A 49,929-nucleotide genomic window follows, 5' to 3' on the forward strand; every position below is an offset into this window, starting at 1 on the left:
ACAATGAAGCTCGACGGGGGAGCGGGCTGGGAATACTCATGGGGTGTATGATGCGCTTGATCCGATACTTATTTTTCAGCACAATGTTATTTTGTGGGGTGATAGAGGCGGCAGGTCCGGCGGGGATTGTATTGTATTTTAAGTCAGGTGAGGAGGTGTATTTGTTGCTCGCTGACGATGTGGTCGGACAACGTGGTTGGAGTGCATTTGGGGGCGGAGCAAATGAGGGGGAGAGTACAGAAGAGACAGCGGCCCGTGAAGCCTCTGAAGAAACACGCGGGTTTTACCAGAAAGCTGACTTGCTAGAATTGATTAGAGGGCAAAAGCCAGTGGTGTCTCATGGGTATACGATGTACTTTGCAGAGGTTCCATATGCGCCTGCAATACGGATCCAGCAACATCCGTTAGAGAATAAACTGGCGGTCTGGAATTATGAAAAGCGTTATTTTGCATGGGTGCCACTGAGTGATTTGGAGCGAGCCTTGAAGGATGAAGATCCGGCTCTCGACCCGCTTTATCTTCCGGCTAAGAGCCCTAAGAAGGAATATTGGAATGTGTGGCTGAGGAGTGTGAAGGCAGCGTATGCGCAGAAAGCGTGTCCGTGGCAGTGAGGTCCAGGGGGTGCCAAGATAAGATGTGCACGCGCGAGGTGTACGGACGCGCAGAAATAAACAAGCAACCACTCGGAGTCGAGTAGGTGCATTGAGCATTGGGTTGCCAAGAAAAAACCTCATACCCGAAGGTATGAGGAAGAACATAAAATACGAATGGAGCCTGTTTATCTTCTGCGGCGAAGCAGGAGGCTGAGGCCAGCAAGCCCAAGAAGAGCAGTTGAGCTCGGCTCAGGGACAGCTGTAGTGTTGATTTGGAGCGCGAAGTCGTTGCCTGAAAGTACAGAAGCAGTACCTGCGCCGGAGTCGATGAAACGGAATGCTTCACCGCCAGAACTCCCTAAAGTCCCTGGATCAGAACCAAAGGCGAGGCGGGCATTGCTAGTGGAACCGTCATCAAATTCAATGAGGTAGACAGTATTGTCATTGAGTGTGATCGCGTTAAGTCCACTGAAGGTGAATGTGGTGTTGTTTCCTAGAGAGACTGCTTGAGTGTCGGAAGATGCTAAGAGCGCACCTTGGTTCCAGTCTGTGTGGTCACCGCTGAGGTCAGCATAAATTCGGAGTGTGGCATTGAAGTCTTCTGTTCCACTTCCCGCGTTGGTTGCGCCTTGGAGAACAATCGTGTTCAAAATATTTTCCGCTCCGAGTATTCCAGTTGTAAAGCTCTGACCGAGATTGTCAGACTGACCTGAATTGTTGATTGGAAGAGTATCAAAAATGAGCGCGGCCTGAGAAGCGCCCATTGAAGCTACACCAATCACGGCAGCTGTAGTAAGTAGTTTCATATTGCTAGGGTATTGATAGAATTTGTGAGCTTTGATTCAAAGATCACGGCATATACATCATCATTGGGAGTGGATACTCTCCAATTAACATAGCCATGGTCGGTGTAAGCTCCCCACAGAGCTATTTTTTTACGCAGGTACCATCTTGAAGCCTAGGAGCCTTAGCTATTGTCTGTCCGTGGTAAAATTCAGGGACGAGCGATATCTCTCTCTGAGGAGAAACTTGTGTGTGCACGAGGTCCATGAGGGCTGGAAGGGCGGCCGGTACAATGGTATGCTCAGAAACTTTGTAGTGAGAAATGGGAGGGTATATATAGTCAGAGGTCTCAGCTGGGCGGAGGAGGACGATAGAGACGTGTTGGGGGACATCAATTTTGTGCTTAGCAAGCCAAGTCATGGCAAATAAGGCAAAGTGTGGGAGCGTACAGATGAGAGCAGTAGGGCTCGCCTTTTTGGCCTTTGAGTAGACTCTTGAAAAGAGCGTGTGAAGTTCGTCATTGTGGGAGCTCGCATTGAGTATGTAGGGGGTCTCGTTTGCCTCCAGTGCGTCTAGGAATGACTTTTCAGAATTATTTTCACCGACAAGATCTTCGCTGGATCGAAGTAAACCAAGGTGGCTATGTTTGAGTTTTCTCAGTGAATGTACGGCATGTGTGATCGCGGGTCCATTATCTATGTTGATAGCTCCGAGTTCGATATTGGGGGCTTTGTTGCCGAAGATAAATGCTGGCACTTGTTTGTTGGAAAACCAGACTTGTACTTTATCTGGCATGGAATGGAGTATCCAGGCAGAGGCCGATTGCTCGCCCAACCATTCTGCTAGATACTTTTCGGGCTCATTGAATGGTTTGTGTGGGATTGTTAAAATACGCAACTCACAAGATTGTTGTTCGAGGCGTTTTTGCAGCTCAATATAGAGGGTTTTGATAATATTGGGCAGGGTGTCGATCTCATCTCTGGTGAGCCAGATAATGCGTGCTTTATCTGATTTTTCAGAATGTGGAACATGCTGGGAACCATTAGGTAGGATGATTTTACGCCGCACGCCGCGTTGTCCATCTTCTATCAGTCCTAAAGATTGTATTTTGGGTAAGGCTCTTCTTAAGGTACTACGGCTGACATTCAGTTGTTCGCAGAGCAGGCGTTCCTGTGGCAGGGCATCTTTCCAGCGGCCACTGAGAATGCCGTCACGGATGAGTTCAATTGTTTGAGCGAGTACTGATAGGCGTTGGGCGCGATACGGCATAGTGGCTGGTTATTGAGTCGAAACTTCGACTTTGTAGAAGGCTTTCGTGTGAGACGATGTGTCTTTTAGCAAAAGGAGCGAGCCATTACCAGAAAGAGGTCCGTCGACGATGGACCATGGGTCTTGGGTGCCAAGGTCTGAAGATCGATATAGGCTATAGTTGCGTTGTAGCGAGCTATTGATTGTTAGTGTGGTTGTAGTCCCTACTTTGGTGAGTGCTTGGAGGGTTAGTTGAGAGGCTGGGTTAGTTGGTATAGTGTCGGCTAAGTATTCTTCTAGGTTGCTGCGCGAGTCACCATCAGCATTGGGGTGAGTCGAAGTGAGGTGACCAAAATGTTGGTATTCCCAAGCATCTGACAGTCCATCATTGTCGCTATCAGCACCAGGAGGTAAGTAGAGTCCTCCTTGATCGTAGCGCACATAATCGATTTCGACATCATAGTTGTCGCCAAAGCCACCGCTGGTGTAGTCGCCCATGAAGAAGCGGCTTTCAGATGCATAGGAATCGTAGGCGACGCCGTCCATGTTGGTGAGTCGTACGCCGTCACGGAACACGTGATACTTGCCAGCTGAGCTGTCATTGAGCACGCGGAATGTGTGGAATGCTCCGTCGGTGTTGTTGTGGTAGGTCGTAAAGTTTTGGCTACCGTAGTCGTTGGTTTTATCTCCGTGGATTTCGATGTAAATACGCCCATTACCAGTGCCGATCCAGAGAAAGTAGCCATTCGGGTTGGCGTGGAATTTTAGGCGAGTTTCCCAAGTCCAGTCTCCCTTGTGGATATCTGCCCAGCCAGTGTTAGTTCCCGCGATCCATGAATCACTGCCATTGATATGGGTGTGGCGCAGGTTGGTTTCATCGGTGGCGAGGCCCTCAGTCGTGTCACTGCCTTTATGTTCGGTCCAATTGTTGATATAGTTAGAGCCATTGTAGATAGCATTGCCTTCGAAGTTGTGGCTGAAGGTTGTGGATGAACTTTCGATATGTGGTGGGGTCACAGGTGCCGCAGGTAGAGGTGACTCTGTCAGGCCGAGTGAGGCAGCCACAAGGTCTCCAATGTGTGCTTCGCCAAGGGCATTTGGGTGAAGTCGGTCGTAGGCCATCGTAGATGGGGTGAAACCAGATGCGGCATCGACAATCCAGACCGGAGAGGTGGTAGACTCGGCATTTTTCGTTTCTGCTAGACTGACAAGGTAGCCATTGAGTTCGTCGATTTTTGTACTTTCCCAGCTCAGGCCGCGATCGGTAGGGAGTACGAGGTTGAGGTGGATGTGGACATTGGGGTTGGCTGCACGGAGTTGGTCGATCATGAGAGAAATGTCCGCATTTGCCTGCACTGCATCGTACGGCCAATCGCCTAGGTCATTGATGCCGATGAGCATGACCACTGTGTCTGGCGTGTAAGTGGTTCCTGTATTACCTGTGCCCGATGCGGTTGGATCTGGGTAGGCGACTTTGTTACCAAGGCTGTTGAGGTCATATTCTTGGGGGCTTGCTTGGTTCGTCCAATTGAGGATGGTGCCTTCTCCTCGGTTGGCACTGCGGCGGTTGCTAGGAAGTGCCTTGCGACCATTGAGCCAGAATGCCCTCCATCCATAGTGGCCCTCATGGACGTTCTCAAAGCTTTGACCATTGATGTCGGGAGTTGTTAGGGTGGAGTTGTTGTAGGGACCAGTGACAGAACCCACAAACTTGTAGCCAGTGGAGGCGTTGTTCGGCACTGATTTGAGTGCGAGGTGAGCAAAGACGTTGTAACGGTAGGATGGATGATCCCCATTGCCTCCTTGGGTGATAGAGTCACCGATGAAGGCAAGCATACCGTAGTGTCGACTGACGGCACCAGCGTCCAGAAGAGCGAGGGCGGCTCTCTCTCCAGTAACGAGCTTGGCATCTTTATTGGTATGAATTCCATTGTACAGGTAGGCGTTCAGATCGAGATTTGAGACGAAGCTCACTTCCGCATTTGCAGCTGCTATTGCGATGTGTTGGGAGTGAAGGGTGTCGGCAACACTATTGTTCGTAGCTGCGCCGCTGATGACAGTGTGTATGGCACTCGCATTCGGGAGGTCGGCTCGGAGGTTTGCTATTAGCTCCATGATTCTTGTGCCAGCAGTTGGAGCCTCTGTGGGCGAATCATTTTCACCTTGCTGATAGATTAAGCCGCAGATTTCATAGGTGTGACCCTGCTGGGTGAGCGTGGTAGTTGCCGCTGTCACTGAGTCTATGAGCTGGCTATACATATAGCCCGCTGCTCCACCTTTGATCCATGCTGAATTTCCAAGAGGCTCTGCGCTGGTGACTTTGATGATGGCCGCATTTTTGACTCCAGCTCTGTATAGGGTACGTCCCATCTGTATCTCTGGACCCCAGTGGGTGGTGTTATTCAGAATAAAGTTGCCTTGTTGACTTTGCAGTGAGGTAAGTCCATCAGATGAGGTGCCAATGGTGGTTGTGGCGCTGGCGCGATTGTTCCAAAAAAATTGGATGCTTTGATCTGCTGGGTCAGAGCCCGGGCTGGTGTCATTTTCCCCACTTGCCGTCATACCTAGCGCATTGCTATCTCCCGTAAGTAGGATGACTTTGTAATGCCCAGCCTTGCTTGTTAGGGGAGTTGTGAAGGCGAGTGAAAGAATCAGAGAGAGAGTTTTGAAGTGGCACATCATAATGAAGTAATGGGCACATTTATAGGATTGCTGGCCTTCTAATCTGAGGTGAAAACGCAGGTTTCAATTTGAAGCCAATGAGATTAGGAACAATTAAGTCAAGTAGGGGGGCTACTTGACTTTTTTCAAGGCGTCGTTGTTAAGACCTTTGATGTCAATGAAGGCTGAAAGGGACTAGAAGCAGCGAGTTCTTCAGACTTCTTCTGGATGGTTTAGTAGGGGGGCGGCAAAAGCTTTACTTAGACTTTCTTGTTCTTAGGTTTCGAGGGCTACGTAGATTGCTTGAGCCTGTGCTCGGATCCCGCGCAAGAGTTTTCACTGGATACAAAAAAGCACCGGCTCATTTGAACGCGGCGCTTTTGATAGAATAGTTTGTTAGGCTACTTTAGCCTTGGTCTTTTTGACGGGCGGTAGCCTTGAGGCGGAGGGCATTGAGAGCGATGAAGCCGGTGGCGTCGTTTTGGTTGTAAGCTTCTTCTTTGCCTTCTTCTGCGCCTTCCATGGATGCCACATCTTCGTCGTAGAGTGAGAGTGGTGAACGGCGGCCAGCCTGCATGCAGTTGCCTTTGTAAAGTTTGAGACGGACTTCACCAGTGACGGTGCGCTGGGTGGAAGTGATCAGGTCTTGGATGGCTTCACGTTCAGGAGCGAACCAGAAGCCGTTGTAGATGAGTTGTGCGTACTTGGGCATGAGGCTATCGCGCACGGCTTGAGCTTCACGGTCGACAGTGAGAGTTTCAAGGTCTTGGTGGGCAGCAAGGAGAATGGTACCACCTGGAGTTTCGTACACGCCGCGAGATTTCATACCGACGAAGCGGTTTTCGACGAGGTCGACACGGCCGATACCGTGTTTGCCACCGAGGGCGTTGAGCACGCGCATTACTCCGTATGGGTTGAGAAGGGTGTAGCCGTCTTGCTCGCCAGTCGGAGTCACGTCACCGAGTTCTGTAATGAGCTCGGAGAGGCCTTCAGTTTGGAGGCCGATGACATTGCCTTTTTCAAAGAGGAACTGGACGTACTGAGGAGTGTCAGGAGCGTCTTCGGGAGACACTGAGAGGACGTACATGTCTTTGTCGTCTTCGCCAGTGGCGTCGTGCCAGACATCTTCCATGGCGCCAGCTTCGAAGGAGATGTGAAGCAAGTTACGGTCCATGGAGTATGGCTTTTTCATTGAGGCTTTGACTGGGATGTTGTTTTCCTCTGCGTAGGCGATCATTTCGGCACGGCCAGGGAACTGGGCACGGAATTCGTCATCACGCCATGGGGCAATCATTTTGATGTTAGGAGCTAGAGCAGCGACGGAGAGTTCGAAGCGTACTTGGTCATTTCCTTTACCAGTGGCACCGTGTGCGATGGCGTCGGCCCCTTCCGCAATGGCGACATCGACCATACCCTTAGAGATACATGGGCGCGCGATGGAGGTACCTAGTAGGTAACGGCCTTCATAGAGAGCGTTGCCCTGGAACATTGGGAAAATGTAGTTTTCAGCGAAGTCTTCCTTGAGGTCGCCGATGTAGCACTTGGAGGCACCTGTGGCGAGGGCTTTGGCTTCTAGGCCGTCGAGTTCTTCAGCTTGGCCGACATCCGCACAGTAGGCGATGATTTCTGCGTTGTACTTGTCCTTGAGCCACTTCAGTAGGACTGAAGTGTCGAGGCCACCAGAGTAGGCTACTACGATTTTCATAATGCTTTGGTTAAAAGTGAGGAAGGTGCGTGCTGGGCACGCGTTTGATTCTGCTGCGCACCTAAGCAGGGAATGGGGGGATGAGCAAGCGGAATAGAACTAGTCAGGCAAAGCGTATTCTGGAGTGTGCCAGGATGTTTATGGTGTGCGCCATAGGATTCTGAGCCAGTATTCAGGCTGCCATGGCGCTTGTCACTCGAGCCTTCATTGTGGGTGTTATCAAAGGTGTAATGAGTGATCAGCGCAACGGGGACTGTGACGGAGTTTAAGAAACAAAAAAACTCACATGGGCTCGCCATGTGAGTGAGAAAGGAGGGGACGGGCTTAGTCAGACTCCGCTTCAGGGTCAGCACCTGTGAGCCATAGGAAGGCTCCAACGAGGGCCATAGCTCCGCGGATGACCCAAGCCATTGTTGGGCCGAAAGCATCAATCCACATTAGGAGGATAAATTCGCGGTCAGCAAAGTGGAGTACGGCAGAGCCGACTCCTAGGAAGAACATGAGGGATCCAATTCTCTTCATAGTAGTTAGTTTTTGTTAGTTAAACGACGCAATACAATTGCGGGAGGTAAGCAGAGACGCACTTATTTAACATTCCTTGACAATACAAATGTTTAAAACAGCATAGTCATGGTGGGGTTTTGGCTTGAAAGATGGGGGGATGGGGGGCGTAGATGGGAGTTATGTATAGAAGTATTCTGAGTGGGTTGGTGGCAATATTGGGTCAAGTAGTGGCGGAGCCTATGAATATTATTGCGGTGGTGACGGACGATCAGTCACTATGGTCGGTGGGGTGTTATGGGCAGTCTGACATTGAGACGCCTCACATGGACAGTTTGGCGAGGGATGGAGCTAAATTTACGAATGCCTTTGTCAATGCGCCGGTTTGTTCACCGAGTCGTGCGACTTATTTGACTGGGCGTCATGCCAGTGAGTTAGAGATCACGGATTGGTTGACTGGGGGGCAGTCGAAGAAGTTAGGTTTGAGTAAGAAGTTTGTGAGTTGGCCTGAGGTATTGCGTAGGAAAGGTTATACGACGGGCTTAGTTGGGAAGTGGCATTTGGGGAGTGCGGATGCTTACAAGCCGGGTGCGAATGGTTTTGATTATTTTGTGGGCAATCTATCCGGTGGATGGTCGCCAAAGAAGAATGTCTTTGTAAACCAGCATGGAGAGATGAAGGAATACCCAGGTTTCAGCGTGGATATCACCACAGATTTGGCTCTGGATTTTATAGAAGAGCAAAAGGAAGAACCATTTGCACTTCTAGTGCACTACCGGGAGCCGCATGCCCCTTATGGACCGATGCCTCAGCAAGACGAGGAGAAGACGAAGGGCTTAAAGCCAAAGCTTCCCGATTATCCGGGGCTCAAGCCACACACACAGAAGCTGATGCGGGATTACTTGACGGCAGTGGCATCGGTGGATCGGAATTTGGGGCGGATTATAGATAAAGTAGAAGAGCTGGGGCTGAGTGAGAACACGGTTGTGATGTTCACGAGTGACCATGGCTACAATATGGGGCATCATGGGTTGAGATTTAAGGGGAATGGCTACTGGCTGGTGGAGGGTAAGAATGGTTGTCGCCCTAATATGTATGAGAGTTCACTACGTGTTCCATTGTTAGTGAAGTGGCCAAAGGTGGTGAAGCCAGGAACAGTGATTGAGGCCGAGACGGCGAATGTGGACACTTTTGCTTCAGTGTTAGGGATGCTAGGAGTGAAGGAGGTACCCAAGAATCAAGGGTATGATTTTAGTAAGTTATTACGTGGTGAGAAGGTAGATAGCTGGCGCGAGGGGGTGTTTGGGCAATACCACATGGTCAATGATGCGAAGCATTCGATGCGGATGTGGCGCAAGGATGGGTGGAAGTTGGTGCGTCATTATCGCGTTGATGGGAAGGACGAGCTTTACCACCTGAAAAAAGACCCTAGTGAGGCGCGCAATCTCTATGGAAATGCTGAGTACGCGCGGATTCAAAAGGAACTGCAGAGCGAGCTTGATGCGAAGATGGAGGCGCTGGGGGACGATCCTAGTATGAAGCCCGTTCAGGCGAGATAATAGTGTTGTTACGATGTGCAAATGAAGAGGCTCACAGTCAGGCGACCGTGAGCCTTTTTTGCCAGAGGACTATTGGGCTTGAGCTTTAAGCCCTTGTTGGATGTGCCAGGTTTCGGCGTCGGGGTCTCCTACACGCAGGGTGTAAAGTGAGGAGGTATCAAAGACGCGTGGTTTAAAAGTATCACCGGAGGGGCGGATCGTGTATTCGATTTCTCCGTTTGTATCGTTGATGACTTGAACGACGGGTGAGTTTCCGAGTGAGACGGTGGGGAGGAAGCCTTTGGCTGATTTGTTGTAGTTATCGGTTTGTTTGATGGTAAGTGGCCAACCTGCGTAGGGGCGTCCTTCATCGCCTTGGCCACCGGGGGCGGCGTAGGCAGGCCAGGCGGCTAGGGTAATATCGTGGGTCTCTCTATGGAAGGTAATGACGCCGTAGCCAGGGTTTCGATCGTAGTAGGAATGGGGCTGGCGTTTCTGTTGTTTTTGAGGGTTGGCAGCGGCAAGCATGGTGAATTTATTGCCGTGACCATCGAGGAACTTGCCACAGTAGTGCTTGGGGTCGAAGGAGAAGCCCTCGCCGTTGAGCTTGCCGATGAAGGTCTCGTCTAGAATGCCTGGTTTTTTGGGCATCCAGAGGCGGGACCAGCCGGTGGCGGCAGCGGGGACACAGAAGGCCACACTGCCAGAGTCGTGTTCTTCAATTCCGTAGCGGATCATTGAACCGAGGTGTTGGTCACCTGTGACATGGGGAGCGAATGCTTTGCGCATAATGTGTACGGCACGATCGCGGGCCACAGCTGGCCAGCCATTGGCGTCCATATCGTGGGAAGGGATTTGAGCGTTCTTTGGCCACGCACCAGCTTCTGGGAAATTTTTGTCATCGTAGCGGTCCCATGGGTGTTTGATATTGAGTCCATTGGTGGCAGCGGTGGTGAAGGCGGTTTGGCTTACGACACATTTCATCCAAGTTTGATCGGACCAATCGGCGGCCCAAGTTTCGAGGAATTGTTCTTGGCGTTTACCGAGGAGTTCAGCGTGGGCACTATCTTTGCGGATTTGGCTGGCATTGCTTGCGTAGTCGGGGTCTTTGAAGAAGCCGTTATAGACTTCTTGGTTGTGGTGGATGTTCTTTGGGGCGGATTTCCATTTGCGATCTTCGAGGACGGCGAATGAGACACCCGCGTAGCGGACATCCGTGTAGTAGGTTTCGATGGCTTGTTTTACGGGGGCTTGGTCGGGTGATGGGGGGAGGTGGCCGCATTGGGATTTCTGGACGAGATTGACGAATTGGGGGTACATTTTATAGCCACCTGAGTCTTGTTGGTTTGCTGCACCTGACTGTGTCATGTCGGCGGCTTTGCCAGCTTCTCCCCAGATGTTACCGTGAAAGACATCATGGTCGTCGTTGATGGTCATGCTAGCGGTGTTGGCGAGGAGGTCACGGAAGGCGAGACCATGGAGAAACCAGTGTTGAAAGTAGTTGAGACGGGCGTCCTCATAAGGGCCAAAGATGCAGCCATAACCTCCAGCGCCCTCGTAGAGTTGGTCGCCTGTGAAGGCGAGAATATGAGGCTTACTTTTTTTCATGTTAGAGACCGAGTCTGCATAGGGGAAGCCCGTCCAGAACATGCAGTTGAATGAGCCGAGCGTGACGTTGGATTGTTTAGGCTCGGCCATGATGGTTCCAGGGTAATGGTGGGTGTAGGTTTTCCCATCGAAGCCGGTACCCAGCCAAGTGACCCGGTATGGGGTGGTGGTAGACGTGTCCCAGTCGGGCACGGTGAAGAGTGCTGTGCTGGAGGGTTGGTGGTAAGTGGCCGCGGCTATTTTGCGCCACGCGCCATCTTGTTGGACCTCTAAGTTGATGGCATCTGTATATTTGATATCGAGAGGTGGGAGTTGGACATTCATCCGCAGTGTGTCGGATGAGGTGAGAAATTGGTTGAACGCAATGGGGCCAAATTGGCGTTCTGGGGTGGCAGTAATGGCATTGCCATTCATTGTTAGTTCATCAAACCAATGGGCGAGTTGGCCATTTTTGTTGCCTTTATTGTCGTCGAATTTGTTGTTTTTGAGGGAGCCGTTGTGTGAGGTGAGCGCAAACATCCCGGTGATTTGCTGTTGGGGGACTTTGGTCGTGATAGAGTGTTCTTGAGTGGCTGTTTTTGCGGTGAGGACGAGTGTGAGGTCTGCGCCTGATGGAATAGCTTCGAGGGTGAGGGTGACAAGGTCTTGGGTGGTTAATTGAGGGGCATTGTCCTTGATTTGATCGATGAAGAGCCTGCCATCAGCTGTGATGCCGGCGGCTGTGCCTCGGCAGGTCATCGCTTGGTTTTCCCATGTTTTGGCGTGCGTCCACTGGCCTCTGAGACCTAGCTTGAAGCCCCCCCAGCCGGTCTTGTTCGCCGATGGTTTTTGGAGGATGCCTAGTTTGGTGCTTAGCTTGAATGTTTGGCTGGCGTCGATGGCATGGCTGGTGACTACGGCGGAGCGATTGCCTCCGGGCTGAACGACTTCGATACGGCCATTTTTCTGAGCCCAGTCACGGTAGGAGTTTTGCCAGAAATGTCTGCCGATCCATTGTTGTTCGACGGAGTCCGACCAATTGAGTGTGATTTCTTTGGCTTGTAGACTGAGTGGGAGAAGCGTGAGAAGTGGCAATAGTTTCATCATATTGGGAGTGTGATACTGTGGGCTGGTGGCAAAAAAAACAGATTGATGAATTTTAGCTGAATGTTACGAGTATTAGCGCATGAAGAGGGAATTACCTGTCATTTTATGTTTATTGTCATCGCGGTACGAGATGCCTTACCGGTTTTTGGATGCCTTGATTGAGTTACCGGATATTGGGCGTCGTTATTCGATGGTGAGCATCCCATTCAGTGCGCATGATGATCCATTTCCTGAGATTGAGTCACTAGCATTTGAGGGGGTAGTGATTGCCTGTCCCCTGAGCGAGGAGGTCGTAGGGCCGCTCTTGAATAGAGGGGTGCCAGTGGTCAATTTGGCATCGGAGGCTCACGCGTCTATTCACTCGGTGGCTTTATCTGATAGAGCATTGGCCGATGAGGTGGTACGTCACGCCTGCTATGGGGGCTTCGAGAAGGTGGTGTTTCTCTACACGACCTCTTTGCGGGAGTCTTCAGAGCCTGTGTTAGAATCGTTCTTGGAGGCTTGTACTGAGGCGGGGTGTGATTTTGATGCACTGGGGGTGGAGGAAAAACCTTTTGAGGTTTCAACTGACAGGTGGGTGGAAGCGCACCCTGAGTTCATGAAACAGCTGGGTAGCGAAGAGAAGAGAACGCTTTATTACACCTTCCACGATGGGAGAGCGTTGTTAGTGGTAGAGTTGTGCCAGAGGCTGGGCATCGATGTTCCTGGGGCTGTTGGGGTGCTAGGGAGGGGTGACACGCTACAGGTGCGCTTTGCACCCATGGGGGTGAGCTCGGTTGCAATGCCTTGGTTTAGGATGGCCCAGAGTGCTATTGATCTCATTGATCGTGGTTTGACTGATGGGCAAAGGGTGCGGTTGAAGCCTGGTCGTGTGGTCCTGAGGGCTTCGACGGTACATGGGAAAGAGGATGTGGGAGAGTTGATGGAGAAGGTGGCACGTCTGGTGGAGCAAGGCTCTCAGGAAGAGCTCAGTGTTGAGGATTTGGCGAGAGCAGCAGGAGTCTCGAGGAGTACTTTGGAGAGACGTTATTTTGATGTTCATGGGGAATTGCCGTCGGTAGCTCTGAGGAGGGGGAAGTTGCAACGGGGGGCTCAATTACTTAAGGAGACGAATATGACGGTGGAAGGTGTGGCTCATGCGGTTGGCTATGCCTCTGTAAGGGCGTTCAGTGTTGCCTTTCAAAAAGAATATACTGTGAGTCCTGGACGTTGGAGGCGCACTCTTCCATTGTCATTCACAGGATAAGGGTGAGCTTCGGAGGAGTGTCTTCACTCAGGGGTTGCTAGTTACTGTGCAGCGGAAGAACGATTGCTGTAGTTCTATCGGGAGTAAGTAGCTGACCCACTGGATGGTACCGTCGTCACTGAATGAGGGTGGAGTTGTGTTGACTGTCCAATTCTCATCACAGAGTTGAGAGCAGCTTTCTAGGTGGTAACTTACATCTAGAGAGCCGTGGTTGAGCGGACGACGGAAAGAGAATTGGAGCATTGTCGTACCCTCGACTTGTACGACTTGGAGGTGGGTCGCTGCATGTGCTGGGTCTTTTTGGTTAGGGTCGAGTCCGAAGACCATTTCTTCAAAATTGGAGAAGCCATCACCATCTTCGTCGGCGTTGGGGGAAGTACTACCAGCGTTGTCGAAATGTGTGCGTTCCCAAGCATCATTGAGGGAGTTGCCGTCGTAATCATTGAGTTGATAGTTTGCGGTCACCTCTGTGGCATTGTTAGGCATCGTGAATTGGGTGTTTGTGGCCTGAGCGTTGGCAAAGCTGCCTCCAGCGGAGCTGCTCCAGTAGGCGAAATGGTAGCCAGCGGGAGCTGTGTTGGCGATAATGTGTGCTACTTGCCCATGTTCTAAGGTGGCGGAGCCTGAGCCGTCGATAACGGTGAGAGCGAAGGTGCTAGTTTGGGCGTGTTCTTCAGAGTTTGGCGTTATCCCTACGAGCTCTCGCGTGTCTGCAAACAGGTCCACTTTAGCGGGGTTTTCGTTTTCGGAGTCGTAGGTTTCATTTGGAAGACTGAGGATGTAATCACGCGGTCTCTGGCCAAACCAATGTTCGAAGTAGTCGGCATAGCTATGGATGACTTGGCGGTCGTATCCTGGTTGTGCTGCGTAGTTGGCGACGACGTCGTGCATGGCGTCTTCAAAAGTGACGGGGCCAGATGGATCGACTTTGAAGCGTGTGGCAAGTGGTTCGTTGCGAATTTCTTCCCACCAAGTTTCTTCGTCGGAATTGGGCCACATTCCTTTGTAGTCGGTGACTTCGAAGCCGGAAGCAATTTTTTTGCCATGCGCATTGGCATGGTTGATGATGGGGGGGAGCCATTGATGAACAACTGAGAGGTCATCGTTGTATGACATATAGGCACCGTGATCGATGATTTCCATAATGTGCTCGTTCATGGGTTTGGTAGAACCATTCCAAGTGATATTTTGGTTTCTCCATTTCGGTCGAAGTGCTTGGGAAATGAGAAGGCCGGTGGCGTTGGAATCGATCCAGTCCTGGGCGATTTTCATGGTGTCGAGTAGGTCGTCATAGACTGTCGTGTCGCCCGGTTCTTGGTCGAGGTGCAAACCAGCGAGCGGGCTATCTGGGTAGCTTAGGTTGAAGTTGTGCACTGCCTGAGCCATGCGCTTGATAGCCTGTTTGTTACTTGATTGCGTCATGCGCGCATCATTCGGGTCGTCCCAGAGGTAGGTCATGAGCCAGACTTGGATACCTCGACGCTTGGCTTCGGCGACGAAGCTTGCGAATGCGGTTTCATTGGGGATACGTGGTGTGGTGGCGTCAAAGTCAGTTTGATCCCACTCCCAAACGCCATTGAAGAAATAGAGCACGCGAATTGACTTATTTTGGCAGAAATCAAACAAGAGGTCTTGTGAGCCTTTATAGTTTTCAAAGAAGCGGTCTTGGGCATTGCGTGGGGTGGATGGTGTGGGATCCCACGAGCGGTTTTCAGTTTTTGTACCCGTCATCGAGACTGGGCTCCAAACCCACATGGCTCTGCGTTCTGGGCAATCAAAGAGGTCCCAATCTTCACCGCCATTCCACTCGGCAGCACGTGTTGTGTAGCCTAGAAGTAGAGAGCATAGTACCAGGGCGCTGAGGAGGTAAGCTGCATTGAGGCATGTATTGCTCAATGTTTTCCCCCCGTTGCGTCTCAGAAAAGTGATGGATTCCGCGTAGATCGTGCTATGGATTTTGTAGGGGGGCAGGTTTAGAAAGGCGAATCAGTCCTAGGATTTTATACGACAGGAGCAATACGAACTTCCTCTAGTTGGTCTGGGGGAATCTGGTCGTAGATAGTAGGCGAGAGGGAGGAGTTACGTCAAACTATCGATTTTTGTGATAGTTTGTAACATTTAAATAGTCAGTCGCTTCTCAATATTTTATTTGCTGGGGAGGAGGGCTAGGTCGAGGAGTTTTTTTTCGAACCAGTGTATCGAGGAGAGGGGGCGATGAGCGGAGGGGGAAAGAAAAAAGGGCTCATGGAGTGACTCCATGAACCCTTTTGGTGTAGAGTGTGTTCAGTGGCTTAGGCGCCGACTTTTTCCTTAAAGAATTCGAAGGTGGCGGCGAGGCCTTCTTCGAGGGTGTGCTGAGGTTTCCAGCCCGCGGCACGGAGTTTTTCTGAAGACGCACGCGAGTGTTTCACATCGCCTGCACGCTCAGGGCCGTGGATGAGCTTGGACTCAGTCGCTGCGGTATCGAGGATATTATTTGCGAGGTCGTTGATGGTGATTTGGCCACCGTAGCCAGCATTGAAGGTACCGTGCACGCCTTCGGTAGTAGCAGCAAAGACAAGAGCGCCGACGATATCTTTCACATAGATAAAGTCACGGGTTTGTTCGCCGTCGCCGTGGACTGTGATGTCCTCACCTTTGACTGCCTTTTCAATGAAGATGGGCACTGCAGCGGCGTAGGCTCCTTGTGGGTCTTGGCGTGGGCCGAAGACATTGAAGAAACGGATAGAAGTGGTCTCAAGTTTGCCGAGTGTGCGGAACATCTCGAGGTAGTACTCCCCATCGAGCTTGGTGATTGCGTAGGGGCTCTTTGGCTCTGGGTACATGGTCTCGAGCTTCGGGACCGTCGGGTTATCGCCGTAGTTTGCGGCAGAAGAGGCAAAGACGAGTTTTTTGACGCCTGCATCGGATGCTTCTTCAAGGACGTTGAGTAAGCCGTTGACATTGATTTCCACACATTCGCTGATTTTGCTCATGGATTCAGGAACGGAGACCATGGCAGCCATGTGGAAGATATAATCGACGCCTTCGACGGCTTTTTTCACGAGTTCGCGGTCGGTGATAGACCCTTCGATGAAGGTGCAATCGAGTCCGTCGAGGTTGTGTTTGTAGCCTGTGCGGAGGTTATCGAGCACGCGGATTTCCTCAGCTTTCCCTTGGAAATGTTCGACGATGTGGGAGCCGATGAAGCCGGCGCCGCCAGTGACGAGAATTTTCATAATTGGAAGAATGGGGTGATTAGTTAGACTGAGTACTTTTGTACGAGAGCTTCCATTTCGCCCATTTGTTGGTCGATGGATTCGACGAGAGCGATTTGTGTACGGGTGCGGTCGATGTTATGGCCGTCGCGGTGGATTTTGAAGTAGACATCGCCCATGAGGTAGTCGGCAAGGAAGCGAGTACCACATTCGAGCGTGAGGAGTTTCCCTGCGAATGGAAGGAGTTCACGTTCTTTGTCGGTGAGGAAGGCATTGGCGCTGGAGAGGTAGCCTTTCACTAGAGCGTCGAACATGTGCATGCGCATGGTGACCTTGGAGACGTCTTTTTCATCTTCGGCAGCTGGTGAAGTGGCTGTGCGAACCATGTCACCAAAGTCGTAGACAGCGGAGCCATTCATTGTGGTGTCGAGGTCGATCACGCAGATGCCTTCACCAGTGACGTCGTCGAGCATGACGTTGTTGAGTTTGGTGTCGTTGTGGGTGACACGCACTGGGATTTCACCCGCTTCGAGCATGTCGACCACTTTGCTGCCTTCGTCGACGCGAGCCATGAACCATTCGATTTCTTTGGCGACGTCTTTGGCACGGTTGTGTTCATCTTTCTCGATGGCTTCGATCAGCGTTTGGAAGCGCACCTTTGTATTGTGGAAATTAGGGATTGTTTCGAAGAGTGGCTCACCACCGAGGTCAGCACCCAACTTTTGGAATTCGCCGAATGCTTTCGCAGCAGCGACACATTGGTCAGTGCTGGTGATGGTGTCGTAGGTGCGTGCGCGTTCGATGAACGGGTAGGTACGCCACACTGAGCCGTCTTTATCGACAGCATAGGGTTTGCCTTCAGTAGACTTGATACAAGTGAGGGTGCGGCGGTGTGCTTCAGGGTTCCCTTCTTCTACGAGTTTATTGAAGGCGTGGTCGGTGACGCGGCCGACGTTTTCCATCAACTTGACTGGTTCTTTGAAGACATTCTCAGCGAGGCGTTGGTGGATGTATCGGATACGCTGGCCAGCTTGGTCGTAGTAGGCGCAGTAGGTATCGTTGATATGTCCTGAGCCGTATGGGTGGCCGTGAACGAGGTCGGCTCTCATATCGAAGAGCGATGCGACGTGGGTGAGATCGTGCTTATTTTCTGTAGGTGCAGCCATATTAGTTATGTGTGTTGGATTTGCTAAAGGAACATGAAAAAAGGCGGTCTCATTGAAGACCGCCTTAGGGAAGGGATATGCGGTTTAGCCCCAGAGGTCAGCTGGGTATTCACCGTCTTCAACGAGCTTGGTGATGCTTGCTACGCACATGTCTTTATCTTGTGGGTAGGTGACACCGAACCAGGAGCTGGAAGTTTCAAGGATATTGCAGTCCGCTTTGCCAGACTTGAGCATTTCGTCGACTACAGTAGGGATGTAGCACTCAGATTTCATTTCGGTGCCACGCTCTTTAAGGAACTCGATGAAGTGTGTTTCGAGGTCTTTCATGAGGCTTGGTGGGAAGCCCCAGAAGTTCATGGAAGCGATAGAGTTGACTGAGAGTTCGACGCGCTCACCGGAAAGGTTTTCACCGCGGCAGATACCATCGGCTTCAACTTCGATATCAAGGTGTTCTTCGACATTGCTGAGGAAGCCGTCGACGTCGGTGCAGATGCCACGGTTGACGTTACCGTGGTCGGAGAGGGTATTTTCGAGTTTGTACCCAACCATGCAGTAATGGTCGACACCGTCGGTGGACTTGGCAGTTTCATCGAAGTAGGAAGTGATTTGTTTGAAGGAATCACTGCCGTAGAAGTCGTCTGCATTGATGACGGCGAATGGAGTGGGCATGATGTTACGCGCGGCGAGGATGGCGTGTGTGGTACCCCATGGTTTAGTGCGGCCCTCTGGAAGGGTGAAGCCTTCTGGGAGGTCGTTAAGGTCTTGGTAGGCGTAGTCGACTTCGATCTTATCTGCGAACTTGCTACCAATTTGTTCCTTGAATTCGCTAGCGAAGTCTTCACGGATGATGAAAACGACGCGGCCGAAGCCTGCACGGATGGCGTCGTAGACTGAGTAGTCGAGAACAGTTTCACCATTCGGTCCCATTGGGTCCATTTGCTTGAGGCCACCATAGCGGCTGCCCATACCAGCAGCGAGAACGAGGAGTGTTGGTTTCATAAGATATAATTGATTCTGGGTAAAATTTTAGTGGGGTCTCTAGATGTGCTAGAACGAAGTGTCGGGGTTATGGTCGGAATTAACAAAATCGACAATCAAAAAGTCGCACTTGTTAAAAACTAGTCTATTTCGTCAAGGTGGGTGTGGGGCGGGTGGAGGTGATGGTAATGACAGAGGCTAAAGGGGGCTTGGCTTCAAACAATTAGCATTTCTTAAGAAAAAAATTGGGAAGTTCAGAAACCTGTTGCTAGATCAAGTCTCGTGTTTATAGACTCCCGATGTGACGGAGCAAGAGAGCAGCACGGCAGCATCAACACCTGACAAAGATTTCACACGTGAAATCTATCGCTCTATGTTGAGGGGGCGGGTGATTGAGACGAAGTTGAGTAACTTGTACAAGGCGGGAAAGATAGTGGGGGGAGTCTATTTGGGCAAGGGGCAGGAGGCTGTGTCGGCTGCGTTAGGCACATCATTGGAGTGGGGCAAAGATGTTTTTGCACCTTTGATTCGCGACCAAGCTGGTCGGATGGCATTTGGGGAGGACCCACTTGACACGACGCGTACGTATTTGGGATCAGCGAAAGGGCCGATGCGGGGGAGAGATGGAAACATTCACCGTGGGAGGCCAGCGGATGGGCTCTTGGCGATGATCAGCCATTTGGGGGCAGCAGTAGCACAAGTGGGTGGCGCATTGTTAGCGAAAAGGCTGAAGGGGGAGTTAGATGGTTGTGTTGGAGCGACCTGTATTGGTGATGGGGCGACCTCGACTGGAGCATTTCACGAGGGGTTAAATTTTGTAGCGGTTGAGCGTTTACCGATGGTTGTGGTAGTTGCGGACAATCAGTTTGCGTATTCGACGCCGACGGAGAAGCAATATGCTTGTGACGACCTAGTGGATCGGGCTCAGGGGTATGGAGTAGCAGGTCACTCAGTAGATGGGACGGATTTGTTTGCTTGTGCAGAGGTGATTGGCAATGCCGTAGCTGCAGCACGGGCTGGAGGGGGGCCTCAATTGGTGGTGGCAAAATTGTTGCGACTCACAGGTCATGGTGAGCACGATGATGGTTCCTATGTGCCGCAGGAGGTGAGGGACGGGCGCTACGGGCGCGACTGTATTGAAGTGGGCAAAGCCCAGTTGATAGAGAGAGGTTGGTTGAGTGAGGAGGAATACGGGCAGTGGTTGGAGGAGATCAATGAGGAAGCCCAGTCAGCGGTGGCGACGGCGCAACGAGAAGATGGGCCGAACCCGTATCAGGAAGAATGGACAGCGATTTCGAGTCCTAGTTTAGGAGGGCTCCAGTAGAGAGTTATATAGAGTAGAGCATGGCTGTTACATATATTGACGCGATTCGAGATGCGCAAGAAAAGGCGCTAGCAGACAACCCCAAGGTTTTCCTCTACGGACAGGACATTGGTAAGTTTGGTGGTGCATTTAAGGCGACAAAGGGGCTGCAAGAGCAGTGGCCAGATCGTGTGATTGACTCACCCATTAGTGAGGATGCCATGATTGGTATGGCAGTGGGGGCTGCGATTGAGGGGATGCGGCCGATTGTTGAGATGCAATTTGCTGACTTTTCATCGGTTGCTTTCAACCAGATTGTCAATCAGGCGGCGACGCATTATTACCGTACGGGAGTGCCAGTGCCATTGGTGGTACGGATGCCGTCAGGAGGGACACCTGGATCTGGACCATTTCACAGTCAGAGCATGGAGAGCATCTATGCGCACTATCCAGGAACGGTGGTCGTGACTCCGGCGACTGTTGCAGATGCTTATTCGATGTTACTGCAGGCGGTGGATTTGGATGATCCAGTGATTTACTGTGAGCATAAATTTCTGTACCGCTGGTTAAAGAGCGAGAACTACGAGGGGGATGATTTGCCTATTGGCAAGGCGCGTATCACGCGTAGTGGGAAGCATGCTACTGTGGTGACATACAGTGCGATGGTACATGAAGCCGTTCGAGCGGCTGACATGTTATACCAAGAAGGTGGTTGGGAGATTGAAGTGGTCGATTTACGATCTGTGAAGCCATTAGACACCGACACGGTGGTGGCATCGGTAGCGCGCACAGGGCGTTTGCTCGCGCTTGGTGAGGCCTTTCCATGGGGAGGGGTTACCGCTGAAGTGGTGAGTCGCGTGTGTGCGGACGGGTTTCATTTGTTGGATGCGCCTCCGATGCGCCTGAATGCCAAGGACACACCAGTGCCCTACCACCCTAAGTTATGGGCGATGCACCGTCCGACGCCTGAGTCGATTTGTGCCGCGTTACGAAACCTCCTTGCTTATTAAAGAACGAATTTAGCTATGCCTGAAGTACCAATAGTTATGCCTCAACTGGGCGAGTCAATTGCGGAAGCCACCATTGTGAAGTTCAATGTTAGAGTGGGTGACGTAGTGAGTGCTGATGAAGATTTGATCGAGGTGGAGACAAACAAGGCGACAATGAGTGTGCCGACACTCTGTGGAGGTGTGATCAAGGAGCTGTGTGCTGAGGAGGGAGAGAGCTATGCAGTGGGGAGTGTGTTGGGAGTGATTGATGTCACCGAAGAGGAGATTGCGCGCACCGGTGTGAGCACTGTGGAAGAAGCTCAAGGGGCTGAGGGAACCGCCGAGGAGGCGGAAGAGGCCAACCTGCATTTTAAGACTGAGGGCGGTGGTTATTTTGAGCCGAAAGCGGTCGAGCCCAATGTTCAGGGCTTGCCTGTGCCCATGGGGAAGAAGGGGGCTCATTACATCTCTCCGCGGATGCGTGCACGGATGAACGAGCTGGGTCTACAGGCAGCAGATATCTCTGCAGTCAATGGCAGTGGGGCGGGTGGTCGTGTGACGGTAGAGGACTTAGAAAAATTTCTGGATTATATCAGCTCTTGGCCGTCTTCTTCGGCATCGCCGATGCGCTTGGCTGTGGCTGATGCGATGCGTAGGTCGTGGACGCGGCCATTGGCATCAGTGGGGCGTCCGATAGTGATGGATAAGTTGTTAGCGCATCGTTCGGCGCAGCAGCCCAAGCCAGGCCTGACCTTGTATGTGTTGAGGGCATTTGCATTGGCTTTAGCTGAGTATCCTGAAGCGGCTGGGTATTTGATTGGTGGTAAGATTGTGCATCCGAGGGCATTTGATATTGGTCTGGCGGTACAGGTGGATGATGGAGTGATGGTGCCTGTGGTTCGCGATGTTGATACGAAGACTGTGCGTGATTTGACTAATGACTATGCGAAGTTGGTAGAGTTAGCGCGGGCTCGTAAGTTGACTGAGGAGCATACTCGTGGAGGCATTGCCACGGTGACGAATTTTGGAACCTTTGGGCTGACCTGGGGGACGCCTATTCCTTTGCCGAATGAGACTTTGATCCTAGGAATTAGTGCTGGTGTGAAGAAGCCTGTATGGTCAGATGAGGTCGGAGCATTCATTCCAGTGGTGGAGGCTGAGCTCAATTTGACATTTGATCACCGGGTGATTGATGGTGGTGACGCGGGCCGAGTTCTTAACAGGGTAGCAGAATTGCTAGAAAACCCTTCAAGTTTATAGGGTGGTTGAGCTTCAATTGATTAGGTGTGGGTAAAAATAATACGACTGTTGAAATTTATTTCTGGCCGAGTCCGAATTCATACTCTATCCTACTGTTCAATCTCATGAAATCCATGCTTGTATAGCGACGGGTTGCATGAAATGAAGCACTAAGAACCCAGAGAACAAGCATATGAAGGAATCAAAGTCCCCCAAAGGTACAGAGCTCAGCAAGCCATTGCTGAAGCGCTTGACCGACTACATGTGGGGGAAATTGCATTCTCCAATCTATGTAGAGGATCTAGCGTCAGAGTCGAATATGTCGACATTTCACTTTGCCCGCAGTTTTAAGAAGACGACGGGTCACTCGCCGCACAAGTATTTGACAACGATGCGCTTGGAGAAAGCGTTGACTTTGATGCCTAAGGACGACTTGTCTCTGGCGGATGTGGCATCTGAGAGTGGTTTTTCAGACCAGGCACATTTCACTCGGGTCTTCAAAAAGAAGATGGGGGTTACGCCTGCAGCGTACAGGCGCAAGCTCAAGAAGTCAGCCTAAACTGGGAGTGAATCAGTGTTAGAGAGCAGGACTCCGGAATGAGACTCCGGAGTTTTTTTGTGTCTATGCATGGGAGGGAATGAGATTCTCACCACACTAGAGTTCTTGGCTGAGTGCGTCGAGCCGCCGGGTTTGTTCATCGACGAGGAAGATTGAGCGTTTGAAGTCGATGAGTGACTCAAGTTTTTTTGCTTCTTCGCGCGAGCGCTCATCGATTTCGAGGGTCATTTTACCCATTTCGACACCAGGGATTTGTTCGACGAGGGCTGGGTTGGAGATGCGAAGGATGATGCTTCGGAGTTTCCACCAGCGTTTTTTGAGTTCGACGTGTTCGATATCTCCGTAGTTGAGGGTGATTTGTTCGACATCTTGTTGGCCGCCGCGGAAGACGTTTCCTTTGAGGCGCCAATCGAGTTCGATGGAGTCGGCGAGGAAGCGAACTTTTCCTTCGACGGCATTTTTTCCGAGGTGGTCGCTGGCGGGGATTTGGAATTGGATGGCGATTGGGTTGTTCGTGAGCATGAGGTATGGTTATTCGCGGTTCTTGCTGTCTATGAGGATGGTGACGGGGCCGTCGTTGACGAGAGCGACCTGCATTTCTGCGCCAAACTGACCTGATTGGCAGGGTTGCTTGATGAGGTCACCGAGTTGTAGCATGAATTGTTGGTACATGGGTTGCGCTTGTTCTGGGCGGGCAGCGCGGATGTAGGAAGGGCGGTTCCCTTTTTTGGTATTGGCGTGGAGAGTGAATTGGGAAACGACGAGAGCAGCCCCATTGATATCTGTGATGGAGCGGTTCATGAGGCCATTTTCATCGGAGAAGATCCGTAAGCGCGCAATTTTGCCTGTGAGCCAATCGATGTCTTCTTGGGTGTCATCGGTTTCGACCCCGAGCAGGATGAGGAAACCTTGGGAGATTTCTCCGATGATGTTGCCTTCTACTGTGACGGAGGCTGAGCTGACGCGCTGGATGACGGCTCTCATATTAGTTTAGAAATGGGTTATCAGGGGTGAGCGAGATAATGTGATGGAAGGGGGATAGTTCCCGAAGTGTGGCGGCCCAGAGGTTTTCATCATCACTTGATGAGAGTGTGAGCATAGAGGAAAAGGCGGTGAACCAGGCATGTTTCTCTAGTTCTTCATGGAGTTGTCCTTCAGCCCAGCTGGAGTGGCCGACGAATGCGCGGACGAGTTTGCCACTTTTGCTGATGGCATTGGTGGCCATTTCAGCGCTGAGTGGGTATTGGCAGCGGATGCCGGATTTGTGTGCGCTGAAGCAAATAAAGTGGAGTTGGTCGCTGGCAACTGGTCCACCGTGGTAGACGGGGAGGTTTGCGAGTTTGGAAAAGGCATCGGAGGAGATCAGGTCCTTTACGGTTTTTCCGGTGGGGTGGTTGAGGATGACGCCGAGTGAGCCTTCGTCCTGGTGGTGTTCGATCATGAAGACGACACTTTTATCAAAGCACCCATCGCGGAGGGCGGGGTCAGAGACGAGGAGGTTGTTGGTGAGTTTTTCCTCAGGGACAGCATTCTTGGGTGTCAGCATAATCTGGGTGCAAGTTAGTGCGAGAATGGTGTGTGGGAAAGTGTGATTTCGCAAATTCTTTTCAGCTATCGGTTTGAATTGTCGGCATATGGGAGTAAAGCTTTGGAGCTGACCTGTTGGGGCTGCATTCATTATGAGTAATACTGCGAATCAAATAGAACCACCATCGGGGCGTGAGGCTCCGGTTGAATTGGGTGGGATGCTCGCAGGCTTGTCATTACCGAAGCAGATTCTGACCTTAGCACTGTGGCCCTTTTTGCAAAATGTGATGGGGACGATGGTGAGTTTTGCTGATCGGATCATCGCTGGTCAGACGATTGCGGATTCGTTGCAGAACCATGTATTTAACGCAATGGGGTTGGCGATGTATGTTGCGTGGCTGATGATGATTTTGCAGGGGGCGATAGCGACGGGGGCGCAGGCATTGGTTTCTCGAGCTTTTGGGGCTCACGATGAAGAACTTACTGAGAAAGGGACAGCCCAGTCGTTGATTCTTGGGGTGATTAGTGGGGTATTGTCTGGGGTCTTGATATGGAGTGTGGCTCCGGTGTTGACTCGTTTTTTTGGTCTGGAGGGGCTGTCTGCGGAATACGCCATTCAGTATTTGAGGATTATTTCTTATTCGGCGCCTCTGAGTGGGGTGCTTTTTGTGGCGAATGCTTGTTTGCGTGCGGGTGGGGATACGAAGACGCCTTTTGTCGCCATGACGGTCGTCAATGTGGTGAATGTGGTGCTCAGCATCTGGTTTATGAACGGCTTGATGCCGCCTGACGAGATGGGGATAGCAGGGCTGGCGTGGGGGACATTTGGCGGGTGGGCTGTAGGTGCTGTTTTGATCATCTGGACCTTATTGCCCCATTCGAAGTCTCAGCCAGTCGTGGCATTGAGGACTTCGTATCTGAGTTGGGATTGGGCGGTGGGCCAGCGCATTGTCAGGGTTGGTTTACCTCAGTTAGTTGAGATTATTGGCATGTGGTCGATTCATGCATTTGGTGTGTGGATGGTAGCCAACCGCTTGTCTTCCTCGGACGCGATTGGAGCGCACGGGATGGTCGTGCAGATTGAATCGATTAGTTTCATGCCAGGCTTTGCGCTGGGGATGGCGGCATCGACTTTGGCGGGGCAGTATTTGGGAGCACAATCGAAGGAGGGAGCGGTGCACGCAGTACGCATGTGTTGGTACGTGGCAATGGTTGTGATGGGGGTGATCGGGATCGGTTTGGTGATCTTTGCGCCTCAGTTGGTGGCGGTGATGAGTTCGGATGGTGGACCGCAGGCTGCGATGGCGATTGAGGTGATTCGCTATGTTGGCTGGGTTCAGCCATTTTTTGCGACCGCCATGGTCATGAAGATGTCGATGCGGGGAGCTGGTGCGACTGTAATTGTGATGGTCTTTTCCTTTGGAATTATGGCCTTATTTCGAGTGGGCCTTCTCTATGGAGCGTTCCAGTATTTTGGTGAGTCCATGACCTTGACTAAGGTTTGGTGGATCATGATGCTAGACTTGATTGTGCAGGCAGTCGTTTTTGTGGGCGTACACGTACGCGGCAAGTGGTTAGAGGCTGAGGTATAATAGCACAGGGCTACTTGAGAAATGGCTCAGCGACTTATCCCCTGGGGAATGAATGGGAAGAGGTATGTGAGGTGCTCAGGTTGAGCTACAGGTGAGCGGCTATTCGACAGGGACGGACTTGCGATAGCACGCTCGGTAGATTTTCTTCTCTCCGCCTTGAAGGTGGCTGTAATTTGAGTACCAGACATTGCCTTGGTCGTCCCACTGGAGGAAGAATGTGAGGGATCCTTTGTGTTCGGCACTAGACTCGAGCATTTCGAGCTCAAGCATATAGTTTTCTTGCTTGAGCACTTTGACGGGGATGTTAGCGATATGGTCTACGAACCAGATGCTCTGGCCATCGAAGGTGAATTGAGATTGGCTGGCTTGAAGCGAGGCGAAGTAGCCCTTCGTTTCGTCGTCCAGGTCTTGTTGGCTATTGAGCCATTTGCGGGAGAGTTCGTGCTGGATGTTAAAGGTGCCTAGGAGTTGGTCGGGCAAACCACTGGCGTGGAGTTTGGTGCCGATCACTTCCGTTCTGCTGCTGAGTTGCTTGACCTCTGGGTGTCTCGATTCAAGCAAGAAGATCGCCCCAAAGTAGGAAGCGATACAGAGAACGACAGTGATGATGTTGCGTAGCATGGGTGAATTAGAAGCTTACGGCAAAATAAATGCCCCCGTGGAGGCTATCTCGGCCGAGGTCTTTATTGTCTAGGAGAATGGAGGTGCCGACATAGGGGCTGATAGAAACCATTTGGTTGATGTTATAGGTGTAGCTGACTTTAGCGAAGAAGTCATTGAAGCCGCTACGAAGGTAGTACTTATCGACGAAGCTAACACCACCATTAAGGTTGATGTAGGAATCATCGTTGAGGCGGAAGTAGTAGTGTGCAGCAAGGTTGCTGTACCAGCCTTCAGCTCCAGTGTCATAGGCAACGCGCCCCGCGATGTCGAATTCGCGTGTGAAGTGGTAGATGGCGGCAGCTTCTATATTGGTACCACTTTCAAAGAAGGTGTTGGAGTAGGATCGGTAGGTGCCAGAGAGTGAGAGAGTGAGCAGGTCAAAGTCCTTGCGTAGGTCCGCCAGAAAGCCTGCTTCAGTGAAGTCGCCGTCACCGACTTCCGCGCCGTACCAGGCAGCAGCATTGAGGTAGGTGGTATTATTGAAGGCAAGTTGGCTGCCAAGCTGGAAGTCGAGGGCGTCTTGAGCGAGGATGAAGCCTCGGTAGTTATACTCAGTGCGGTACTGGGTAACGGCTTCGATACCGTAAGGGATATCATTGATGGCACTGGCACCTCGTGGGTTCGCGCCGTGGGCTTGGTGTAAGCTGAGGAGGGAGAGGCTTACGGCAAGAGCTATCAGTGATTTTTGCATGTGTAGGAAAGGGAGTGCCGATTGGCATACTAGAACTATCAAAGCTCTGAGGTGTCTGTCAATCGGCCAGTGTTGGTTGGCACCACGCCAACTGCTTCAATCACACGTCTTGTTAGCCTTTATATTGGGTGAGGGCGATTTTGATTTTATCGAGCCCTTCAAGAATTCGGGAGTGTGGGCAACCGTAGTTAAATCGGAAGTGGCCTGGAGCCCCAAAGGCGGTACCATCATTGACCCAGACTTGGGCATGGTTTTCGATGACTTGGGCTGGGTGTTTAATCCCAGCAGCGCGGGTGTCGATGAGAGCGAGATAGGTGGCTTCGATGTCAGGGATGTAGCAATCGGTGAGCTCATTGCGTACGAAGTCGGTGACCGTGTCGCGGTTTTTTCTCAGGTAGCTGAGGAGTTCTTGGCGCCATGGTTCACCGTGTTTATAGGCTGCTTCAGCGGAGTAGAACGCGAGGCAGTTAATCTCTGAGAGTGTGTGGCCACGTGTGTCGCAGAATGTTTTGCGGGTTTCAGGGTTCTCGATGACTGCGAACGCGTAGCCCATTCCAGCGATGTTGTATGTTTTACTGGGTGCTTGGAGTACGATGAGTTTCTGGCGTAGGTGTTCTGCGAGGTGGAGGGCCGAGAAGAAGGGTTGGTCGTCTTCGTTGAATACGAGGTCGCAGTGGATTTCATCTGAGACGAGGACGAGGTCGTGGCGTGCACAGAACTCGGCGACCTTGATAACTTCTTCTTTCGAGAAATTGCGACCGAGCGGGTTTTGTGGGTTACAGAGGATGAAGACTTTGGTTTTTGGGGTGACCTGGTTTTCCATGGCGTCCCAATCGAAGGTCCACTTACCATCAACAAAAACGTGTGGGATAGCGATGGTCTCGATATTGGCATCCTTACCGACGTGCAAGAAGGGATAGTATACGGGGGTGCAGGTCATGAGTGCATCACCAGGATGGGTGAAACCACGCGCCGAAAGTGACAATGCGGGAACGAGGCCACCTAAGTGGACTATGGAGGATTCTGCGATAGTGGCTCCATGGCGGTCATTCAGGTAGCCAATAACTGCTTCATTGATACCATCGTGGGCTTGAGCGTAGCCGAGGACTCCGTGTGAGAGGCGCTGTTGGATGGCATCTAGGATGCAATCAGGAGAGGCAAAATCCATGTCGGCGACCCAAAAGGGGTCGAGCTCTGGGCGTCGGTCCCATTTGATAGATCCAGTACCGCGACGGGTGATGATGGTGTCAAATTGCATGCAAGGATCATGTGCGGGATCCGTGCTATGTCAAACGCAAGCGAAGTGGGGGTGTGTAATTCCTTACTTTATGAACCTGATAGTGCATGGGTATCTGTAAGCAATGCCTTCGTTAGATTTGATGGCAGCCATGACGGTACAGAAAATATTGAGTGCGAGTATGGCAAGTAAGCCGAGGTATCCGATGACGAGGAGGCAAAGGATGACGCTGATGACTGCATAGAGAAAGAGAGAGATCTGGAAATTGAGTGCTTCTTTCGCTTGGTCTGCAGTGAAGGGCATGCTGTCCTTTTTGATTTGCCAGATGAGGAGGGGGGCAATGATATTCGCGAACGGGATGCAGCTCCAGCCTAGGAATGTTGAGAGGTGGGCGCCCATAGCCCAAGTTCTTTCGTCTTTATTGGGATTGGATGGAGTGGGGGTGGTCGGTTCAATAGTATTTGTCATGGGGCAAGCATAGCGTGGGGGCAAAGGGGGCGACCATGGTACAAACTGGGGGATTTTATAGCGCTACTTTCCTTGTTTAAGGCGTTTCGCATTGCGCGCAATGAGGCTGAGGCCGATGAGCATGAGTGTGGCGCTGATGAGATAGGAAACCCATGGTGGTGTGCTGGTTAGATTGATGGGTATACTTTCATGGGGTCGTAGGGGGTTGGCGCGAAGTTTGATTGTGTCGTTAGCTTGTAAGCCGTTGAAGGCTTCTTGCGCCTGGGCTTCTGAGCTGAAGGATGTGGGTGAGGTGAGGCGGCCGAGGTATTCTTTGCCTTCGACTTGGTAGGAGTAATGGAGGGTGACTTGATATGCAACGGCTTGTGGGGTACTTGCTTTTTTGTGGCCCTTAGGTCGGTTGGATGGGACTTCTATGATGTTGCGCTTGGATATGGCCCCACTGACGGGTGTCCATGACTTAGCGTAGCCAAGAGCATTTTGTGCATTGAGTTCTCGTTGGAGTGACCAAATACCTGCGCCTAGGAAGGCGATGCCTAGGACGAGTGGAAGTAAGAATTTTGGCATGTTAGTAATGGCTAGAGATAAAAAAAGCGTGGCGCCAATGTGATGGGGCCACGCTGTAAAAGTTAAGTTCGAATGGTTTAGACGCCGGCTGGGTTAATTTCTGATTCGAGTTCCGATTCGAGAACTTCACGGCGGAGGTTAATTCCGCGCGCTTTACTGAAGATGTAGACGATCGGGGAAGCGATGAAGATCGAGGAATAGGTACCGACGACGACACCGATCATGATTGTGAATGAGAATGCCTTGAGTGCGGCACCTCCGTAGATGTAGAGAACGAGTACGGAGACGAAAGTGGTTACCGAGGTGATAATGGTTCGTGAGAGTGTGCTGCTGATGGCGGCATTCATGATGTCACGGACATCTCCACGCTTGGTCTTGAGGTTTTCCCGGAGGCGGTCAAAGACGACGATGGTGTCGTTGATGGAGTAACCTGCGATTGTGAGGAAGGCGCCCACATGGATGAGGGAGAATTCCTGACCTGAGAGGACGAGGATGCCGAGTGTGATGAGAATATCGTGCACTAGGGCGAGGAAGGCACCAAGAGCGAAGGAAAATTCAAAGCGAAGTGTGATGTAGATCAAGACACAGAAGATGCCGAGGCTGAGGGCCCAAATGGCATTTTCGAGGAATTCACCACCGAGCGTGGGGCTGACTTCTGACTGGGAAGCTTCGACAACGAAGTCTTCGCCAGTGGCGATGCCTTCTGCTAGGTCAGAGGATTGTTCTTTTTTCTCATTGAAGCCCGGGATGCCTTCACGAATGGCTGCGACGCAGGCATCCGCATCTTCACGGCTGGTTTTGATGGTGAGGAAGGCATTGCCGGTGGCTGGCTGCTCAATTTGTGCGGTGGCCACTTTTTCTGTTTGTACGCCATCGAGGATGGATTGTGCTTCGCTGCGGGTGACATTTTGTCCGGCAGGGATTTCGAAGCGGGTGACGGAGCCACCGACGAAGTCGATACCGAGGTGGGAGTCACCTTTGACACCGAGGGCGACCATGCCACCGACGATCATGACACCGGAGAGTGTGAATGCGAGCTTACGCTTACCGAGGAAGTCGATGGCTTTCTCGGGGATGAGGTTCATGAATTTGACCTTCTTGAGGATGCCAGTGTCTTCACTCCAAGCGAACATGACGCGGGTACAGAGGAGTGCAGCGAGGAGGGTTCCGAGGATACCCATAGTGAGAGTGACTGCGAAGCCTTTGACTGATCCTGTTGCTTTCCAGAAGAGGATCATTGCTGTGAGCAAGGTGGTGATGTTGGCATCAAAGATGGCGGAGAATGCCTTTTCGTAGGCTGCCTTGATGGCGGCGTGAACGGACTTGCCGTTGCCGAGTTCTTCACGCATACGCTCGTAGATCAAGACGTTGGCGTCGACTGCAACACCGATGGTAAGGATGATACCTGCAATACCAGGAAGGGTGAATGAGGCATTAAAGAGCGCCATGGCTCCGAAGAGAATGAGAACGTTCAGGAGGAGGCCGATGATGGCTACGATACCGGAGTAGCGGTAGTAGAGGAGAACGAAGACGACGGTGAGTGCAAGGCCCGCGAGGCCCGCATTGATACCCTGCTTGACAGTGGCTTCACCGAGTGTGGCTGAGATGGTGCGCTTATCGATGATCTCGATGTCATTTTCCATGGGGTTTGAGAGCCCTTTGGAGAGTTCCTCACATTCTTGGATGTCATCGAGGCCGCTGATGACGAAATTTTTACCGAGGACATCAGCATTGAGGACGGCGTCGTTGATGACTTTGCCGTCAAGGACACTGACGATGTGGTCTTTGCGAGCAGTGAGTGAGCTGGTGAAAGTCTTCATGTCTTCGGCACCTTGAGATGTGAGCTCGATGAAGACTTGGGTGTTTGACTGGCGGTCAGGCCAGGCGCGAGCGACCTCTTTACCAGTGAGGCCTGGACGGCGTGCTACGAGCACGTGACGGGTGCCGATGATCTCGCCATTTTCATTTTTAACTTCTTGAGGGAATGCCTTGTAGCCAGGGATTCTTTCTTGGCCGGAAGCGACGAGTTCAGCGAGTTGGGCTGACTGTGGGTGGCGCTTATGGATGGTAAGTTTGGCGGTTGTTGTGAGAATTTTCTCGAGAGCTTCTGCGTCAGCTGGGTCGATTTTTGGGATTTGGATTTCGATGCGGTTGCCCTGCACTGTGACTGGGGCATCGAGAGTTCCGGATTCGTTGAGTCGGCGTTCGAGGATCGTCTTAGCGGTATCCATGGCCGTAGGGGTGAGAGGGATGACCTCACCAGTGGTGTCATCGACATTGGGTTTCACTTCGATGATGAAGGCTGTACCACCCACAATTTCGATACCGCCTTGGAGGTTATGTGCTTCGCTGAGTTTTTTCTCACCGGAGAAGACCTGCGCGAGGTTAGAAGGAGAGACGATAGCAAAGAGTGAGAATAGTGCGATGAGGAGAACGATGGATGAGCCAACGTTTCGCTTCACTCTGTCTTTGTCAGTTGCGAGGTACCAGAAGAGCAGAACGAGGATGGCAACTCCTGAAAAGAGCACCATGGTGGTGTCACTGCTTGGTGAGGATGCGAGGAATGGATGTGTCATATGAATATGCTTCTGCAATTTGCTAGGACAACCTGAAGCTGTCATCAGCGGTGCCAATTTTTAAAATTGGTCGGAAGTTCATGAACTTGTTTTGGCCCTGCGTCAATCGCTAGTTGTGCAAAATCCAGTATCAGCTCAAGGAGTGGAGGAGAAGAGGGGGGATGGCTCAGTCGAGACGCGCACCTTTGAGGCCACTTTTTCGGAGATAGGATTCGTTATCGAGTTGTTGGCCGCGGGTGGAGAGGAGCTGGAGGTTGTATCGTCCGCTGGTATCGGAATAGGTATGGAATTCGACTTTGGTATTTGGAGGGACTGAGCGGATAGTGAATGGGGTGGCATAGGTGCGGGAGCGAACCTCAGCATAGACATTGCTGTAGGCCGTGACTTTGAGGCGCTTGCGGCCATTCGAAGAGGAAACGACGCGAACCTTTAGGTTGCCACGTGGGGATACAGCCTTTTTCTTGGGCGACTGGGTCTCAGGTGGAAGGGGTTTGCTAGCTACTTTTTTGGGAGTCGAGCTTGGTTTCCGGGCCGAGTTCTGGGGAGGAGTTATGTTTTTTGAGTTTTCCTCAAACTCCAGAAGAGCTGCTTCTGGGTCGTACTTGCAGGCGCGTTGGATTTTGCTAGGTAGCTTGCTATAGGGGATGGTTCTAGCACCGTGTTGGTGACGGATGGTAATGCCTTGGGCGTCGGCATCGAGGACTTTCACGTTTGTGTAGCTTGTATCATCTGGGAGATTGAGTTCATCAAATTCGGTACCGACGAATGCTCTACAGGCCTCGCGTCTGGAATGTTCTTTGAGTCGAGCGAATTCAGCGGCTTTTTCGGCAGCTTTTCTTTCTTCGGCTTGTTTTTGTTCGAGTTCGAAGGCGAGGATTTTAGCGGCGAGTTCTTTTTCTCTCTCGATTTTAAGCTGAGCTTGAGCTTGAGCTTCGGCGCGTTCTTTTTCGAGTTCTTTATGGCGTCTGAGGACGAGCTGGCGTTCTTCTTCTTTGAGTTCTTGGGCTTCACGTTCAGCCTTTTTAGAATCATCGCAGGATGAGGCAAGAAGGGTGAAAAGAATGATGTAGGATGTGTTTCGCAGCCAATTCATGGGAAAACGACTCTGATTAGAGGGAAGGTGGCGCTTCTTAATGTTTGTCACCTTGTTAGACCAGCAAAAATGTGTGTGTTTAGTGGGGGATGGGATGCATTTGTTAACGATTTTCGATCTGGTTGCATTCTCTTGGTATGAGTGGGCGATTAAAAAAAGATGTCAGGACTGTGGAGGAAGTGTCCTATGAGGTGATGAGAAAGGTATTTTTGATGGTGGTGGCGGTGGTCTTGTTGGGAATGAGGGGGCATGCTGAGGTGATGGGTGTGCTTGAGCAGCCGAGCAACTTCGACAGATCGAGTTACAGTACATATATCGACTACGGGGTTGATTTAGCGAGCCAAGATTATGTGGTGCGTTTGCCAGCCAATTATGATCCGCAGAAGCAATATGGATTGATAACTTTTATCAATTCGACGAAGAGTGGTGGTCCGAAGGGAGCTTGGACGAGTGTCTTGGATGAATTAGATTTGATATGGGTAGGTGGGACGAACATCAACAATAGTGTGGATCCGAGGTATCGGAGAGGTGTGGCGATGATGGGGGCATTTCGAGCCATGGAGAAATATAACATTGATCCTGAGAGAGTATACACGATGGGCTCCTCTGGTGGGGCGAGGGCTGGGATGGCATTGGGCTTCATGCGTCCAGATGTGATCAAGGGAGTTATCTCTAACGTCGGGATTGTGTTTCCGGAGGACTTACCGGATAAATTTATCATTGATGATCGCAATGGGGATCGGGACTACTACGAGTATGGTTCTTGGAGTTTTAATCTGAGTGCGATCCGGCCCTTGGCGCATCAAGCGAGTACTCGGTTTGCCTTGATGTCCTACTATACGGACTATCGAGTGGATGAGACATTGAATTGTTTTCACCTAGGGATGGTGAATCATGGCAATCAGGCGAAGCAGATCATTCGGCCAGGGGCCCACGGGGGGAGTGATACGGGGGGATTCAGAGATGCGATTCATTTTATCGAGCATCCACAGCTCTTGGTTGTGTCTGATCAGTTTGATAACTCTGCTCCTGCAGATGCAGGTTCTGGCGGGGAAGGCTGGACGATAGAAACGAGTGGAGGAGGAAGTGTGGAGGAAGTGAGTTCAGGGAGTGGAGCGACAGCTCAGGGATATTTGCGCCTTACACCGAATGGAGGCAAGGCAGCTGTATGTTCGTTGGAGAAGCGACCGTGGTTTGACGTCTATGGTGGGATTTTGGATTTTTCACTCAGGCCCAGCGATGCTGGAGTGGTTGGGCAGGTATTTGATTTTAGTCTTGAGGCTGAGAGTGGGGAGCTTTTGCGCTTAGCAGTGAGTCGGCCCGAAGCTGGTAAGAAGGAAGCGAGGTTTTATATTGATTCAGTAGGCGGGCAAGAGAAGGAGGTATTTCGTTTAGTGTTTGACGATGGGGATGAGCCGAGTGGGCGGAATGCGAGTGATCCCTCGTATTTTGGGCCGAGTGCGTATGTTGGAGGGAAAGAGGTTTTTCGTGGATTGGATGTGCGCGTGGAAGTATGGGATAGTTCGTTTCAGATCACGTTTGGCCAGGATATTGATAGATCGGAGTTCACACCGGCGCATGCTTCGACTGTCTTACTGAAAGATCAACGTACGGTCACTGGGAGGTGGGCTGAGGTCGGGTTGACGAATGATGCGGCGAGCTTCAATGGTAAGAATGTAAGGCTCAAGTTAGAGGCTGGAGGGGCAGACGGATGGGATGTTGATTTTGTGGAATGGATGGCGGGGTCTGAGGAGGTGGAGCAGGCGAGTCTTCAGCTGGAGGATGATAAGGCTGTTCTATTTGTTCCAGAGTTTGATAGTATTTTGATAGATGTCCTGGCAAATGATCAGCTGATAGAGTCTAATGGAGCTTTGAGTCTGGTAGCTGTGGATGGAGCTCAGAATGGCATAGTTTCTATTGAGGGTGGGCAGGTACGCTATACTCCAAACGAAGGGTATTTTGGGAATGAGACGATCATGTATACCGTAAGTGGAGGTGGGGAGAGCGGTATGGCAAGGGTGAGCGTTGAGGTGTTTGATAGCAATTTGGGCAACGTGTTTACTGATTTTGGGGCGAGTGAGGGAAATATTTGTGATGCCACTAACTGGAGAGATGGGTTGCCTGGTGGGGGGAATCCGGGAGTGGTGACGCGCAGTGCTTTTTGGTGGCCTGGAGAATCTTTGGTGGCTCCTGGAACTGGGAGTACATCTGCGGGGGCGAACCTGATGAGTGGCTATGTCTTTGATGTTTTGGGCACTGCTGAGATGCCATTAAGTTTTATGCAATCTGCGGATTTCATTCCTGAATGGAAAGATTGTGAGATTGGCTTTGAGCATGTCACGGTAAGTGTGCGCTCGGGTAGGGTCTTGAGGCTTTCGGGGACTAGTGAGGTGAGAGTTGGGATAGGGGCTTTAGTTGAGTTGGGGGCTGGAAAGAATATTGAGTACCAAAATGACGGGGAGGGTGCTGCGCACTTGGTCATTGTGGGGGGGACGGTACGTTGTGAGACCTTGGGGTTAACCACAGATAATCGAGAACTTCCGATTGTGAGTTTTGGGTTGGGCCAGGGGGAGCTGAATTTACAGGAGGTGATTGATTTTACCGGGGATGAAAATACGTACATTGATTTTCTGAGAGGATCGGGAGGGAGGCTGAGCATTGCTGCGGCGGACTTGACGTACTATGAGGGGCTTTGGGCAAATGGCAACTTGCGGATCAATGGCTTGGCGCGTTCTGAGCTTGAGGGGGCACCAGCTCTGGGTGCGTTTTTCTCCTACAGTGGAGGTGTACTTGAATTGCGCGACCTATATGCTGAATGGCAGCAAGTGGCATTCACGAGCGCAGAGATTGCAGCGGGAGATGCGGCTCCTAGCGCGGATGTGGATGGCGACCGCTTGAGTAACTTGAGCGAGTACGCCTTTGGTCTTGATCCCAAAGTAAGCAATATCTTGCCAATAGAATCAGGCGTTGAAAATGGGGTGTTTTATCTGACCCTAGCTCAGCCAATGGAGCGTGTGGACGTGAGTGTGGTTGGTCAGGAATCTGAGGACTTAGTAGACTGGGTGTCAGTTCCTGCTGTGCGAATGGGGGATGGGGGAGATGTGCTGAGAGTGGAGAGCTTGCTGGGTGAGCGTCGATTTTTACGTTTTCAAGTACGCGGGCGCTCAGAGGAGTGAGTTTTGGCACCCCAAACGGATGGGATGCCAACGGTAGAAGAGTGTGGTTAGGCTTTCTTGCGACTTCTACGGAGGAGAAGTGAGCTGGCTCCGATGGCGAGGCAAGCAAGTGAACTTGGCTCAGGCACGGATGCGACCGCTGAGGCGTCGACACGGAATTCACCTAATCCCACTCGGTCGCCCCCTTGTCCAGCGCTCGGGTTACCGAAATGGTTGTCTGTGATGGTGAGTTGGATGTACCGTGCTGTGGTGTTAGAAGCACTAAATGTTTGCGAAGGAATGCGTCCGATTCCTGGAGCGTTGAGTTCAACGGCGTTTAGGAGGTTGAGTGTGGTGGCGCTGCCAGTGAAGGCGGCATTGCCTTCGGCTTCGGTGTTATAGCGTACTTCAATGGTTTTCGCATTATTGGCGACATCGACGCCTGCGATAGATCCTGAATTTTGGTACTGCCAGAAGATGAGGTTTTGCACATCGTAGTCTTGGCCGAGGTCGAAGACGAGAATGGGGGCAAGGCCACCTGATGCGAAGTAGTCTGAGTTTTGACCACCTGGGTCGTTGGTTGTCCACGATTGCTCGAAACCTAGATTGTAGTCGTGTGTCGCCGACTGAGCTGATGCTAGTGAGTCTCCAGCATTGACGGGGGTGTTTAGGCCACTGCTGTTGAGCAATTGTAGGGGCGTGGCTGTGAGATAGCTATAGGGGGAGGAGCTACCGGCTACATATGATGTATCGACGATGGCGGCTGAGGCGCAGGATGCGGTTAGAGCGAGGAGTAATGATGTTTTCTTCATTTTTGCTTTTTGTGTGTGCGTGCCCAGCACCATGCAGGTTTGCCATGTGTGATTGGCTACTTATGCTGGGCGACGGAAGTCCTAACATCTACGGGGTGGAAGAATCTTGGCAATTTGTCTCAAATTGTTAGCAGCTTGTCTCTGGAGGGTGAGGGTGGCTTACTTAACTTGTTAGAGAGTGAGGTCGAGCATGAGTTTGGTGCGTGCTTCTCGGTATTTCGATAGATCTAGTTGGTGTTGTTTTGGTGCGATGATGAGTTCGTTGAAGATGGTTTGAGTCTGCTTAGGGCTGCGCTTTTTAAGCTCCAGGAGCATGGCTGCGTCTTCAAGTCCGAGGCGGTGGGCGCTAAGGCGTACCGAACTGAGTGGGGCGTGGTTTATTTTAGAGGGGTAGATGACGTGGCTATCGCCGGGTGGGAGGAAGTTACGGGATGGTCCAGTTTTGTCATCGAAGCGGGGGGAGGTGACGCGGAAGGGGTCTGTTTGTTTTTGGTAGTGGTTGAGCCCCCAGTGGAGGTAGCCTGAGAGGTTATCATGAACGATGAGCCATTTGAGTAGGACTTGGCGGGTGCGTTCTTGGTCTAGCAAGCGATTGAGGGCTGCGCCACCTGGTGAGAGGCAGGTGTAGATCCAGACTTGTTCACCGGCTTTGATGCGTTGTTGGAAGAAGTCGCGGTGTTTGTAATAGATGTCGAGTTGTGGGCACCAAATATCGACTGAGCCAACCAGCTCGGTGGTACAGTGTGTGGCATCGAACACGGGGGCTTCGGGGAAGAGCTCGTGGACGAGCTTTGCGACAGCGACATAGTCTTGTGCGTGGACTGAGAGGGGCTCGTCGCTAATATGTTGATAAATATTGCCCTTAAATTTGTGGCGCTTTGTGAAGTGGCGAATGGCGGCTAGTTGTTGTTTGAGAATTGAGCGGCCTTCTGGGGAGGTGACGCGCTTTTTTCCAAGCTGGGTGACGAGGTGTTTGGCGGACCAATGACCATTTTCACGGGTAGCAAGGTGACCAAGTTCGACTTGTGTGAAGCCTGAATCAAGGAAGAGCTTGGTGAAGCGATCGAGCTTATCGTTGTCGACGGTGAGTTTGAGTGCGTCATCGAGCGACATGAAGTGGCTCCATGGGATCCAGAACATATTTGTCCTTCTGCGCGCATGAGCTCAGCGGCTTGGGCGAGGGTGTTCCAGTGGGCTTCGCTCCACATTTTAGAGTTGTGGTAGCTAGCGAAGTTACTGACTGAGAACCAATTTGTGTAGCCGATTGTGGGTGAGGGGAGCTGTAGGTCAGCGACCTTGACGGTCCACTGAATGTCTTTTTCCCAGCTGCCGGAGCGCAGTTTGATGGTTTGCTCTAATGTAGGGGAGGAATAGTCGGTGGGGATGGTGATTTCGCATCGGAGAGCAAGTGTGCCGGCATGGTTAGAAAGGGCCTTATTTTCACTCAATGGTTGGATTGCGTCGTAGATTTCGAATGGAGCGCGGCGGACGACATGGGGATTGAACTTGCCATCAATGAGTTCAGTTCTGGTCTTAATTCCAGTATTTTGTGTGACTTTCACTGGCAACAGCTCAGCGCAATGGGTGGCTGTATTTGATGGGGTGATCGTGACTGCGTCGTTGGCGGCTACACGCTTCACTAGCAGGTGGACGACAGCTTTGCCGCCGCGTGGGACGAAGCTTGAGAAGTGTGGCTTGTCTTCGCTGACTTCTGAGTCTGGGTAGAGCGGGGTGAGTTCATCAAATGTTGCTACCTGTTGGGCGCGGAGTTGGGAGAGCGCTGTAAAAATGAAAGCGAGGAGGAGTGTGGTAGTGGTCTTCATAAATGTTGGGGATGCAATCATACTACGCATGATCTTATGGAGAATTTCAAAGATCTCTGGCATAGAGTATTTGCTATAGGGGGCGTGGCAGGGAAAGTGAACTGAAGGTGATTTACAGTTACACGCCGCGTGTCACTGCTTCATGTTTCGCGGATATTTTGAATAAGTATGCTTCGGTGATGAAGCTGCTGTCGCTCGCGACCAAGATGGGAACTTGGTTGTGCTGATTTCTGCGAGGGGCATGGGCTCTATTCTGCACGATCGCAATGAGCATCTCGAGTTCTGTGATACTGTGGGGGAACTAAGCAAAAGACAAAGCCGCATGGAGTATTAGGTGCGGTTTTTTGTTGTGTGGGGAGGCGTAAAAAAATACCCACGCATCTCAGAATAGAAGAGAAGCGTGGGTATGTATTCACCTAATCGCTATGACTAGGCTTTTGTTTTAAAGGGTAATTAGCCTTTGAGGGACTCAGTCACCTTCTTAGGGTACTTAAGAAGTGCACGCACTTCGTTTGACTGCATTGCTGCAACTTTAGCTTCGTCCACGCCGAGAGCAACGAGGCGGCGGCGTTGTGCTTTAACACGCTTAGCACGTGCGCCAGCTGATTTTGTAGGACGGCTAAGGTGCGCGTTACGCTGTTGAATTGTCTTGGACATAATAGTGTTCAGATTTGAGTTAAAAATGGAAAGAGCTGCCTGACTGAAAAGATCCGATCAGCTCCGCTTGGCGCGAGTGGTAGACGATCCGCTGAGATCAGTCAACTTGAAACCAACTCTGGGATTCTCTAATGCTTTCTCTTAGTTGAGGAAGTGGCCCTCTGATGTTTTTTTAGGATAGGCGGAGCCGGCCTATTGAGGAGGGTTGAGAAACACAAAAAAAGCCCGCGGGATTTCTCCTCGCGGGCTTTAGTTTAAATTGCTGTTAGCAGATTCGAATTATGCTTTCGGGGTGGAAGCTGCTTCGTGTTGTTCTTCAGCTGCTTCGAGAGCTGCTTTTGTTTTTGGAAGAACGCGGATGAGCTTCTTGCAGGTCTTGTTCCAGTTTTCGAGGAGGCGTTTTGCCTTTGGAGAACCGGTGAGTTCTGCGTGGTCTTCGATGAGAGCTTTTGCTTCAGCGATGTCCTGCTCGCGCTTGATAGGAAGTGCGACCACCATTTCAGTGTTGATGCGGGACTGGAAGCGACCGTCTTCGTCGAGGACGTAAGCTGTACCACCGGACATACCTGCACCGAAGTTCTGACCTGTGGTGCCGAGGATCACGATGAGACCATTGGTCATGTATTCACAACCGTGGTCACCCACGCCTTCGACTACTGCCTGAGCACCGGAGTTACGTACACCGAAGCGCTCACCTGCTTTACCGTTGAAGAATGCGCGACCGCCAGTAGCACCGTAGAGACAGGTGTTACCCACGATGGAGTTTTCTTCAGCGACGAGCTGTACGCCGTTGTGTGGTCTCACAGTGATGCGGCCACCGGACATGCCCTTACCAACGTAGTCGTTACCTTCACCGAAGACATTGATCTGAATGCCGTGGCTGAGGAAGGTGCCGAGGGACTGGCCAGCGGAACCAGTGAAGTTGAGTACGATGGAGCCGCATGGAAGACCTTCTCTACCGAACTTCATTGCGACTGCACCGGAAGTGCGTGTGCCGAGGTTACGGTTGGTGTTCACGACCTTGTAGTCGAGAGTGATTGGGCCACGGTCAGCAAGCTCGGAGAAATCGGAGATGTTCTGCTGGGACTTGATGTCCTCGATGATCTGAACGTCGAGTTCTGGCTTGTGGATACCGTCGTTGCGCTCGTCGACGTTGATGCGAGAAATTTCGCTTGGGTCGATCTCGAATGCGCGAGCAGTCTCGTCGATCACGTCCTTAAGAACTGGGGAGAGATCGAGTGAGTTTGCTTTCGGGTGATCTGGAACGATGCGCTGCTTGAGGAATTCTGGGCGACCGATGAGGTCATCGAGCTTGCGGATACCGAGCTGCGCCATGATCTCACGAGCTTCTTGGGCAACGCCGTTGAAGAAGTTGATGACCATTTCAGGAGTTCCCTTGAACTTGGAACGCCATTTCGGATCAGTAGTAGCAACACCGACTGGGCAGTTGTTGAGGTGGCACTTACGTACGTAAACACAACCCATGGCGATCATTGCAGTGGTACCGAAGTTGAACTGCTCAGCACCGAGGATCGCTGCTGCGACGATGTCCTTACCATTCTTCATGCCACCATCTGTACGGAGGGTGATCTTGGAACGGAGGTTGTTGAGAACGAGCGTCTGCTGAGCTTCAGCGAGACCGAGTTCCCATGGAAGACCTGTGTGCTTGGTGGAGGAGAGCGGGGAAGCCGCAGTACCACCGTCGTGACCAGAGATGAGGATGTTGTCCGCATCAGCCTTCGCTACACCAGCTGCGATAGTGCCAACGCCCGCTTCGGAAACGAGCTTCACAGTCACCTTCGCGTACGGGTTCACTTCTTTGAGGTCGTGAATGAGCTGTGCGAGATCTTCAATAGAGTAAATGTCGTGGTGCGGTGGTGGGGAAATGAGCTGCACGCCTGGCTGCGTGTTACGCAGGCGAGCGATGATGCCATTTACCTTGTGACCAGGAAGCTGGCCACCTTCACCTGGCTTCGCACCCTGAGCCATCTTGATCTCAAGTTCGTCAGCATTGACGAGGTAGTGTGCGGAAACACCGAAGCGGCCAGATGCGATCTGCTTGATGGCAGAACGAGCGAGGTCGCCGTTCGGGTACTTGTCGAAACGGATTGGATCTTCACCACCTTCACCGGAGTCGGACTTCGCGCCGATGCGGTTCATTGCGATCGCGAGAGTTTCGTGTGCTTCTGGGGAGAGCGCACCCATGGACATCGCCGCAGTAGTGAAGCGTGTGCGGATGTTCTCGATCGGCTCTACTTCGTCGAGTGGGATTGGGCCGCCTTCAGATGGTACGAACTCAAGGAGGTCCTTGATGGTGATCGGGTGAGTATCGAGAGTTGCTTTAACGTAATCTTCGTAGTCTTCCGCCTTACCTGACTTCACGTAGGTGTGGAAGTTCTTGATCACGTCAGTGGTGAGAGCGTGGCGCTCACCGGACTTACGGTAACGGTTGTAACCTGGGTCACCGAGTGGAAGTGGTTCTTCAATCGCTACGCCGCTTTCAAGGATGTCCTTGTAAGCTGCCTTGTGACGGATGATGGACTCTTCTGCGATTTCTTCGAAGCCGATGCCGCCGATGCGGGAAACACAGCCTGTGAAACAGAGATCGATAACATCGCTGCCGATACCCACTGCCTCGAAGATCTGAGCGCCCTGGTAGGAGTTGAGTACGGAGATACCCATCTTGGACATAATCTTGAGGAGACCTTTTTCAAGTGCCTTGCGGTAGTTGGTCATTGCCTTCTCAGGAGTCATGCCTTCGCCGAGCTTGCCCTTCTTGTCGTTTGCTACGACCTGACGGACTGTTGCGTAACCAAGGTATGGGCAAACTGCTGTCGCACCGAAGCCGAAGAGCATTGCCACTGTGTGGGTGTCACGAGCTTCAGCGGTCTCCACAACGATGGAAGCACGCATGCGCTTCTTCACGCGGTTGAGGTGGTGGTGCACAGCACCTGTGATCATGAGAGCTGGGATAGCAACGCGCTCGATGCTCGCTGCTTTATCGGAAAGGATGAGGACGTCGATGTCTTCGTCGACTGCCTTTTCTACTTCTGCACAGACAGCTTTCACAGCGGCTTCGAGGCCAGCTGCGCCTTGGGAGAATTCCCAAGTGGTGTCGATGATGCGGTTAGAGAAACCGTGGTCGCCCATTTCCTTGATGCGATCCATTTCCTGCTCGAGGAGGATTGCGGACTCAAGGTTGAGAACGCGTGCGTGCTCTGGAGTTTCACCGAGAAGGTTCTTCTCAGCACCGAGACCAGCAGCGAGGGACATGACTGCCCACTCGCGGATCGGGTCGATCGGTGGGTTGGTTACCTGAGCGAAGAGCTGCTTGAAGTATGTGTAAAGGAGACGTGGGTAGTTCGAGAGAACTGCGAGTGGGATGTCACAACCCATGGAGAAGACTGCTTCTTGAGCTCCCTTGATCATTGGTGGGAACACCATGTCGAGTTCTTCCTCAGAGATCGCATTTGCGAGCTGCATACGGGAAAGTGTGACGTCGTCGTAGTCTTCCGCTGGGACTGTTGCTTCGTGGGAAACGTAGTCCTTGAGCTGAACTTGGTTTTCGTCCACCCAGAGGCCGTAAGGAGCCTTCTTCGCGAGACGCTCTTTGACTTCCTTGTCGAGCTCGAGCTCGCCAGTTGCTGTGTTTGCAACCATGGTCTGACCTGGTCCGAGGCGGCCTTTCGCGATTGCCTTGGATTCTTCACACTCGATGCAACCGATTTCGGAACCCACGTAGAGAAGGCCGTCTTCGAAGAGTGCGTAGCGGGATGGGCGGAGACCGTTACGGTCGAGGCCTGCACAGATCTTTGTGCCGTCTGTGAATACGAGACCAGCTGGGCCGTCCCATGGCTCTGCGAAGGAGCTGTGGTACTGGTAGAAGTCGAATACCTCTTCAGAGATTTCGTTGTCGTTCTTGTATGCTGGTGGCACGAGCATGCACATGGAGTGCTCGATCTCGCGGCCAGAAAGTGTGAGAAGCTCGAGGCAGTGGTCGAGTGACGCGGAGTCAGACTCGTTGTCCTTCACGAGGTTTTTCACGAGGTCGACATCGTCGCCCCAAACATCGGAGGAGAAGAATTCTTCACGGGAGCTCATCCAGTTGCGGTTACCACGAACGGTGTTGATTTCACCGTTGTGCGCCATCATGCGGAATGGCTGACCGAGTGGCCACGCTGGGAAAGTGTTTGTGGAGAAACGCTGGTGGTATACTGCGATTGCTGTCTCGAAGTCAGGGTTCTGCATGTCGAGGTAGAACGCACGGAGCGTTGCAGGCATTGCGAGACCCTTGTAGGAAATGAGACGAGCGGAAAGTGTTGGGATGTAGAAGTCAGCTACATCTGCAGTTGCTTGCTCAACAGTACGGCGCACGAGGTAGAGTTGACGCTCGAACTGAAGGTCTTCCCAGCCAGATGGCTTGGAAACGATGAGGTGCTGGATGTCAGGGCAGGACTTCTGTGCCTGCACACCGAGTTCGTCCTTAGCAACTGGAACCTGGCGCCAGCCGATGAAGGTGATGCCGCGCTCAGCGAGTGTCTTCTCAGTGAGGTCCTTGATCTTCTGACCTGCTTCCGCGTCGTTGTTTGGAAGGAAGAATACACCTACACCGAGGTCGTCTGCATTTTCTACAGTAGCACCGAGCTTTTCAGCTTCTTGCTTGAAGAGCTTGCGTGGGATTTGGGAAAGGATACCAGAGCCGTCACCAGTTTTCATGTCGGCATCGACACCACCACGGTGGGTCATGTTGCAGACGGATTCGACTGCTTTATTGAGGATGTCGAAGGACGGAACGCCATTAATATTCGCAATTGCGCCCATGCCGCAGTTGTCGCGCTCGTTATTAAATGAGTGAAGTGAGCCGGTGCTGTCCGGAGTAAATCGTTGATCGTATGGGCTGGTCTTCATTTACTAATGATTGATGGTGAAAAGTTTAGGTGGCTGCGCGGCTGCGCTCTGCCCTTGCCTGTCGGCCGCTGAGGGCTGCAGGGCGGTGCATTTAAGATGCTTGATGCCTACTTGGGAAGCGTGAAATGCGGCAGCGTGTCAAATGTCACGTCAGTTTCGAGAAATGCAAGTGGCGGAGGTTGCCAAAATGTGGTTTACGGGTGTTCAGCCTTTAAGCTTGGTGAAATGGTTTACCTAGGCAGGGGTGATTATGGCTTCTAGAGATTTGGGGGGAACGCATGGGTTTGGGGTTGTGTTTTTTGTTTAGGAAATGAGGATGTGGGAATGACTGAGGTTGCAGAGAATTTGGCAGAGGTGCAGGGACGTGTGAAGGCCGCGGCTGAGCGGGCTGGACGAGATGAGGGAGCAGTGACTTTGGTGGCGGTCTCGAAGACATGGCCGGTGGCACATGTGCAGTTGGCCGTGGATGCTGGGCAACGGGTTTTGGGGGAGAATAAGTTACAGGAAGGTCAGGAGAAGATTCCGGCAATGGATCCAGGCATTGAGTGGCACTATATTGGGGGGCTTCAGCGCAACAAAGTACGCAAGGTTTTCGGTTTATTTAGTTGGGTGCACAGCATTGATTCTGTGAAATTGGCGCGTTATGCGGATGGGGTGGCTGCAGATATGGGGGTGAAGCCTAAGGTATTGCTTCAGGTGAATATTGGTGCGGAGCTGAGCAAGGGGGGCTTTGAGCTCGACGAGATCCGTGAGCACTTTGCAGAAGTTTTGGAGTTAGAGCATTTGGAGGTACGAGGCTTGATGTGTATTCCGCCGGCGGTGTCTGAGCCAGATCAGGCGCGTCCTTTTTTTCAAGCGATGGTCAGTTTACGTGATGAGCTTGTGGCAAAGCATGGAGTTGGCTTGCCTGAGTTGAGCATGGGGATGAGTGGCGACTTTGAAGTGGCCATCGAAGCAGGGGCGACCATGGTGCGCGTGGGAAGCTCCATTTTTGGGGCGAGAACTTACGGTGTGTGATTTCGGAGCACTCGCTGCTTGCTAGGGGCGGGTTGAGGCGCTAGATCCCTGGCTATGTTAAGTTTGGTGAATATCGCAAGTATAGGGGATGAGCTCGCTCTGGCTTGGAGTGATGGTCTGGAGAACTATATCAAGCACGAGGAGCTCAGAAGGGCTTGCCCGTGTGCTAATTGCCAAGGGGAACCAGATGCTTTGGGTCGGGTGGTAAAGCCGCCAGTGCATTATACCGATCAGAGCTTCACGCTCGTTCGCTATGAGAATATTGGTGGGTATGCGATTCAGTTTCACTGGGCCGATGGGCACGGGACGGGGATCTATAGTTATGAATACCTGAGGAAGCTCGGAGAGTAGCAGAAATCTAACTGGGGAAATCTGGTTGTGTTAGATTTTATCGGCTGGTCAAGCGCTGTCTGAAGTAGTAAAGATTGCTTAACTAATTTTTGAGTGACCATGATTGAATACCAGCGCGACCAACAGCAGACGATTCCAGATTCTCAGGTAAAGATAGTGGGTGTGGGGGGCGCTGGTTTGAACATGATCGACCGGGTGGCCTTGGATGGTATGCAAGGGGTGGAGTTGTTGGCATTAGCATCGGATGCGCGTTCGTTGACGAGTTCTGTGGCGTCTGAGAAGGTGCAGTTGGGGGCGAAGCTGACGATGGGCTTGGGATGTGGAGGAGACCCAGAGTTGGGTGGCCGTGCTGCGAAGGAGCAAGAGACTGAGATTCGCGATGCTCTGAGAGACCGGGATATGGTTTTTGTCTGTGTGGGCCTTGGTGGTGGGACGGGATCGGGAGCGGCTCCACTCGTGACACGCATAGCTCGGGAGATGGGGGCATTTGTCGTGGTGTTTGCCACGATGCCATTTGAATTTGAGGGGCGCCGTCGGAGGGAGCAGGCTGAGTCAGCATTGAATGAGATTTCAGTGATAGCGAATGCATTGGTGACTTTTGAGAATGCACGGATGGGCGAGTTAGTATTGGCGGCTCAGGGGATTCATGAGGCATTTGCGGCAGCTGACCGAATGATTTCTGAGAGCATTCAGGCCGTGACACGTTTGGTTGTGCGACCTGGGATTATCAATGTAGGCTTGGACGACTTGATGAGTTCATTGAATGCGACACGTTCACGTTGTTTGTTTGGATCGGGGATTGCGCATGGTGAGAACAGGAGTCAGGCGGCATTGCAAAATGCGCTTACCAGCCCATTGTTAGAGAAAGGGCGCTTGTTGAGAAACACGAGGACTGCGTTGGTGCACATTTGTGGCGGTGAGGGGATGACTTTGTTTGAGGTGGAGTTGTTGATGCGTGAGTTGAGCAAGCATGTGCCTGATGATGCGCACATTTTGTTTGGCGCTGCGGTGGATGCGAACATGGGAGATGGGTTGAGTGTGACGATCATTAGTTCACTGCCTGAGGACCAGCTTACGCAGCAAGAAGTTGTGGAGTCTGTGGTGGCTGAGCCTGAAGTGACTCCCGTTGTTGATGAGGTCGTTGTTTCAGAAAAAGTAGAAGAGGAGGTAGTGCCCGTTGTGGAAGTGGCGTCAGAGCAGGAAGAGGTTGAGGAGTCAGCGCCAGCAGCTGTGGAAGTGGTGAGTGAGGGGAACTTGCTAGATCGCTTAGAAGAGGTGGAAGAAGAACTAGAAGAGACTCTTTTCGAATCGGAAGGTGCTGAGTTGCCGGAGGTGAGTGAAGAGGTGGAGTTGTCCGAGTCACAGGAGGAGGTGGTTGAGGAAGTGATTGAAGCAGTAGAAGGTGAGGAACCACATGAGGAAGAGCCTGATGAGATGACGATGTTTGAAGAACTTGAGCGTGAGGTGGCGGATGATTTGATTGAGGAGGCTGTGAAATCGACGAAGGCGAGTAAAGCGGGCCAGGCTGAGTTAGAGTTAGATGGTGGACCACGAGGGAAATTCGAAGGGGAGGCTCCGAATTTAGTGGATGGTGAGGATTTAGATATCCCACCGTATTTGCGCAACAAGCGATAAGCGGAGCGTAGTGGTGTCCATTACTTCTCTGACACCACACTAGGCGATATTAGCCGCATTGAGGGCACTGTGATCGGATATGGATCATGGTGCTTTTTTTATAGTGTGTTTGGCGCAATATGAAATGATGATGCTGATTCTTTAGTGAGTTTGATAGATTATGAAGAAGTTACACAAACTGAGGCAAATGGGGAGAGGGTGGGCAATGTGCCGGGTTGGTTTGGCACTGGGGTTTATGGCAGGGGGAATATCGGTGGCGGGAGCGGGTGAGCGCCCGAATGTGTTGCTCTTGATGGTGGATGATTTGAACGACTGGGTGGGGTGTATGGGAGGGCACCCTAATGCCAAGACACCACACATGGACAGCTTGGCTGCGGAGGGGATGTTATTCATGAATGCGCATTGTCAGGCTCCACTCTGTGGTCCGAGCCGGGCCTCGATGATGTCAGGCTTATTGCCGACGACGACTGGGGTGTACGGGCAGGTTTCTGACAAGCATTTACGGCGAGGTGGAAAGGCGATACGCGAGGCTGTATTTTTGCCGGATTACTTTGAGCAACATGGCTACAAATCAGTGGGGGCAGGTAAGCTTTTTCACAATGGTGATGGGAATGGAGTGTTTGATGTCTATGGGCCGAAGTATAGTTTTGGTCCCAAGCCGAAACAGCGGATGGTTTATGATCCGAGTACGGTGACGGATTTGGGATCGACTTTGACGGATTGGGGGGCTTATCCCGATAGTGATGAGAAAATGTCTGATTATCGCGTTGCAGCTTTTGGGGTTGAGCAGTTAGGCAAGGAGCATGAGAAGCCATTTTTTATGGCGCTTGGATTTGCGAGGCCACACGTGCCGTGGCATGTTCCCCAGTCGTGGTTTGATCACCACCCGGTCGGGGAGATTGTTTTGCCTCATTATAAACGTGATGATTACGAGGATGTGTCGGAGTTAGCGCGTTTGGTGAATACGATGCCTGCGATGCCAACGGTGGAGTGGTTAGAGAAGCATGGTCAATGGAAGGAGATGTTACAGGCTTATCTGGCATCAACGACCTTTGTGGACGCACAGATTGGAAAGGTCTTGGAGGCCTTGAGGGCCAGCGCTTATGCTGAGAATACGATCGTGGTATTGATGTCTGATCATGGTTATCATTTGGGGGAGAAGAATCGGGTTGCGAAGCAATCGTTATGGGAGAGGTCGACAAAAGTGCCATTGATCATCTCGGTGCCAGGAGAGAAGGGGGGGAGGAAATGTGGAGCGGCTGTGGGGCTCATTGATCTCTATCCGACTTTGGTTGAGTTGAGTGGGCTACCTGGTCGTGAGGAGTTGGAAGGGGTGAGTTTGTGTCCCATGTTAGATGATCCTGAGAGAGTGTGGAAGCGAGGTGTGATCACAAGTTATGGTCCGGAACATCATTCGGTACGTACTGCTAGGTATCGCTATACGAGTTATGGATCAGGGAAAGCTCGTGAGTTTTTTGACCACAAAGTTGATCCTAACGAGTGGGAGAACCAGGTGGATGTTCCTGAGCAGGCAGCGCGCATCGTGGAATTAGAGAGAATGTTACCCAAAGGAGCTGCTGAGGGGCACCCGATAATGAAGATGCCAGTGAGTCTCTACGAGCTGAAGCAAAGAGGGAAATTGGGGGGGGAGAGGTGAGAGGTGAGAAGTTTTCAGTTTTCAGAAATCAGTGGGTGGGGTTATTCGGCTTTGACTTTGGTGACTTTGTTATTGGTGACGCTGAGGTTGAAGCGGCCGGGGCGGATGTGCTTGGGTCATGGTATGGATTGCCTCAGTGAGGGGGGTGCGTTGGGTGTTTGGAAAGTCGTTGAGGAAGGCGTGATCTATGAGTCCATTTGCGAAGGGGTAGCGCAATGGGGTGTGGTGGATGGAGGATTTGGGGAAGAGGGTGTTGAGGCTTTGGCAGATGGAACTGACATCAAGGGACTCACCTGGGAGGTTATAGCGGGCGAAGTGGTGTGGGCTGTGCAGTAGGGCTTGAGCGTGGTAGTGGCCGACATCTTCTGAGTAGTGGAAGTAGGTGGTGCCTCCGAAGGGGATAGTAAAGTCTTCACCATTGCTAGCTTTATAGATGGCGCTGGTGATGCCTGCGGTGGAGCCATCTGAGCCGCGGGTGGGGCCGTAGATGATTTGGGGTCTGAGGATGGTAGCGGGGAGGTTGTGGCTGTGGCTGTAGCATTCTACGAGTTGTTCAGCAGCGAGTTTGGTGGCGGTATAGGCATTGAGCACCTCAGTAGGGGCTGACTCATCGACAAATGCGTTGTCGTCGGGGACTTTATAGACCGCGGCTGTGCTGGTGAAGACAAGTCTTTCGACCTTGCCGTAGTGGCTGAGGGCTTCGAGTAAATTAGCGGTACCGTTGATGTTTACGGTGACAGCTTGTGAGGGATTCTTTTTGCAATCGGTGGTCCGCAGTGCTGCTGCGTGGAGGACGTGGGTGATTGCATGTGCCTCGAGTGCACTGTGGATGCTCTGTGGATCGAGAATGTCAGCTTGAACGTGGGTGACATTGGCGAGAGGGCTGAGTGGGCGATTGCCTCTAGAAAGGCTGACGACTTGGTGCCCGTCACGCAGCAAGGCTTTTGTTGTCTCGATACCGACGCAGCCAGAGCCCCCAACAATCAGAATAGTTGCCATGTTGTGGAGTGTGCAGTGAATGTTGGGCTTGGAAATAAAAAAGATAGAATGAGAAGAGAGGTGAGGCCGCGCCATGGTTGCTGGTAAGCTCATGGCTTATG

The 49,929-nt window shown here is 51.9% G+C and carries 38 protein-coding genes; 13 read left to right on the forward strand and 25 right to left on the reverse strand.

The window, feature by feature from the left end:
• Window positions 1-611 (forward strand): NUDIX hydrolase (locus ACFSW8_RS05625; protein ID WP_377177673.1); only part of this gene is annotated, 611 nt, incomplete at its 5' end.
• Between the two features lie 167 nt (window positions 612-778).
• Here the strand turns inward: ACFSW8_RS05625 and ACFSW8_RS05630 are convergent.
• From ACFSW8_RS05630 to ACFSW8_RS05650, 5 genes are all read right to left on the reverse strand, one after another.
• Entirely contained in the window at window positions 779-1,399 is a 621-nt protein-coding gene (locus tag ACFSW8_RS05630) for a PEP-CTERM sorting domain-containing protein (RefSeq protein WP_377086433.1), read from the reverse strand.
• A gap of 121 nt (window positions 1,400-1,520) precedes the next feature.
• A complete protein-coding gene (locus ACFSW8_RS05635) occupies window positions 1,521-2,645 on the reverse strand; it encodes a substrate-binding domain-containing protein (RefSeq protein ID WP_377086431.1) in 1,125 nt (374 codons plus the stop codon).
• 9 nt (window positions 2,646-2,654) lie between these two features.
• The gene (locus ACFSW8_RS05640; protein WP_377086429.1) at window positions 2,655-5,306 is read right to left on the reverse strand and encodes a GDSL-type esterase/lipase family protein; all 2,652 of its coding nucleotides are present in this window, start codon (window positions 5,304-5,306) and stop codon (window positions 2,655-2,657) included.
• Window positions 5,307-5,691: 385 nt separating this feature from the next.
• Window positions 5,692-6,990, reverse strand: a complete 1,299-nt coding sequence (locus ACFSW8_RS05645; RefSeq protein WP_377086427.1) for an argininosuccinate synthase — start codon at window positions 6,988-6,990, stop codon at window positions 5,692-5,694.
• Window positions 6,991-7,314: 324 nt separating this feature from the next.
• Window positions 7,315-7,512: a hypothetical protein gene (locus tag ACFSW8_RS05650; protein WP_377177675.1), complete on the reverse strand. Its 198-nt coding sequence runs from the start codon at window positions 7,510-7,512 to the stop codon at window positions 7,315-7,317.
• Between the two features lie 161 nt (window positions 7,513-7,673).
• Here ACFSW8_RS05650 and ACFSW8_RS05655 point away from each other — a divergent pair, with 161 nt between their 5' ends.
• Window positions 7,674-9,050 (forward strand): sulfatase family protein, encoded by a 1,377-nt coding sequence (locus ACFSW8_RS05655; RefSeq protein ID WP_377086423.1) that lies wholly within the window; start codon window positions 7,674-7,676, stop codon window positions 9,048-9,050.
• 69 nt (window positions 9,051-9,119) lie between these two features.
• On the opposite strand, the gene ACFSW8_RS05660 is transcribed toward ACFSW8_RS05655, so the two are convergent.
• A complete protein-coding gene (locus ACFSW8_RS05660; RefSeq protein WP_377086421.1) occupies window positions 9,120-11,723 on the reverse strand; it encodes an alkaline phosphatase D family protein in 2,604 nt (867 codons plus the stop codon).
• 79 nt (window positions 11,724-11,802) lie between these two features.
• On the opposite strand from ACFSW8_RS05660, the gene ACFSW8_RS05665 reads away from it, so the two are divergent.
• Window positions 11,803-12,969: a helix-turn-helix domain-containing protein gene (locus ACFSW8_RS05665; protein ID WP_377177677.1), complete on the forward strand. Its 1,167-nt coding sequence runs from the start codon at window positions 11,803-11,805 to the stop codon at window positions 12,967-12,969.
• Window positions 12,970-12,996: 27 nt separating this feature from the next.
• Here the strand turns inward: ACFSW8_RS05665 and ACFSW8_RS05670 are convergent, their stop codons facing one another.
• From ACFSW8_RS05670 to ACFSW8_RS05685, 4 genes are all read right to left on the reverse strand, one after another.
• Window positions 12,997-14,865 carry an InlB B-repeat-containing protein gene (locus tag ACFSW8_RS05670; protein WP_377086417.1) on the reverse strand — a complete coding sequence of 623 codons (1,869 nt, stop codon included), beginning with the start codon at window positions 14,863-14,865 and terminating at the stop codon, window positions 12,997-12,999.
• Between the two features lie 395 nt (window positions 14,866-15,260).
• The gene (locus ACFSW8_RS05675) at window positions 15,261-16,187 is read right to left on the reverse strand and encodes an NAD-dependent epimerase/dehydratase family protein (RefSeq protein ID WP_377086415.1); all 927 of its coding nucleotides are present in this window, start codon (window positions 16,185-16,187) and stop codon (window positions 15,261-15,263) included.
• 23 nt (window positions 16,188-16,210) lie between these two features.
• The gene (locus ACFSW8_RS05680) at window positions 16,211-17,332 is read right to left on the reverse strand and encodes a phosphotransferase enzyme family protein (protein ID WP_377086413.1); all 1,122 of its coding nucleotides are present in this window, start codon (window positions 17,330-17,332) and stop codon (window positions 16,211-16,213) included.
• An 84-nt stretch (window positions 17,333-17,416) separates the two neighbouring features.
• The gene (locus tag ACFSW8_RS05685; RefSeq protein ID WP_377086411.1) at window positions 17,417-18,331 is read right to left on the reverse strand and encodes a nucleotidyltransferase family protein; all 915 of its coding nucleotides are present in this window, start codon (window positions 18,329-18,331) and stop codon (window positions 17,417-17,419) included.
• A gap of 280 nt (window positions 18,332-18,611) precedes the next feature.
• Between ACFSW8_RS05685 and ACFSW8_RS05690 the strand changes: the two genes are divergently transcribed.
• From ACFSW8_RS05690 to ACFSW8_RS05705, 4 genes are all read left to right on the forward strand, one after another.
• Window positions 18,612-19,634, forward strand: a complete 1,023-nt coding sequence (locus tag ACFSW8_RS05690; protein WP_377086407.1) for a thiamine pyrophosphate-dependent dehydrogenase E1 component subunit alpha — start codon at window positions 18,612-18,614, stop codon at window positions 19,632-19,634.
• A 20-nt stretch (window positions 19,635-19,654) separates the two neighbouring features.
• Window positions 19,655-20,623 (forward strand): alpha-ketoacid dehydrogenase subunit beta, encoded by a 969-nt coding sequence (locus ACFSW8_RS05695; RefSeq protein WP_377086405.1) that lies wholly within the window; start codon window positions 19,655-19,657, stop codon window positions 20,621-20,623.
• Between the two features lie 15 nt (window positions 20,624-20,638).
• Entirely contained in the window at window positions 20,639-21,862 is a 1,224-nt protein-coding gene (locus ACFSW8_RS05700) for a dihydrolipoamide acetyltransferase family protein (protein WP_377086404.1), read from the forward strand.
• A 172-nt stretch (window positions 21,863-22,034) separates the two neighbouring features.
• Window positions 22,035-22,400, forward strand: coding sequence for a helix-turn-helix domain-containing protein (locus ACFSW8_RS05705; RefSeq protein WP_377086402.1), 366 nt, complete (start codon window positions 22,035-22,037; stop codon window positions 22,398-22,400).
• Window positions 22,401-22,496: 96 nt separating this feature from the next.
• Here ACFSW8_RS05705 and ACFSW8_RS05710 read toward each other — a convergent pair whose 3' ends face one another.
• The 3 genes from ACFSW8_RS05710 to ACFSW8_RS05720 are packed head-to-tail and all read right to left on the reverse strand — an operon-like array spanning window position 22,497 to window position 23,946.
• Entirely contained in the window at window positions 22,497-22,922 is a 426-nt protein-coding gene (locus ACFSW8_RS05710) for a hypothetical protein (protein ID WP_377086400.1), read from the reverse strand.
• A gap of 9 nt (window positions 22,923-22,931) precedes the next feature.
• Entirely contained in the window at window positions 22,932-23,384 is a 453-nt protein-coding gene (gene dtd / locus ACFSW8_RS05715; RefSeq protein ID WP_377086398.1) for a D-aminoacyl-tRNA deacylase, read from the reverse strand.
• A gap of 1 nt (window position 23,385) precedes the next feature.
• The gene (locus tag ACFSW8_RS05720; protein ID WP_377177679.1) at window positions 23,386-23,946 is read right to left on the reverse strand and encodes a YqgE/AlgH family protein; all 561 of its coding nucleotides are present in this window, start codon (window positions 23,944-23,946) and stop codon (window positions 23,386-23,388) included.
• Between the two features lie 133 nt (window positions 23,947-24,079).
• Between ACFSW8_RS05720 and ACFSW8_RS05725 the strand changes: the two genes are divergently transcribed.
• Entirely contained in the window at window positions 24,080-25,519 is a 1,440-nt protein-coding gene (locus ACFSW8_RS05725; protein ID WP_377086395.1) for an MATE family efflux transporter, read from the forward strand.
• A gap of 99 nt (window positions 25,520-25,618) precedes the next feature.
• On the opposite strand, the gene ACFSW8_RS05730 is transcribed toward ACFSW8_RS05725, so the two are convergent.
• From ACFSW8_RS05730 to ACFSW8_RS05760, 7 genes are all read right to left on the reverse strand, one after another.
• A complete protein-coding gene (locus ACFSW8_RS05730; RefSeq protein ID WP_377086393.1) occupies window positions 25,619-26,140 on the reverse strand; it encodes a hypothetical protein in 522 nt (173 codons plus the stop codon).
• A gap of 7 nt (window positions 26,141-26,147) precedes the next feature.
• Window positions 26,148-26,873, reverse strand: a complete 726-nt coding sequence (locus ACFSW8_RS05735; protein WP_377177681.1) for a hypothetical protein — start codon at window positions 26,871-26,873, stop codon at window positions 26,148-26,150.
• 112 nt (window positions 26,874-26,985) lie between these two features.
• Window positions 26,986-28,131 carry a MalY/PatB family protein gene (locus tag ACFSW8_RS05740; protein ID WP_377086389.1) on the reverse strand — a complete coding sequence of 382 codons (1,146 nt, stop codon included), beginning with the start codon at window positions 28,129-28,131 and terminating at the stop codon, window positions 26,986-26,988.
• 63 nt (window positions 28,132-28,194) lie between these two features.
• Window positions 28,195-28,578: a DUF4870 domain-containing protein gene (locus ACFSW8_RS05745; protein ID WP_377086387.1), complete on the reverse strand. Its 384-nt coding sequence runs from the start codon at window positions 28,576-28,578 to the stop codon at window positions 28,195-28,197.
• Window positions 28,579-28,641: 63 nt separating this feature from the next.
• The gene (locus tag ACFSW8_RS05750; RefSeq protein WP_377086385.1) at window positions 28,642-29,145 is read right to left on the reverse strand and encodes a DUF3592 domain-containing protein; all 504 of its coding nucleotides are present in this window, start codon (window positions 29,143-29,145) and stop codon (window positions 28,642-28,644) included.
• A 77-nt stretch (window positions 29,146-29,222) separates the two neighbouring features.
• The gene (gene secD, locus ACFSW8_RS05755) at window positions 29,223-31,721 is read right to left on the reverse strand and encodes a protein translocase subunit SecD (protein ID WP_377177683.1); all 2,499 of its coding nucleotides are present in this window, start codon (window positions 31,719-31,721) and stop codon (window positions 29,223-29,225) included.
• Window positions 31,722-31,887: 166 nt separating this feature from the next.
• A complete protein-coding gene (locus tag ACFSW8_RS05760; RefSeq protein ID WP_377177685.1) occupies window positions 31,888-32,814 on the reverse strand; it encodes a hypothetical protein in 927 nt (308 codons plus the stop codon).
• A gap of 137 nt (window positions 32,815-32,951) precedes the next feature.
• Here ACFSW8_RS05760 and ACFSW8_RS05765 point away from each other — a divergent pair, with 137 nt between their 5' ends.
• Window positions 32,952-35,990, forward strand: coding sequence for an Ig-like domain-containing protein (locus ACFSW8_RS05765; protein WP_377086377.1), 3,039 nt, complete (start codon window positions 32,952-32,954; stop codon window positions 35,988-35,990).
• Window positions 35,991-36,037: 47 nt separating this feature from the next.
• Here ACFSW8_RS05765 and ACFSW8_RS05770 read toward each other — a convergent pair whose 3' ends face one another.
• From ACFSW8_RS05770 to gltB, 4 genes are all read right to left on the reverse strand, one after another.
• Window positions 36,038-36,781: a PEP-CTERM sorting domain-containing protein gene (locus tag ACFSW8_RS05770; RefSeq protein ID WP_377086375.1), complete on the reverse strand. Its 744-nt coding sequence runs from the start codon at window positions 36,779-36,781 to the stop codon at window positions 36,038-36,040.
• Window positions 36,782-36,952: 171 nt separating this feature from the next.
• Window positions 36,953-37,921 (reverse strand): DUF4091 domain-containing protein, encoded by a 969-nt coding sequence (locus ACFSW8_RS05775; RefSeq protein ID WP_377177687.1) that lies wholly within the window; start codon window positions 37,919-37,921, stop codon window positions 36,953-36,955.
• A gap of 1,136 nt (window positions 37,922-39,057) precedes the next feature.
• Entirely contained in the window at window positions 39,058-39,261 is a 204-nt protein-coding gene (locus tag ACFSW8_RS05780; protein ID WP_377086368.1) for a hypothetical protein, read from the reverse strand.
• A 279-nt stretch (window positions 39,262-39,540) separates the two neighbouring features.
• The gene (gene gltB, locus ACFSW8_RS05785) at window positions 39,541-44,169 is read right to left on the reverse strand and encodes a glutamate synthase large subunit (protein ID WP_377086366.1); all 4,629 of its coding nucleotides are present in this window, start codon (window positions 44,167-44,169) and stop codon (window positions 39,541-39,543) included.
• Window positions 44,170-44,493: 324 nt separating this feature from the next.
• Between gltB and ACFSW8_RS05790 the strand changes: the two genes are divergently transcribed.
• The 4 genes from ACFSW8_RS05790 (at window position 44,494) to ACFSW8_RS05805 (ending at window position 48,829) form a co-directional block, all read left to right on the forward strand.
• Complete coding sequence (locus ACFSW8_RS05790) at window positions 44,494-45,186, forward strand: YggS family pyridoxal phosphate-dependent enzyme (RefSeq protein WP_377086363.1); 693 nt, start codon at window positions 44,494-44,496, stop codon at window positions 45,184-45,186.
• A 54-nt stretch (window positions 45,187-45,240) separates the two neighbouring features.
• Window positions 45,241-45,537: a DUF971 domain-containing protein gene (locus ACFSW8_RS05795; protein WP_377086361.1), complete on the forward strand. Its 297-nt coding sequence runs from the start codon at window positions 45,241-45,243 to the stop codon at window positions 45,535-45,537.
• Window positions 45,538-45,636: 99 nt separating this feature from the next.
• On the forward strand, window positions 45,637-47,172 hold the full coding sequence (locus ACFSW8_RS05800) for a cell division protein FtsZ (protein WP_377086357.1): 1,536 nt from the start codon (window positions 45,637-45,639) through the stop codon (window positions 47,170-47,172).
• 160 nt (window positions 47,173-47,332) lie between these two features.
• Window positions 47,333-48,829 carry a sulfatase gene (locus ACFSW8_RS05805; protein WP_377086355.1) on the forward strand — a complete coding sequence of 499 codons (1,497 nt, stop codon included), beginning with the start codon at window positions 47,333-47,335 and terminating at the stop codon, window positions 48,827-48,829.
• Window positions 48,830-48,898: 69 nt separating this feature from the next.
• On the opposite strand, the gene ACFSW8_RS05810 is transcribed toward ACFSW8_RS05805, so the two are convergent.
• Window positions 48,899-49,828, reverse strand: coding sequence for an NAD-dependent epimerase/dehydratase family protein (locus tag ACFSW8_RS05810; protein ID WP_377177689.1), 930 nt, complete (start codon window positions 49,826-49,828; stop codon window positions 48,899-48,901).
• Window positions 49,829-49,929 lie beyond the last annotated feature (101 nt).

This window comes from Rubritalea tangerina (assembly GCF_042683245.1).
Lineage (GTDB): Bacteria > Verrucomicrobiota > Verrucomicrobiia > Verrucomicrobiales > Akkermansiaceae > Rubritalea > Rubritalea tangerina.

Bases quoted from the DNA above. Each gene is read 5' to 3' on its own strand.
- ACFSW8_RS05630 (WP_377086433.1), bottom strand. From the start codon at position 1,399: ATGAAACTACTTACTACAGCTGCCGTGATTGGTGTAGCTTCAATGGGC.
- ACFSW8_RS05635 (WP_377086431.1), bottom strand. From the start codon at position 2,645: ATGCCGTATCGCGCCCAACGCCTATCAGTACTCGCTCAAACAATTGAA.
- ACFSW8_RS05640 (WP_377086429.1), bottom strand. From the start codon at position 5,306: ATGATGTGCCACTTCAAAACTCTCTCTCTGATTCTTTCACTCGCCTTC.
- ACFSW8_RS05645 (WP_377086427.1), bottom strand. From the start codon at position 6,990: ATGAAAATCGTAGTAGCCTACTCTGGTGGCCTCGACACTTCAGTCCTA.
- ACFSW8_RS05650 (WP_377177675.1), bottom strand. From the start codon at position 7,512: ATGAAGAGAATTGGATCCCTCATGTTCTTCCTAGGAGTCGGCTCTGCC.
- ACFSW8_RS05655 (WP_377086423.1), top strand. From the start codon at position 7,674: ATGTATAGAAGTATTCTGAGTGGGTTGGTGGCAATATTGGGTCAAGTA.
- ACFSW8_RS05660 (WP_377086421.1), bottom strand. From the start codon at position 11,723: ATGATGAAACTATTGCCACTTCTCACGCTTCTCCCACTCAGTCTACAA.
- ACFSW8_RS05665 (WP_377177677.1), top strand. From the start codon at position 11,803: ATGAAGAGGGAATTACCTGTCATTTTATGTTTATTGTCATCGCGGTAC.
- ACFSW8_RS05675 (WP_377086415.1), bottom strand. From the start codon at position 16,187: ATGAAAATTCTCGTCACTGGCGGCGCCGGCTTCATCGGCTCCCACATC.
- ACFSW8_RS05680 (WP_377086413.1), bottom strand. From the start codon at position 17,332: ATGGCTGCACCTACAGAAAATAAGCACGATCTCACCCACGTCGCATCG.
- ACFSW8_RS05685 (WP_377086411.1), bottom strand. From the start codon at position 18,331: ATGAAACCAACACTCCTCGTTCTCGCTGCTGGTATGGGCAGCCGCTAT.
- ACFSW8_RS05695 (WP_377086405.1), top strand. From the start codon at position 19,655: ATGGCTGTTACATATATTGACGCGATTCGAGATGCGCAAGAAAAGGCG.
- ACFSW8_RS05700 (WP_377086404.1), top strand. From the start codon at position 20,639: ATGCCTGAAGTACCAATAGTTATGCCTCAACTGGGCGAGTCAATTGCG.
- ACFSW8_RS05705 (WP_377086402.1), top strand. From the start codon at position 22,035: ATGAAGGAATCAAAGTCCCCCAAAGGTACAGAGCTCAGCAAGCCATTG.
- ACFSW8_RS05710 (WP_377086400.1), bottom strand. From the start codon at position 22,922: ATGCTCACGAACAACCCAATCGCCATCCAATTCCAAATCCCCGCCAGC.
- dtd (WP_377086398.1), bottom strand. From the start codon at position 23,384: ATGAGAGCCGTCATCCAGCGCGTCAGCTCAGCCTCCGTCACAGTAGAA.
- ACFSW8_RS05720 (WP_377177679.1), bottom strand. From the start codon at position 23,946: ATGCTGACACCCAAGAATGCTGTCCCTGAGGAAAAACTCACCAACAAC.
- ACFSW8_RS05725 (WP_377086395.1), top strand. From the start codon at position 24,080: ATGAGTAATACTGCGAATCAAATAGAACCACCATCGGGGCGTGAGGCT.
- ACFSW8_RS05730 (WP_377086393.1), bottom strand. From the start codon at position 26,140: ATGCTACGCAACATCATCACTGTCGTTCTCTGTATCGCTTCCTACTTT.
- ACFSW8_RS05735 (WP_377177681.1), bottom strand. From the start codon at position 26,873: ATGCAAAAATCACTGATAGCTCTTGCCGTAAGCCTCTCCCTCCTCAGC.
- ACFSW8_RS05740 (WP_377086389.1), bottom strand. From the start codon at position 28,131: ATGCAATTTGACACCATCATCACCCGTCGCGGTACTGGATCTATCAAA.
- ACFSW8_RS05745 (WP_377086387.1), bottom strand. From the start codon at position 28,578: ATGACAAATACTATTGAACCGACCACCCCCACTCCATCCAATCCCAAT.
- ACFSW8_RS05750 (WP_377086385.1), bottom strand. From the start codon at position 29,145: ATGCCAAAATTCTTACTTCCACTCGTCCTAGGCATCGCCTTCCTAGGC.
- secD (WP_377177683.1), bottom strand. From the start codon at position 31,721: ATGACACATCCATTCCTCGCATCCTCACCAAGCAGTGACACCACCATG.
- ACFSW8_RS05760 (WP_377177685.1), bottom strand. From the start codon at position 32,814: ATGAATTGGCTGCGAAACACATCCTACATCATTCTTTTCACCCTTCTT.
- ACFSW8_RS05765 (WP_377086377.1), top strand. From the start codon at position 32,952: ATGAGTGGGCGATTAAAAAAAGATGTCAGGACTGTGGAGGAAGTGTCC.
- ACFSW8_RS05770 (WP_377086375.1), bottom strand. From the start codon at position 36,781: ATGAAGAAAACATCATTACTCCTCGCTCTAACCGCATCCTGCGCCTCA.
- ACFSW8_RS05775 (WP_377177687.1), bottom strand. From the start codon at position 37,921: ATGTTCTGGATCCCATGGAGCCACTTCATGTCGCTCGATGACGCACTC.
- ACFSW8_RS05780 (WP_377086368.1), bottom strand. From the start codon at position 39,261: ATGTCCAAGACAATTCAACAGCGTAACGCGCACCTTAGCCGTCCTACA.
- gltB (WP_377086366.1), bottom strand. From the start codon at position 44,169: ATGAAGACCAGCCCATACGATCAACGATTTACTCCGGACAGCACCGGC.
- ACFSW8_RS05790 (WP_377086363.1), top strand. From the start codon at position 44,494: ATGACTGAGGTTGCAGAGAATTTGGCAGAGGTGCAGGGACGTGTGAAG.
- ACFSW8_RS05795 (WP_377086361.1), top strand. From the start codon at position 45,241: ATGTTAAGTTTGGTGAATATCGCAAGTATAGGGGATGAGCTCGCTCTG.
- ACFSW8_RS05800 (WP_377086357.1), top strand. From the start codon at position 45,637: ATGATTGAATACCAGCGCGACCAACAGCAGACGATTCCAGATTCTCAG.
- ACFSW8_RS05805 (WP_377086355.1), top strand. From the start codon at position 47,333: ATGAAGAAGTTACACAAACTGAGGCAAATGGGGAGAGGGTGGGCAATG.
- ACFSW8_RS05810 (WP_377177689.1), bottom strand. From the start codon at position 49,828: ATGGCAACTATTCTGATTGTTGGGGGCTCTGGCTGCGTCGGTATCGAG.